The sequence below is a fragment of the Winogradskyella sp. 4-2091 genome, from assembly GCF_045765065.1.
Taxonomy (GTDB): Bacteria; Bacteroidota; Bacteroidia; order Flavobacteriales; family Flavobacteriaceae; genus Winogradskyella.
The window spans coordinates 1-57,671 of record NZ_JBJKOD010000001.1; the positions used below are offsets into that span (position 1 = coordinate 1).

The following is a 57,671-nucleotide window of genomic DNA, read 5'->3' on the forward strand; positions in this document are numbered from 1 at the left end:
CACAGTAGAGTATGACGAGCCAGGTACTGATATCCGTAAAGAATTTAAAGCCCATTTTACCTTGAAACGATAAAGAAAATATGAAATTAAAAAAGTATTGTTTAGTAGCCTTAATATCCTTAGTAGCAAATTTTGGATTTGCTCAAGAAGGAATCCCTATCTATTCAGATTATTTAACAGATAATTATTATTTAATTCACCCATCTATGGCTGGTGTGGCCAACTGTGCCAAAATTAGGTTAACGGCAAGGCAACAATGGTTTGGTGTAGATGATGCGCCTAGCCTTCAAACGTTAAGTATAAACAGCCGATTAGGAGATTCTCCTGTCGCTCTTGGTGGTGTTCTTTTTAATGATGAAAATGGATATCATTCTACGGTAGGTGGATATGCGACTTTTGCTTATCACTTAATGTTCTCAAGAAATGAAATTGATTTAAATATGTTATCATTTGGTCTTAGTGCTGGATTTTTACAGTATAATTTAGATCAAACTAGTTGGTTAGCACCTGGTGAATTTGATCCTATTGTAGATCCTTCACAACAAAGCGCTACTAATTTTAATATAGATTTTGGTTTCTCTTACCACTTTGTAGACTTCTATGCACACTTTACTGCTAAGAATATTTTAGAAAACGATGGTGTTAACGTAAATGAAAACGGTCAATTTGAATTTAAAAATCTAAGAACATACTTATTATCTTCTGGTTATACATTTAGTAAATTTGGTAGTGAATGGAGCTATGAGCCTTCAATTATGTATATGTACAGAGATGCTACTGAAGAATCTTCTATAGACATTAATGCTAAAGTTTATAAAGAAATGGATTTTGGTAAAGTTTGGGGAGGATTATCTTATAGACGTAGTTTAGATGGTGCAGAATTTTTTGATGGTACTGGCGTTAGTAGTCAAAAATTACAATATATAACACCATTCTTAGGTGTTGATTATAATAACTTTGTTTTTGCATACACATATTCTTATCAAGCAAATACTGTGAATTTTAATACAGGTGGATTTCATCAGTTTACTTTAGGATTCAACTTTAATTGTAGACGAGAGAAGTACGAATGTAATTGTCCTGCAATTAACTAATAATATTAAAAAAGGCTCAATGAAAATTGAGCCTTTTTCTTTTTCTATAATTATATTATTCCCATTTATAGTTTTTCTTTTCTGCTTGAGTTTTTAATGCTTCAAGCATTGCATTTTCTAAATTGTTTGTAGAAGTTGTTTTTTGTTTAGCGACATAATTTCTTCGTTTTACGTTTAGTGCTTCTATTTCATCTTGCAATTCCTCTCTAGCTTTAGCTTTCTTTTCAACATAAGATTTAATTTCAAGTTTAGTTTTTCCTTTTAACTCTTCTGGTAATTGTTTTTCATCTAAATCATCATAAGAAAAGTCTTCTTCTTTTTCAGCATCAACTAAATCCCAAGAACTATTTTTATACAAACGAGAGCTTTTGCTAACCGTTCTGCTAACGGCATTAGCTTTATTATAGCTCATAGCATTAGAATCTTGTTCTGCTTGCATTTCCATTTTTTTACGGCCATTACTACCATACGCTATATATGTTTTATTCAGTTTTTTATTCAGCTCTAAAATTTTATCGTCATAAGGAGATGCAATATGCACTGTTGCTTCGTTATGATTAATAGCCATATAATTTCCGTGCGTTAAATCTGCGCCATCTTTCCAAGATGCTGTAATACCTTGGTTATAATCGCCACAAAAAATTGTGTTAACGGTAACATCGTTGTTATGTGCTAGTTTTGATGCTTCTTTATAACTTACACTACCTTGGGAGTAAGGTTCATTTCCTGCTATAAAAATGAGTTTTAAATCCTCCTTATTATCTCCCCATTTTAGTTGGTTTAATGCCGTTTTAATTACTTTACCACAGAATTCATTGCCTCCATTTGTGGTTAGGGAAAATAATGATTTTGAAATTTCATCTAAGTCATCACTGAATGCAATAACTTGTCTTAAATAACCTTCATCAGCATTAAGATTGTCATTACCATATTCGTATAGTGCAATTTTTAAATTTGGACTTTCATCTTCACATTTGGCGTAAGATAATTCATTAACAATTTTCCATAATTGGGCTTTAGCTTGGTCTATTAATCCATCCATGCTGTTACTTGTATCTAACAAGAGTGCTACTTTAATTTCTGGATTATCTTTTTTTGTTTTGGTCTCAATTACTGTTTCCGCAATTAATTCATCAGTAAGATTTGTCTTTTTATTGTTGGCATTGCAAGCCATTAAAGTTGATAGGCTTAATGCGACTATTAAAGGTTTAAGATGTGTTTTCATAATTTTTTATTTTTTTTCATTAGTAATTAATGGGATTATAGTTTCGTCCTCCTTTAAGTACCCTTTTAATTCAAATATGTTTTTGTATTCATAGCCATAGAGGTTAATAAATGTTGGGATGTTTAAGGCTAAACGAACATTTTTATCTAATAAAGAAGTCTTTTTACTTTCAAAATTATTGTTACAGTATATAAGAATTCGGATTGTTTTATCAGGAATTATGGCTTCTAGTTTATCTTTTGTAAAATCTGAAAAATTGATATGAATTGCACCTTGTATATGGATTTCATCAAAAGCACTCTTAGATCTAGTATCTAGGATTATAGTCTTAGGTTCTTGTCTATAAATATTAAAAGTGGCTTCATTTATTAACCTTTTTTTACGATAAGATTTAAGGCTATCACTTAATTCTACAAAGCCGTTGTAGTTGATTTTTTCAACACCATTTTGAGCAAAGGCAGTATTGCCAAGCATTGAAAGAATAATTAGTGATGTTATAATTTTAATAGTTTTCATTATTGCTTAGTATTTAGTTCCTTAACATCAATAGTTCCATTAGGAGAAATAACATAATACTTGTGGTCTATTTTTGTTTTTACAATGGGTTGCGGTTTTTGCTCCACGGGTTTAGGTGTGAAAACCAATTTAATATTCATGCCTATTTGCACAACAGGTTCTAAAATCGAAGGATTAATAACCACATCATAGTTTTCGTAAGTGAGTGGTTGATAATAGTAGGACGCTTGTTTCTTTACAGTTGTAACGCCTTTATTTTTGTTTAAAGCTTCAACAGAAGTACTATTGTATGCTTGGTAACTTTGGTAAAAATCTTTTGGAAAATAACAGTATTTATCATCTGCTATAGCAACATCATATTTAGACATATCAAAACCTAAAGCCTTATAGTAGACTTTTTTATCATCTATCAGTTTTAATAATTCGTCTTGTAGGTTTTTATAGACTTCTTGTATGTTTTCAATATAATAATCAACCTTAACTAAATTATAAACTTCACTTTGTGCACAAGCGTCTAAAATGGATTCAAATTGATTGGTTTTTGTAAATTGAATGTGAATATTTTGCTGTAGTTCAAATCCCTTAGGAACTTCAGTATACGTTTTGCTGAATAATTTTTTTGTAACCTCAACCTCGTAAATTGGAATAAAAGAAATAACATCAATAGCAATATCCTTTTGAGAAATACCTTTAGAGTTTAGTCTGTATTTAATACTATCAATGCGCTCTTTCATTAATTGACTTGTCTTCTCTGCAGTTGGACCCATTTGATATAAATTAAATATTGCAGTGTATGTCGTTGCACTTGCGTTTTGTAGCGCTTTTACGTCAACCGTTAGTATATTACTTGGGTAAAGTGCTTTGTTAATTTGTTGTTGAACAGTTGGATTGTAGATTTGAGCATTACCAGATGTTAAAATATTCTGTCTGGAAATATCTTGTGTTATTTCATTATAATTTCCGCGATGTTGAGCAGAGAGTTGAATACTAAATGCTAACATAATAATTAAGGTAAATTTGATTGTTTTCATGCTATTTCTGTTTTTTGATTTATAGCGTAAAACTCTGTCTAAAAAACAACTAGTAAAAACCACAATGAGTAAAGTGTGCATTTAGATGAGTGAAACTGTCTACTCTTTTAGTAGAAGTGTCTTTTTTGAAGTTTAAATAGACCCATCTCTAAGTTTACCATTTTTTGGAACCAAATAAAGTGCGTAAGTTTAGTCCAAGAAATAAAATATTAAAGTGAAACTTTTTAAATCATATTGTTTAGTAGTGTTGTTTTCTATTGTAGGAAGTTTGTCTTTTGCGCAACAAAATGAGGTAGGCGATAGAGATACTAAAGCAGTTTTCTATACGATTAGAGGCTCTGTATATGAAAAAGATTCTCGTAAGCCTTATGAAAACGTTGAGATCATTGTAAATGGCGGACGCTATACAAGAACCTTGAGTGATGGCACGTTTACAGTAAGAGCACAAGTAGGTGATGAACTCATTATCAGTCATGATGATTTTGAAACCAAATATCATACCATTACATCTAATGAGCGCATTACAATTGTTGTTATTGACGCCAAGCAGAATGGCAGAAGTAATAATATAACGAGTGATAAAAACCGATTCAATGAAATGATAGATTCTGCAGATGCATACCTTAAAAAAGATGCAGGTAAGAGTTTAAAATTTATTGGAAACGCACTAGATGTAAATATTAACACAGCACAAAGTGCACAAGCTCAAGAACTATTAGGCGATGTTTATATGTATTGGAAACAGTATGATTTGGCAATTTCCGCTTATAAAATTAGCATTCAAAATGCTGAAACAACTTCAGCTCAACTCAAATTAGCAAGGGCGTATCTCAGTAATGAGGAATTCGATACAAGTCTTACAACTTTTCAGAACATAAAAAAGTCTAGTTTGTCTAATTATCAAAAAACGGTTTGGTATGAAGGTATAGGTGATACGTATCTTAAACTTAAAGACTACAAAAAAGCAATTGTGTCATATGAAGATGGATTAGAGGTTGCAAACAAACATTTAATAGCACCTAAGGTTACAGATTTAAATTCTAAAATAGCACAAGTTTACAGTGAACAAGGGCAGACAACTAAAGCTAAAATGTTCTTTAATAATTCGTTGAATTTAGCGAAAAATGAAAATAAAAAACGAGCAGTAGAGGAGCAAGTAAAAGTAGCTGAGTTCAACAGTGATAATGCTGATTATGATGATGAAATTATCCTGAGAAAACAAGCAATAGAAGGTATAAAGGATATTGAAAGAGATTCTGTAATTGCTAATGAAAGTGCCATTACAACTCAAAAGCAAAACTATAAAATAGGTAATGCTTACTATTTACAGAATGATATGGAAAGTGCTATTCCGTATTACGAAAAAAGTAGAGAAGAAGCAGAAGAAAGAGAGGATTTAGATGTAAAAATGGATGCTACAAGAAAATTGTCTGAAGCTCATTTAAGATCAGGAAACACAGAAGAAGCTATTGCATATACTGAAGAATATAATAATGTTGTTGATGAACAATATGCTAAAAAATTACAAGAAATTACACAAGCTGCACGTTTTAGTAGAAACATCGCAGAACAGCAAAGTAGAATAACATCTTTAGAAAGTGATAGAGCATTATCTAAAAGTAAATACGATTTAACTCAAGAAAAAAACAAAAGTCAGCAACTTATAATTTACAGTTTAATAGGTGGATTAATTTTACTATTAATAACAGGTTACTTGATGTTTAAATACATAAAGCAACAACGATTGGCGAATAATTTATTAGCTTTAAAATCGTTGCGTAGCCAAATGAATCCGCACTTTATATTTAATGCATTAAACTCGGTTAATACTTTTATCGCAACCAATGATGAGCGAACAGCCAATAAATATTTATCTGATTTTTCACTATTAATGCGAGCTGTTTTAGAGAACAGTGAAGAGGATTTTATCCCATTGAAAAAAGAAATTGAGTTATTAAATTTATATACAAAACTTGAACATTTCAGGTTTCAAGATAAGTTTGAATATGCTATAGTTGTAGATGAAAATGTTGATGTAGACGAATTTCAGATTCCACCAATGTTACTGCAACCCTATATTGAAAATGCGGTTTGGCATGGCTTACGTTATAAAACCGAAAAAGGACAACTGCATATACATATTGCGCCAAAATCTAAAGATGAGATAACAATAACAATATCTGATGATGGTATAGGACGTGACCGATCTAAAGCTTTAAAAACAGATCACCAGAAAAAGCAAAACTCTAAAGGAATGAACAACATTAAAAAACGTGTTGCCATTTTAAATGAAATGTATAAGGATAAAGTAGATGTAGCCATTAGCGATTTTCAAGAATTGGAAGATGCAGGTACAGAGGTTGTTGTAACCTTAAAAAAGGATTAAATATGAAATTAAACGCCATAATTGTAGAAGACGAAGAAAATAGTAGACTAATTTTAAGGAATTATCTAACTAAATATTGTCCAAATATTTCAATTCAAGGTGAGGCTTCAAATATTGAAGAAGCGCTTATTTTAATTAGAAATAACGATTTAGATGTCGTGTTTTTAGATGTAGAAATGCCTTATGGTAATGCGTTTGATTTGCTTGATAAAGTTGGTGATATAGATTTTGAAACCATATTTGTAACAGCCTACAATCATTATGCAATTGATGCATTAAATGCGCATGCCTCTTATTACTTAATGAAACCAATTTCTATAGATGAGTTAATAAAAGCTGTAGACTACGTTACCGAAATAAAAACCAAAGAAGACGCTTTACAAGATCAAGTCCTTGTGCCAAAAACCAATGCTGTAAACGGTAAAATTACGCTGCCTCAGCAAGATGGTTTTGAGGTTATAGAGACATCCGATATTATGTATTGTAAAGCTGATGATAATTACACAGAATTATATTTAAGCAACAACAAAAAGAAACTCGTAAGCAAAACTTTAAAATATATAGAAGAAAGTTTATCCGAAGGAAATTTTGCCAGAGTCCATAAGAGCTATTTGGTTAATGTCAATGAGATCGTAAAATACGTCAAAGGAAAAGGAGGTAGCGTGATTTTAAGTAATGGAAAAGAAATTATGGTATCTGCTTCTAAAAAATCTGATTTGTTGTCTTACTTTAAATAGTAACTTTTTGCTATTTACCTTAAAATTTAAATACCTAACTCTACTACTAAGCCTTCATTTGCTCTCACGTTAAAAACAGTATTATCTTCAAAAATTAAATATTGACCTTTAATTCCTACTAGTTTTCCTGAGTAATTGGGCGTTTTACTAAGATTAAGGCTTTTAGGTTTTTCAGGATATTGGTCTACTGGGAAATTGATGTGTGTTTCAGTATTATTTTCAATCACATATTCTTGCGCTTCTTCTGGTACATATTGTTTTAACTTATGTGACCAATCTAATAAATTTTCATCTTCAATATCATTCTTCAGCATTTTTCGCCAGTTGGTTTTGTCTGCAACATGTGCTTTGAGCGCAACTTCAGTAATACCTGCTAAATATCGGTTGGGTACTTCTACAATTTCCACAGCTTCGTGTGCACCTTGATCTATCCATCGTGTTGGGACTTGACTTTTTCTTGTAACGCCCACTTTTACGTTGCTAGAGTTTGCCAAATAAACAATATGTGGTTGTAGTTGTACCTTTTTTTCGTAGTCTAAATCTCTATCTTCTTTTCCTAAATGTGCAGTACTTAATTCTGGTCGCATTATCCAATCACCAGCAAAAGGTTTATCAAAAAAACAAGTTCTACAAAAGCCTTGTCTGTAAATAGGTCTATCTAATCCACAGCTTAAACATTGGTGTCCAACTAGTTTCATGTTAATAGATTTATTTAGCAATTGATTCATGTGTATAAAATCATTTTCAAAGACTAAATAATACTGAATAGGTTCTAAAAATTCAGTTTGCATTTTTGTGAGGACTCCTGTGTAAACCATAAAAGAAATTTAGTATTTTTATCAAATTACATCTTTAGAATATCTGTAAAGAATGTATAAAACAACAAGATTTATATTTACCTTAACTAATAATATACCAATCTCGCCTGGCGAGTAAAGATAGCTATTCTATGCCAATTCCAATTGTAAACTCTATAGCTTCATGGTTTTTAAAAAAGCGATTTCATCAGATTGAATTGTTTATTAAATACCCAAATGAAGTACAGAACGAATTGCTTTTCAGCTTATTAAAAGTTGCAAAGGATACAGAAATAGGTAGAAAATATAATTTTGAATCTATAAAGTCATACCGAGAATTTAATCAAAGAATTCCTATTGTTAATTACGAAGAATTTCAACCGTTAATTGAACGCTCAAGAAACGGCGAACAAAATATCTTTTGGCCAAGTGCCATAAAATGGTTTGCTAAATCTAGCGGAACAACTAACGCTAAAAGTAAATTTATTCCGGTTAGTGCCGAGTCTCTAGAAGATTGTCACTATGCAGCGAGTAAAGATTTACTTTGTATGTATCTCAATAATAATGAAGATGCACAACTCTTTACAGGTAAGAGTTTACGATTAGGTGGTAGTAAAGAATTGTATAAAGAAAACGGAACAGCTTTTGGCGATTTAAGTGCTATACTTATTGATAATATGCCATTTTGGGCAGAATTTAGTAGTACACCAAGCAATAGAGTGTCTTTAATGAGTGATTGGGAAACTAAAATGCAAGCCATCGTTGAAGAAACTATTGAAGAAAACGTTACTAGTCTCGCAGGTGTACCATCATGGATGTTAGTATTATTAAATAATGTATTAGAAAAAACAAATAAGGATAGCTTATTTGATATTTGGCCAAACCTAGAAGTTTACTTTCATGGAGGCGTTAGTTTTAATCCTTATGTTGAGCAATACAAAGCAATATTGCCATCTCATAAGTTTAGATATTATGAAATTTACAATGCTTCAGAAGGCTTTTTTGCCATACAAGATCAAAACAATTCTAGTGATTTATTGTTAATGTTAGATTATGGTATTTTCTATGAGTTTATACCAATGGATAATTACCGAACTCCAAACCAAACAGTAATACCTCTAAGTGAAGTGCAACTTAACGTTAATTATGCTGTTTTAATAACAACAAATGCAGGTTTGTGGCGATACAAAATAGGTGATACCATTCGTTTTGTTAGTTTAAGTCCTCATCGTATAAAAGTAACAGGTAGAACAAAACATCATATCAATGCTTTTGGCGAAGAATTAATTATTGAAAACGCAGAAAGTGCTTTTAAAAATGTGTGCCTACAAACGGCTGCAGAAATTGTAGATTATACAGCGGCTCCCATTTTTATGGAAGGCAAAGAAAAAGGTTCTCATGAGTGGATTATAGAGTTTAAAACACCTCCAAAAGATATGTCTAATTTTGAAGCGTTGTTTGACCAAGAACTAAAATCCCTAAACTCTGATTATGAAGCCAAGCGGCTAAATAATATGACGTTAAATAAACCAAAAATTCATAGTGCCAGACCCAATTTATTTTACGATTGGTTAAGGGATAATGATAAGCTTGGTGGCCAACATAAAGTACCACGTTTATCTAATTCTAGAGCTTATTTAGAAGAATTACTACAACTCAACAACCAATAATGTAGGTTTTTTTTGACCGAAAAATTGACAATCTGTACAGTTTTGTCGTCAAAATTGGGAGATTTACCCAAAAAAATGTGAAAATTAGATAGTTTTTGTATGCATAAACGTATATTGAAATTGAATTAATCCATTATCCCTACATTATGAAATTTACAATTCATGTGCTCTGCGCACTACTGTTTTGTACATACACCTCGTATGACAAAACCGACCCAGTAAAATCAACAAAAGTTGATGCTCTCAATAAAAGCGGTTATGCTTTTAACGTAAAAGTTTCTCAAATAAATTCTAATTACTCCGAAATTGCAAGTGCTATGTTTAGAAATAAACTAGTCATTGTCTCTTCTAAAAAAATAGGAGGTTTAGGGTCTGGTGTAGATCCTAAAACTAAGGAACCATACACAGATTTATTTTGTTTAGATGTTGAAGAAAATGGCAGCTTTTCTCAGCCCTTTTTATTTAGTAGAATTTTAAATACAAAAGGAAACGAAGGTAAGGTTGCATTTTCTCCAGACGAACACACTGTTTATTACACGCGTAGTGAACGAGATAATGTTCTAAATTATAAACTTTATAAAGCAGAATTAAAGAAAAATTCACAAGGAAAGTGGATAAACGAAACAGAACTTGCTATCAGTAGTGATGATTATTCTGTAGAAAACCCACATGTTTCTGCAGATGGTAAATTTTTATTCTTTTCGTCTAATATGAAAGACGGTTTTGGTGGTTTTGATATCTATATGGCCAGAATTAACAAAGATGGTAGTATAGGAAGCCACGTTAATTTAGGCGGTAAGATTAACACTGAAAGTGATGAGAAATACCCTTATACAACAGATGATAATAAGGAATTATATTTTTCTTCAGAAGGTCACAATAGTATTGGTGGTTATGATATTTTTATTTCTAATCGTAAGCAAATAGCATATAGTAAGCCTAGAAATTTAGGAAGAGCAATTAATTCTAACAAGGATGATATTGCGTTTATGATTATTAATGGTGATACAGGTGTGTTTTCTTCTAATAAAGGGAAGTCAACTAATGCTTATAACATGTATCATTTTAAATCAGAAATGATTTATAAAGATTTGCAAGGTGTAGTTACAACCCAAGATAATAAGATTTTACCTAATGCAACCATTGTATTGTTAAATGACGAAGGCGAAGAGGTAGAACGACAAACAACGAGTGTAGATGCGTCGTACAGTTTTAAGTTAAAGCCTTATGATGATTATGAAATTGTTATTAAAAAAGAAGGTTTTGAAGCTTACACCAAAAAATTAGCGCCTAATACGTTTCCGGAGAAATCTGTTGTAAAAATGGAACCAAAAGTAGAGGTAAGTTATAATACCGTAAAACATTAACGGTTTGTCTGAAAAATATACAGTTAAATACCATAGAGCGTAAATTATTTAGCATTTAACCATTAAATGACAACAAATGGTTAAACTCTATTGAAGGCTTATATATTTGATAAAAATTAATGTGCTATTAACATAACAACAAATATTGCTAGCAATATTATTAATTAATCCTAACCAAAAAAACCACAATTTCAATATTAGAAATTGTGGTTTTTTATATAGTATTTTAATTGAGTTAAGACACGGCCTTAAGTTTTTTTAAAGTCGATTTATTTAATCGGTCTTCTGCATAGGCTTTAGTTATCGTCAACTTAGTTTCTCCAGATCCTGGCAATTCAAACATAGCTTCGGTAAGGATTTCTTCGCAAAGCGATCTTAATCCTCTAGCACCTAACTTATATTCTATGGCCTTCTCTACAATATACTCTAATGCACCATTAGTGAGTGTTAATGCAACCTCATCCATAGCAAACAATTTTTTGTATTGTTTTACAATAGCATTTTTAGGTTCTGTTAAAATAGCTCTTAACGTTTTAGCATCTAAAGGATCCATGTGTGTTAACACAGGTAAACGACCAATAATTTCAGGTATTAAACCAAAATCTTTTAAATCCTTAGGAATTATATATTGTAAAATATTGTCCTTGTCTACACTTTCTTTATTTATAGAGCTATAACCAATGGCTTGCATGTTTAAACGTTTAGTTATAACGCGTTCTATACCATCAAATGCGCCACCAGCAATAAATAAGATGTTTTCAGTATCGACTTCTATAAATTTTTGATCAGGATGCTTACGTCCACCTTTAGGTGGAACATTAACTACAGTGCCTTCTAAAAGTTTTAATAACGCTTGTTGCACACCTTCACCAGATACATCTCTAGTAATTGAAGGGTTATCACTTTTACGAGCAATCTTATCTATTTCATCAATAAAAACAATACCGCGTTGTGCTTTTTCTAGATTGTAATCTGCAGCTTGTAATAAACGCGTCAAAATACTTTCTACGTCTTCACCAACATAACCAGCTTCTGTTAATACAGTTGCATCTACAATGGCCAAAGGTACATTTAGCATTTTTGCAATGGTTTTGGCCATTAAGGTTTTACCTGTACCTGTCTGCCCAACCATAATGATATTACTTTTTTGTATTTCAATATCATCTTCTGTAGGTGCTTGCAATAAACGCTTGTAGTGATTATAAACCGCTACAGACATGACACGTTTGGTGTACTCTTGTCCTATAATATACTCGTCTAAGAAACTTTTTATTTCTTTAGGCTTTCTAAGCATTAACTCAGCGCTCAAATCTGAATTACCAGATTGTTTAGATTCCTCTATAACAATACCATGAGCTTGCTCTATACAACGATCACAAATATGCGCATCTAAACCAGCTATTAATAAACTAGTTTCTGGCTTTTTCCTTCCACAAAATGAACATTCTAATTCTTCCTTTGCCATAATTTTAAATTGGTGTCATTCTCATTAATGTGTCGCTTATTAAAAAGCGTTGCATTAACATGACTGTAAATAGTTTTGTAACTAGACATATTTAGTCGAAAGTAAATGGAATTACTTTCTTGTTAATACTTCATCAATCATTCCGTATTCTAAAGCTTCTTGTGAGCGCATCCAGTAATCTCTATCAGAATCTTTTTCTACTTGTTCAATAGACTTACCAGAATGTTTTGCAATCACTGCATATAATTCTTCTTTAACTCTTATCGTTTCTTTTAAGGCAATTTGCATATCGCTTAACTGACCTTGAGTTCCGCTACTTACTTGGTGAATCATTACACGAGAGTGCGTTAATGCAGAACGTTTACCTTCTGCGCCAGCACATAATAAAACAGCTGCCATTGAAGCTGCAATACCTGTACAAATTGTAGCAACATCTGGTTTTACAAACTGCATAGTATCATAAATACCTAAACCAGCATATACTGATCCTCCTGGAGAGTTAATGTAAATTTGAATATCCTTTGTGGCATCTGTACTTTGTAAGAATAATAATTGTGCTTGTATAATATTAGCCACTTGGTCATTAACACCTGTACCTAAAAATATAATACGATCCATCATTAAACGAGAAAACACATCAAAAACGGCAATATTCATTTGTCGTTCTTCAATAATATTTGGCGTCATGTTAGAAGGATACATGCTTTCTATTATTTTACTGTAATAGTTGCTATTAATACCTTGATCCTTTATTGCAAATTTTTCAAATTCTTTTCCGAAATCCATATAAATTTTAATTCTTTTAATTAATGAGTTTTATCTAATAAAACTGAAAATTACGCTAATTAGTATGTAAGTTTTTGATGTAAAACTAATTCCATAAAAAAAGCGTAAAACCAATCAGTTCTACGCTTTAAAGATACTAATTATTTTAAAGACTGCTTAACTATAAAATTCTTTTACGAAATCATCATAAGTGATTTCTTTAGTTTTTATATTAGCTTCTGTCTTATATAAGTTTAATAATTTTTGACTAACCAATTGCTCAGACATACGCTTTACTTCATCTTGGTTACCTAAAATACGTGCTGCAATGTCTTCTAATTCTTTTTCTGAAGGATTCATTTGACCAAATTGTGCCATTTGACCTTTAATCATGTCCATAGAATACGACTTTAATTCTTCAAACTGTACTTGAAGATTGTGTTCTGCAATTAGCTTACCTTCAATAAGTTGGTAACGCATGCTTTTTTCAGACTTTTCGTATTCTTCTTTTGCTTGCTCTTCAGTCATTTCTTCTTCACCAGCAGTTTGCATCCATTTTTGTAAGAAACTAGATGGTAAATCGAATTTTGTATTTTCAATTAAGCTCTCTGTAACATCGTTTAATAATTTCTGATCACCTTGTTGTGCAAATTGCTTTTCAGAATCTTCTTTTATTTTGTCTTTTACTTCTGTAACAGACGTTACTTTACCTTCACCAAATAACTTATCAAATAACTCTTGATCTAAATCTGCTAATTCACGTTCGTTAATTTCAGTAACGGTAAAGTTAACTTCAATTTCTAATCCGTGAGCATCATCGTGAGGTACTTTTAACGCATTCATTAAGTCGTGATCGTCATTAAATAAACCTTTAGTTTTTAATGTTATTACGTCACCAACTTTTGCTCCGATAAACTTCTTAGGATTTGTTTTTCCTTTTAATTTATCTAAAGTAATCATTGTAGAATTCTCGATTTCTTTTTCCTCGTTAGTAAATGTACCCGTAATTTCAGAGTCTTTTGTTACTTCGGTTTGAGAAACGATTTTTCCGTATTGTTTTTGGATGTTTTCAATTTGATCGTCGATCATTTTGTCATCTGCAACAATATTATAATGTGTTATTGCTTTTTTACTTTTTAGGTTGACATCAAATTCTGGAGCTAAACCTAATTCAAATTCAAATGAAAATGCTTCAGCATCCCAATCTAAATCGTCTTGAGCTTTTGGTAAAGGATTACCTAAAACGTCTAGTTTTTCTTCAACTAAATACTTACCAAGTGCATCTTGTAGTAATTTGTTTACTTCATCTACTAATACAGCTTTACCATATTGCTTTTTTACCATTCCCATTGGTACGTGACCTTTTCTAAAACCAGGAATGTTTGCAGACTTACGGTAATCTACTAATATTTTTTCTACTTTATCGCTATAATCTTCCTTTGCGATATCAACTTTTACAACTGCATTTAATGCATCGATGTTTTCTCTTGTAATGTTCATTTTTATTGAAACTAAAATTGGGCTGCAAAAATACAATATTTTTTGCAACCCAACAACAGTTTTAAGCGTTTGTATATCAGCTACTTTTTATCGTCTTTTAAAAAGGATTGTAGCAGCCATTGCAAGATAGACAGTAGGATGCTAAATAAAATTGCGGTTCCGAAATTGGCAATGCTAAATCCGTCGATTAATTTGTCTGCGACTAATATTATTATTGCGTTAATTACGATTAGAAAAAGTCCTAATGTAATTATAGTAATGGGTAAGGTTAAAATGACTAAAATAGGCTTTACCAATAAATTTAAAATAGATAATACAATGGCTACAATTAGTGCGCCAACATAACCATCTACCGCTACACCAGTTAAAACATGTGCTAAAACAAACACAGCCAGGGCGTTTAATAAAAGTCTTAAAATTAGATTCATAATTTTTTTAATTTATGACAAAAACAATTGGTATTGAAAACGGCATTTTTACGGCCTTACCAAATTGCATTGCTGGTTTAAATTTTGGCAACTCTCGCATTACTCTTTCTGTTTCAATTCTAAGAACATGATGAGGTGCTTTTATGCTTACAATACTTACATAACCGTAAATATCTACTTCAAATTTAACTAAAATTATTTGTTCACCAGATAAACCAATATTGTTTGCTAAGTTAATATCAAAGTTATCTAGAATTATTTTGTTAACCTTTTCATTGGTGCATTTTTTAAGTGCCTTATTACTTTTGAAAGACTCGCAACCTGGATAAATTGCAACATTCTCTACGATACCTTCTGGTATTTTGGTGCTTTTTAAATTAGAGGCATTATCTAAATTGGTAGAACCATAATAGTATTTAATTTTCTCAGTTTTTTTGCCATTAGAATCATATCTTATCCAGGTATTATGCAATCGATTTTTATTGTAATTACCTTTCCATTCTAAAATTTCATTGGGTAAATAGCGGTATTCTTCGCCTTCAAGCTTATCATTTTTATTTTCGCCTTTTAATTTGAGGTCTCCATTTTCGTAAAAATGCTTGTACAGGCCATTGCGCTCGTTATCTTTATAATTTACCAGCCATTCTATTGTTCCATTCTCATAATAGCGTTTCCATTCACCTCAAAGCCCATTATTGTCATAATTAGCTTCAATTTCTAATGTTCCATTTTCGCGATAGGTTTTAAAATAGCCTCCTTTTAATTGTTGCTTATATTGTAAATTTCCGCTCTTGTAGTAGCCGAACCAAATATGTTCTCCGTTAATTTCTTCCGTTTTACTTCGTAATATTCCATCGTCGTAAAAAGAACGATATTCCACATTGAGTTTTCCTTTCTGATAACTGTACAATCTTGAAACTTGACCGTTTTCATAATAACTTTTCCAATCGCCATCGCGTTTTCCATTTTTATACTGTCCTTTAACCTTAATCGTATCTGAATCATAAAATATTTCAAATGGACCATCAGGAGGGTTTTGAGCAATTGAAAATTGAACGCTTAATAAGAAAACAATTAGTGTAAAAAGGTATTTCATATTGAAGATGGTTAACGACATTATATTATCTACTAACTTGAAATACAATAGGAATAGAGAAAGGCATTATAACAGGTTTGTCTCTTTGAAATCCAGGAGACATTTTTGGCAACAATTTAATAACTCTTATCGCTTCTTCTGCCAAACCAGGATGAGGAGCTTTCGCTTTTGCCTCTATAACATTTCCGGTTTTGTCTATTTTAAAATTTAGGACAATTCTCTGTCTTCCTATTAAATTTAATTTTGTTGCTAATTCAGTGTTGAAGTTTTTACCAATTAGTTGGTTTACGTTTTTATTCATACACCCTTTTCTAGTTTTATTGGTTAACATGTCTTCACAACCAGGATAAACAGGAACACGTTCAATAACGCCATCCTCAACTTTAGATGGGCTTAAAATCCCATTAAATTCAGCTTTGCTTGCAATTCCATCTTTAAATTTAATTTTTTCAACTTTCTTGCCTTTCGCATTATATTTAATCCAAGTATTAGCTAGTCTGCCATCTGCATAACTGCCTTCCCATTCAAGTATATTACCTTCTAAATATCTTTTTTCTTTGCCATGGAGTTTTTCTTTGGCCATAGAACCTTCTAATTTAAGATCTCCATTTTCATAGTAATTTTTATAAGAACCATGTCTATAACCATCTTTGTATGTTACGACCCATTCTAACTGGCCGCTTTCATAATATTTTTTCCATTCGCCAACTAAATCAAATTTTAAATAAGTGGCAACGATTTCTTTAGCACCACTTTCGTAAAAACTTTTAAAATAGCCGGTTTCAAATTGCCTTTTATAATCTAAATTTCCACTTTTAAAATATCTAAAATTGACATAGACACCATCTTCTAATTCGATTTTGTGGCTTAGAACACCATTTTCGTAATATGACATTTCTTCTTTATCAAATTTGCCATTCGTGTAGCTATAAATTCTTGAAACCTGTCCGTTTTTATGATACTGTTTCCATTTACCTACGCGTTTTTTGTTTTTGTATTGGCCTTCTTTTTTAAGTTCACCAGAATCGTAGAATTCTTTGTATGGACCATCTGGTTGTATTTGTGCTATTGTGAACTGAAACGTAAATAAGAAAACAGTTAATGTAATAAGGTATTTCATATTGAATATTATTGATGAAATTAGGTTATCTCGTAACTTGAAAAACTATAGGTATTGAAAATGGAAAATTTTTAAGTTTTCCATCTTGCATAGCAGGAACAACCTTAGGAAGCATTTTTATAACTCGATAAGCTTCTAATTTCAAAGAAGGAGTTGGTCCAGCTACATCTATGACTTCAATTTCTCCTTTTTTATTTGCTTTAAACTTGATGAAAATCCGTTTTTTTCCTGGAAGTAAACCCTTTGCTAGATTCGTATTAAAGTTTTTTAATATAAATGCACTAACGTTGTTGTTCATGCAGGTTTTTCTTTTTCTGTTTGTTAAAGCCTTTTCGCATCCTGGATAAATAGGAATACGTTGAGTAACTCCATCAGGTACTTTAGTAGGAGTTATTATTTTCCTAAATTCTTTATTTGAAGATAATCCATTTTTAAATTTTATTTTTTCAGGTTTAGAACCTTCAGCGTTAAACTTCGTCCACGTGCCATGCAATTGGCCTTTTTGATAAGTCCCAGTCCATTCTAATTCTCTGTTTTTTAAAAACCTTTTTTCCTGTCCATTTACTTTGTCTTTAGAAATGTTACCTTCAAGCTTTATATCTCCATTTTCGTAGTATTGCTTGTACATCCCATGTCTATAACCATCTTTATAAGTTACAATCCATGCTATTTGTCCATTTTCATAAAATTGTTTCCATTCACCAGAAAGTTCAGAATTACTGTAGGTAGATTCTACAAGTAGTTTTCCGTTTTTTAAAAATTTTTTGAAATAACCATTGCCAAGTTCATTAATTGTTTTCAATTCACCGCTTTTGTAAAAACTTCTATTAATATAAGTGTCATCTTCTTTTTCTGTTTTACTTTTAAGAGATCCATCTTCATAATAGGATATAAAGTCTTTGTTTTGTTTTCCATCTTTATAACTGTATATACTTTTAACTTGACCGTTTTTATAATAGCTCTTCCATGTTGAAGCACGTTTGTTAGATAAATATTGACCTTCAAGTAGTAATTCGCCAGAATCATAATATTTTTTATACGGACCATCTGGTTGTATTTGTGCTATTGTGAACTGAAACGTAAATAAGCACAAAACAACTAAAACTATATACTTCATATGGATTAATTAAGTTTTATAAAGTTAAACGAAATTTATGACAGCGTCATAAAATTCTTGAGGGTTTTCAGCATGCAACCAATGGCCAGCTTTGCTGATGGTTATAATTTTAGAATTGGGAAAATGACGATGAATAATAGTTTCGTCTGCTTTTGGTATATATTCTGAACGATCACCTCGTAAAAATAAAGTGTCCTTATTAAAACTGGCATGTATTGGTAAGGCTTCACCAACTTCAGAAACATTTTCTTTTAAAACTTCTAAATTAATTCGAAGACCTAGCTGTCCTTTCTCAACCCAATATAAGTTTTTTAGCAAAAACATACGTGTGCCAACGTCTTGTATATAATCACTTAGAGCTTTATCTGCTTCTCCTCTAGATTTAATTTGCGTAAAATCTAAACTACTTAATCCTTCTAAAATTGCATCGTGATGTACAGGGTAATAGCGTGGCGAAATATCAGCCACCAATAGTTTACTTACTAATTCTGGGTATTTTGAAGCAAACAGCATAGCTGTTTTTCCACCCATAGAGTGCCCTAATAATATGATGTCGTTTAAATTATGAGATTCACAGTAATTTTTTAAATCTTCAGCTAATAGATCATAATCAAAATCGTTTGAATGAAAACTGCGACCGTGATTACGTTGATCTACGAGGTGTATTTCAAAATTAGATTCAGAAAATTGTCTTGCCAAGGTTTTCCAATTATCTCCCATGCCTAAAAATCCATGTAGAATAATAAATGGTTTGCCTTCTCCTATAATGTTTGAGTGTAGTTTCATGTTTTTTAATTTTTACACAAAAGTGCAATGACAATGCGTGTTAAACGAGAATGTGTTTTTGTAAAGTTGTATTTAAATAATTGAAATTTCTCATTTTTAACCTGAGATACTTCAACTTTACAATATACTTTTATTTGAGCTTTTCTAAATACATGCCAATTACATTCTCAATGCCTAAATATAAGCTTTCAGCAATAAGAGCGTGCCCAATTGAAACCTCTAACAATCCATTAATATGTTCTTTAAAAAACTGAATATTTTCTAAGGATAAATCATGTCCTGCATTAATACCAAGTTGTAACGAATTTGCTAATCCTGCACACTCAGAATAAGGCTTAATCGCTTCTTTATTACCTAGGCTATATTGATGAGCAAACGCTTCAGTATAAAATTCAATTCTATCGGTTCCTGTTGCTTTTGCACCTTCAATCTGGTGTAAATCTGGATCTACAAATATGGATGTTCTAATACCATTATCTTTAAATTCTTTAATTACTTCAACTAAAAAATCTTTGTGCTTTATGGTGTCCCAACCAGCATTAGATGTTATAGCATCAATAGAATCTGGTACTAAAGTAACTTGCGTGGGTTTTATTTTTAGAACCATGTCTACAAACTTAGGAATAGGATTGCCTTCAATATTGTATTCTGTGTAAACTTCTGGTTTTAAATCATAAGCATCTTGATAGCGAATATGTCTTTCGTCTGGTCTTGGGTGAATAGTGACACCTTCCGCACCAAAACGCTGAACGTCTTTTGCAAACTGAACCACATTTGGTACGTCACCACCACGACTATTTCTGAGAGTTGCAATCTTATTTATGTTTACACTTAATTTGGTCATAATTAAATTTTTTGATTAACAAAAATACAAACAAGTGCATGCTTTTTGTGGGTTTTTTTGATTAATTTGCACCTAAATTTATTTTGCATAATGGAGCTTCAAAATTTTGTAATCAATGATATTAAACCGTTAAGTGTAACTGATAAAATTGGCGATCTACAAACGTTATTTAATCAATTGACATATTCACATATTCCTGTAATGAAGGATAATGTCTATATGGGTTGTATTTCTGAAACTGATACGCATTGTTTTGAGAACAATATTACCATTAGTGACTGTGCCTATGCTATTGAAGGTTTTTTTGTGAGACCTACCACAAATTGGTTAGATGTATTAGAAGCATTTGCACAAAATGACTCTAATATTTTGCCAATTCTAGACCAGAATAATAAATATCTTGGCTATTATGAGCTAAATGATATTATACATTTGTTTAATGAAACGCCATTTTTTTCTGAACCTGGTGGAATTTTAATTGTTGAGAAAGGAATTAACGATTATTCGTTTAGTGAAATTAGCCAAATTGTAGAGTCTAATGATGCTAAGCTTTTGGGTGCTTTTATTTCTAAAATGGATGGCGATTTAGTGAAGGTAACTTTAAAAATAAGTAATGCAAGTGTTAATGAAGTGATTCAAACCTTTAGACGTTACAGTTATAACATTGTTTCTGGTCATGAAGATGATTCTTATATTGAAAGTTTAAAAGAACGTTCACAATATCTCGATAAATACCTTAATATGTAATGATGAATTAAACTGTTTTAGATTTTTTTTGAATAAAAATAAAAGCACCGTTTAAGACTATTATAGAATAACAATTATACATGAAAGTAGCAATATACGGTCAAAATTACGTTAAGGAAACTACACAAAAGGCTGTAGAGCAATTACTTGATGTCTTATTAGATAAAAAGGCTGATGTTTTTTTTGAACGCGAATTTTTAACGACTCAGAGTTCTGAAATCCAAAATAGTTCAAAAGTGCAAATATTTGATGCGCTTGATACATCGTATGATCTATTAATTAGTGTTGGAGGTGATGGTACCATTTTAAGAGCTGTAACCTATGTTAGAGATTTAGGAATACCAATTGTAGGTATTAACACAGGGCGTTTAGGGTTTTTAGCAACTATACAAACCGAAGATATTGAGTCTGCATTAACTGAGATTTTTAAAGGCGAATACAAAATATCGGAGCGTTCATTGTTAAGTGTATCCACCGAGCCAGAACATGAGGATATACTTAAAACAAATTTTGCTCTTAATGAAATAGCTATTAGTAGAAAAAATACAACCTCTATGATTACTGTAGATACACATCTTAATGATTTGTATTTAACGTCTTATTGGGCAGACGGTCTTATTTTGTCTACACCAACTGGGTCAACAGGTTATTCTTTAAGTTGTGGTGGGCCAGTGATAACGCCAGATGCTAAGAGTTTTGCTTTAACACCTATAGCGCCTCATAATTTGAGTGCTCGTCCGCTTATAATACCAGATAATACAACAGTAAAGTTAAAAGTCAATGGACGAGAAGATCAGTTTCTCATGTCTCTTGATTCTAGAATTGTAACCTTATCTAATACAACCACTGTAACGATAGAGAAAGCAAATTTTGTTGTAAAAATGGTGGAATTATTAGATGAAACCTTTCTAGAGACGCTTCGAAAAAAATTACTTTGGGGAGAAGACCGACGCAACTAAATAATTAGGAATAACAATAAATACCTTAAAAATCAGTTAATCTGTAATACATTTTGTGTCAAATTGTTTCACAAAATTCTTAATTGTTATATTTGCAAACTTTGAAAAATTTATGAGGTATTTTTTTCTATTTTTATTTAGTGCTTTTATGGTTAACACAATTGATGCTCAAATCTATGAGGTTGGTGTGTTTGTTGGTGGTAGTAATTTTATTGGAGATGTAGGCTCGAGTAAATACATTTCTCCAAATCAGCCAGCTTTTGGAGCTTTATTTAAGTGGAATAGAAGTCCTAGGCATTCATTTAGAGCTTCCGTTACGTTTACAGATTTAAACGGTATTGATGGAAAATCTGACGATCCTAGAAGAATAGAAAGAGGTTATGAATTTAATTCTAATATTTTAGAAGTATCAGCAGGTATGGAATTTACGTTTTTTGATTTTGATCTTCATACAAGCGGAATGAAAGGAACACCATATTTATATACAGGTATATCAGTTGCCAATCATGATAATTTTTATTTTTCGCCAGCAGGCGAGATTGTTTCAGAAGATACAGATAGTTGGGCATTTGGGATTCCTATGGCCATTGGTTATAAAACCAATATTACCAATCAATTAATTTTGGCAGCAGAAATTGGTGCTCGTTATACGTTCTCAGATGAGTTAGATGGTAGTATGCCAGACTCAGAATATAGAGAGCAGTTTAGTTTTGGAAACATCAATAATAATGATTGGTATATGTTTACAGGATTTACACTAACTTACACCTTTGGTAGACGACCTTGTTATTGCAATTTTTAAAATGAGTATTAAAGAACAAATAAATAAAGATAAGCTTCCTAAACACATTGCTGTTATTATGGATGGTAATGGACGTTGGGCAAAGCAGCAAGGGCTAATAAGAGCAATTGGTCATGAGAATGGTACAAAATCTGTAAGAGAAACTGTAGAAGCCAGTGCAGAATTAGGGATAAAAAACCTCACACTTTATGCGTTTTCTACAGAGAACTGGAATAGGCCAAAATTAGAAGTTCAGACATTAATGAAACTTTTGGTTAAATCTTTAAAGAAAGAGATTAAAACCTTACAAGATAATGGTATAAAACTATCAGCCATTGGATCGCTAAAAGATTTACCTAGAAAAGCGCATAACGAACTATTAGATGTAATAGAAAAGACAAAAAATAATGATAATATGACATTAACCTTAGCGTTAAGCTATGGTTCTCGTGAAGAAATTGTTAATGTTATCAAAGAATTGTCAGTTAAAGTTAAAAATAATATAATTTCTTCTGAAAGTATTGATGAATCAATTATAAATAAGCATCTTTACACGCAAAATTTACCAGACGTAGACTTACTTATTCGCACAAGTGGAGAACAACGTATTAGTAATTTTTTGCTTTGGCAGATAGCCTATGCAGAATTATATTTTACAGATATTTTATGGCCAGATTTTAAAAAAGAAAATCTTTATGAGGCAATCGTAAATTATCAAAACAGAGAACGAAGATTTGGAAAAACAAGCGAACAACTTACCTAATAATTCAGTTTTGAATTCATTCATAAAACTTTTTTGTACTGTATTACTGTTTACAATTTCATTTGCAAGTAATGCTCAAGTAAAAGCAGGAGAAACCTATTTAATTAAAGAAATTACGGTTACAGGAAACACTAACTTTAGTGCACAAACCATAATAGCCTATTCTAAATTAAGAAAGGACGAAGAAATACAAGTTGGTGGAGAAAAAATCGCCAATGCTGTAAAAACATTATGGAAATCTAATTTATTTAGTAGTATTGATATCTATGTGACTAACATTGATGGAAGCACTGCAGATTTAGAAATTCAATTAATTGACTTGCCAGAACTTAAAGAACTTACTATAGAAGGTGTTAAGAAAAGTAAGAAAGATGAAATAATTTCGGAAAATAAATTAAAGCCTGGTGTAAAAGTTACAGAAAACTTAATCGCTACTACTAAAAACTATCTTACCAATAAATATAGAAAAAAAGGGTTCTTAAATACTAAAGTTAGTATTAAGACCACCCAAGTTATTGATTCTGTTGAGAAAGAGCGTGTTAATATGACTTTGGATATTAACCAAGGCGAGAAAGTAAAAATTAAGGCTATTACTTTTGATGGTAATGAAAAAATAGCGGATAAAAAGCTTCGTAAAGCAATGAAAAACACGAAGCAAAAAAGTCTAAGTCCGTTGAGAATCTTAAAACGCTCTAAATATATTGAAGACGATTTTAAAACAGACCTAGTTAGCTTAGTTGATTATTATAAAGAGAATGGATACAGAGATGCGAGAGTGATTTCAGATTCTATTACTTATATAGACGATAAAACGATAAACCTTAATATAAAAGTAGAAGAAGGTGAGAAATATACGTTTGGTAAAATAACTTTTGTAGGTAATACAGTATATTCTGACAGACAACTAGCACTATTATTAGGTATTAAAGAAGGCGATACATATAATGGAGTAGAATTGAGAGAACGTATTGCAGATGATACCAATCCAGATGCTCAAGATATTACCAACTTATATCAAAATAACGGTTACATGTTCTCTACAATTAATCCAGTAGAAGTAAGTGCAGAAGGTAATGTTATTGATATGGAAATTAGAATTTCTGAAGGTAAGCCAGCTTATTTTAACAACGTGACAATTGTTGGAAATGATGTTACTAATGATCATGTTATTTATAGAGAAATAAGAACACGTCCAGGAGAGTTATATAGAAAGTCTGATATAATTAGAACAATTAGAGAATTAGGACAATTAGGATTTTTTGACGCTCAGCAAATTACGCCAAATATCAAAAACCCTAATCCTGTAGATGGTACATTAGATGTAGAATATTCTGTTGTAGAACAAGGATCTAGTCAAATTCAACTGCAAGGTGGATATGGTGGAGGAGGTTTCATCGGTACTTTAGGTTTGTCATTCAATAATTTCTCAATTAAAAACCTTTTTAATAAAGAAGCGTACGTACCAGTTCCTAGAGGTGATGGCCAAAGTTTAGCATTAAGACTTCAAGCTAGTCAGTATTTTCAAACATATAGTTTTTCATTTAGTGAGCCTTGGCTTGGTGGTAAAAAGCCATACCAGATGTCAACGTCGCTTTCGCATTCTAAACAGTTTTTGTATGATTCATCTACAGGAACAGCAAATAAGAGTAGAAGTTTTAATATTACAGGTATAACCTTTGGATTGTCTACTAGACTTTCTAAACCAGATGATTACTTTTTATTATCACAGGCATTAAGTTATCAACATTATAATCTAAATAACTACACAACCAGCTTATTTACATTTGGTGACGGGACGTCTAATAACCTTTCTTATACTATTGGCTTAAGTAGAAGTGACCTTAGAATTGATCCAATTTTCCCAACAGGAGGTTCAAGTTTCAATATTTCTGCTAAATTTTCATTCCCATACTCTTTAGTAAACGGTGTAGATTACGGAGCCTTAAGCGAAGATAGAGCAGATGAGGTAGAAAATTTAAATAACTCAACCGTTGGAAGTACAGCTTATAACGATGCTAATACTAGAATTGGAGAGATAGATCAAGAACGTTTTAAGTGGTTAGAATTTTATAAAATTAAATTTAAGGCAGATTGGTACCAATCTTTAACAAAAAAGTTTGTATTAAAGCCTAGTGTAGAATTCGGGTTTCTTGGAGCATATAACAATGATAGAGGTGTAATTCCTTTTGAACGTTTCTTCGTTGGTGGTGATGGATTAGCAAACTATTCCTTAGATGGAAGAGAAGTGATTCAGTTACGTGGTTATCCTAATCAATCATTATCAGATACTGATGGTGGTTCTATATATAGCAAATTCTCTTTAGAATTGCGTTATCCTATTACTTTAGCCTCTCAAGCTAAAATATATGCGTTAACATTTTTAGAAGCAGGTAGTTCTGTGAATACATTCAAGGATTTTGATCCGTTTAACCTACAGAGATCAGCCGGTTTTGGGCTTAGAATCTTTATGCCAGCCTTTGGTTTATTAGGGATAGACTTTGGTCATGCATTTGATGCAGCTCCATATGGTGCTTCAGTGAAAAGATGGGAAACTCACTTTATAATTGGTCAACAATTTTAAGTTTGGCACGATATTTTCTAATAGCTTATTAAGAAATCATCATGGTGTTAAAATTTTTAAGAATTTATTTCGTTAAATTTGAACATTAGTAACATTAAACTATAAAAATTTAATGTTACGACAAAAATGTCTCAAAACATGAAAACAAAAATGATGAATTTTAAAGTTCTTTTTTTATTAGTAATTATAAGTTTCTTTGGCTTTAATGCAAATGCACAACGAGGTGTTAGAATAGGATATATTGATACAGAGTATATCTTGCAAAATGTACCAGAGTATCAAGAAGCTTCTGCGCAATTAGATAAAAAGGTATTAGGATGGAAATCTGAAATAGAATCAAAACTAAATGTCATTGCTCAAAAGAAAAAGGAGTTAGATAACGAAAGTGTTCTTTTAACGAAAGAGTTATATGACGAACGTTATGAAGATATCACTTATGAAGAAGCAGAGGTTTTAGATTATCAACAAAAGCGATTTGGACCAAATGGCGATTTAATGATACAGAAGCGTCAATTGATTGAGCCCATTCAAGATCAGATTTTTGCAGCTGTACAAGATATAGCAGAAACAGGTAAATATGATTTTGTGTTTGATAAATCAGCAGATGTTGTAATGCTATATTCAGCAGATCGCTATGATATTAGTGAGCGTGTTTTAAAAACGATTACAAGATCATCTAAACGCTCGCAAGCCAAAAGTAAAAAAGAACGTAAGGCTTTAGAGGAGGAGGAAGTTGTACCAGAAGTAAGTGAAGGTAAAGATGAACGTCAAAAAGCATTAGAAGAGCGTAAAGCTAAGCGTGAAGAACAATTGGCAGCAGCAAGAGCAGAGCGTGAAAAAGCAGCAGAGGAAAGAAAAATAGCTCAGCAAGAATTAAGAGATAAAAAGAAAAAGGAAGCAGAAGAACGTCGCCAGAGTGCAATTGATAAGAGAAACGCGAGAACTGAAGCTGTAAATAAAAATACTGACACGAAAAAGGATTCGATATCAGATAAAAGTAAATCAGCAGTAAAAGTAGATAGTACCATGGCAAAAGGAATCGTTAAGAAAGATTCTTTGAGCGGCAAGACACCTAAAACACCAGCTGAAATAGCAGAAGCAAAACGTCTGCAAAAAATAAAAGAAAGAGAAGCACGCCAAAAAGCGTTAGAAGATAGAAAAAAGAAAATTTTAGAAGACCGTAAAAAAGCGAGAGAAGAACGTGAGAGGCAAGTTAGAAAGAATGACTCTATCGCTAAGGCTAAGAAAAATGACTAAATAGTAAACAAACAACAAACAATAAATAATTTATAACACACAAATACACTTTAGAAAAATGAAACATTTAAAAACATTATTATTTGCAGCAGTACTTTTTATTGGAGCTACTAGTTTTACATCAGCACAAAGTAAAATTGCACATATAAATAAGCAAGAGCTAATTAAGGCGATGCCAGAATATGCTTCAGCTCAAGCTGAGATTGAAAAATTAGGTAAAACCTATGAGGCAGAAATTCAAGGTTCTTACAAAGAATTAGACGCTAAATATAAGCAGTACAACTTAGAGGCAGAATCTAAGACGGAAGAAGAAAACTTAGCACGTATGCAAGAAGTTGAAACAATGAAGCAAAGTTTAGGTCAATACCAACAACAAGCGCAAAAGCAATTGCAAGAGAAAGAATTTAATCTTTTAAAGCCAATAGTAGAAAAGGCAGATAACGCTATCAAAGCAGTAGCTAAAGCTCAAGGTTTTCAATACGTTGTAGATGAAGCAATGCTTATCGTTGCAGATGGTAAAGATATCATGGCAGATGTAAAAAAGCAATTAGGAATGTAATCCTAAATTAAAATAAATAATTAGAAAGTCGCTTATTGTTAAGCGACTTTTTATTTTTGTAATAATGAGCAAAAAACCTATTGGTATATTCGATTCTGGAATTGGTGGTACATCTATCTTCAAAGAAATCCATGCCTTGTTACCAAACGAGAATTGTTTTTATTTGGCAGATAGTAAAAATGCACCTTATGGAGATAAGTCTAAGGACCAAATACTTCAACTCAGTATTAAAAACACAGAATATTTAATAGCTAAAGAGTGCAAAATTATTGTAGTTGCCTGTAATACAGCTACAACAAATGCTATAAATTATTTAAGGGAAAATTACAATATTCCATTTATAGGTATAGAACCAGCTATTAAGCCAGCTGCCTTAAATACACAGACTAAAGCAGTTGGTATTTTAGCGACTAAAGGAACACTAAGCAGTCAGCTTTTTCATAAAACTACGGACTTGTATGCTTCAGGAATAAAAGTGATAGAACAAGTTGGTGAAGGTATTGTACCATTAATAGAAGAAGATAAAGTAGGTACAAAAGAAATGCTACTGCTTTTAGAAAAGTATTTAGAACCAATGTTAAAGCAGAATATAGATTATTTGGTTCTAGGATGCACACATTATCCTTACCTGATTCCTATGCTAACCAAAATGCTTCCTAGTACAGTTAAAATTATAGATTCTGGTCTTGCTGTAGCAAAACAAACACAATCTGTATTGTCTGCTCATAATTTATTGAATGATTCTGAAGTGAAACCAAATATCAATCTATTCTCCAACAGTAATGTGGCAGTTTTAAATTCTATTCTAGATCATAAATTCAATGCTTCTTTTTTGGAATTCTAGTAAGGAATTATCATATGGTTGCACTAAGGTAGCATGAAATTACTTTTTATTTACAATGCTAATTCTGGGAAATTAAACGCTTTGTTTGATGTAGGTCATAAATTAATTAGCCCTTCAACATATAATTGTCGCTTATGTACATTAACGCATGATGTGTTTTCAGAAAACTCAACCTGGAAAAATTTTAGATCTCAAAGCCCTTTTGACATGGAGTTTTATCACAAAGATGAATTTGAATCTAAATTTCCAAACGTTAAGATGCTTTATCCTACAATTTTAAAATTAAATGGTAATGAAATTTCAACAGTTTTAAGTGCGGATGTGTTAAATGAAATTTCAGATATTGAAGTTCTAATAGAACGTTTAAAACAAAGTTTTTAAGTACTACTACTTAAACCAACCAGAGTATTTTACATAGTTGTTAGCAATTCTATCTATTTCCCCTGAGATCAATTCCTTACTAATGTCTTTAACTTTTTTTGCTGGTACACCAGCATAAATGCTTCCAGATTCTACAATTGTATTTTTCGTGACTACAGCACCTGCAGCAATGATACTGTTGCTTTCTATAATGCAATCGTCCATAATAATACTGCCCATACCAACAAGTACATTATCTTTAATGGTACAACCATGTACAATAGCATTATGTCCTATAGAAACATTATTACCAATGGTCGTAGGAGATTTTTCATAGGTAGCATGGATAACTGCACCATCTTGAATATTAACTTTATTACCCATCTTTATAAAATGAACATCGCCTCGTATTACAGCATTAAACCAAACACTACATTGTTCTCCTAGGGAGACTTCTCCAACTATAGTTGCATTTTCAGCAACGTAACAATCTTCAGGGATTTGAGGTTGTTTTCCTCTAACAGCTTTAATAATTGGCATATAAAATTATGATTTTAAATTTTTAGCACTTCAAGATAAAATGAAATGTTTAGAAAAACTGAAATTAAAGCATAAAAAAAGAGTAGCACAAAGGCTACTCTTTTATAAAAACTTTATAAATGAGAAAAACTATACGTTTTCAGCGTCTCTTAAACCCTGAATATATTCAGCTTTCTGAATTTCTCTTCTTCTCTTTACAGAAGGCTTAGTGAAATAACGAGACTCTCTAAGGTTTTGCATAATTTGCACATTTCTGTGTTTACGCTTATAACGCTTAAGTGCACGTTCTATATTTTCTCCTTCTTTGATTTCGATTTTAATCATTATCGATATATTTTTGTTAACTAATTCTTGCAAATGGTCGGCAAATATATGCTAACTATTTGAGAATAAAAAATTAAATTAATGTTTTAGATATTTATTTTTAACCTAAATACGTTTTTAAGATTTTACTCTTACTTGCATGTCTTAATCTACGGATACCTTTTTCTCTAATTTGTCTAACTCTTTCTCTGGTTAAATCATAGATACTTCCAATTTCTTCTAAAGTCATTGGTGGTTGATCGCCTATTCCAAAGTTTAAACGAATAACATCACTTTCCTTTTGAGTTAACGTCTCTAATGCACGTTCTACTTCTGTATTTAAAGATTCTTTCATTAAATCTTTATCAGGTCTTGGTGATTCGCCAGAACTAACTACATCATATAAACTAAACGTTTCGCCATCTTTTAATGGTGCATCCATTGATAGGTGACGTCCTGAATTTTTCATAGACTGCTTTACCTCACGTTCGCTAATGTCTAACTCACGTGCAATCTCATCTGCATTAGGTGGTCTTTGGTTTATTTGCTCTAAGTGAGAAAATGCCTTATTAATCTTATTAATTGTACCAATTTTATTTAATGGTAAACGTACAATACGCGATTGTTCTGCTAAAGCTTGTAAAATAGCTTGTCTAATCCACCATACAGCATAAGAAATAAACTTAAAACCTCTAGTTTCATCAAAACGTTTAGCTGCTTTTACTAAACCAGCATTACCTTCATTAATTAAATCTGGTAATTTTAATCCTTGATTTTGGTATTGTTTTGCAACAGATACAACAAACCTTAAGTTGGCTGTTGTTAATTTGTCTAATGCTGCTTGATCACCGTTTCTGATAAGTTGTGCTAACTCCACTTCTTCATCTGCGGTAATCAATGGAATTTTACTAATGTCTTGTAGATATTTATCTAAAGACTTATCTTCTCTATTGGTTACCTGCTTGGTGATTTTTAACTGCCTCATATATACTTTTTAATATTTAGTGAACCTACATTATAACGTAATAATTAAGAATTCCAAATTATTTAATGATTATTAACTTATTTTTATAAAATAAATGCAATTTTAACGATTAACGGTTAGTTTTTGGTGGAATCTTGTGCTTTTGAGTCTTCAGTTTTCTTTTTGCCTCCTAGAAGACCACCCAAAATATTACTTACGCCCTCTTTAACTTTATCAGTTGCTTCTTGCTTTGTAGTTTCTTCTTTTGTGGGTGTATCAGTAGTTGTAGAGTCGGTTTCTTTGGTATTTGTATTTCCGCCTAAAAGTCCGCCTATTAAATCGGTAACCTTATCTTTTCCTGTGTTAATTAATTTTTGTTTTTCAATCTCAATTAATTGCTTTGTTAAGTTGGTAACACCAGAAGTTAAATCCGTCTGTATATTAGGACTAGTAAATGTACCACCAATATTAGCCGTAACCGGAATGGTTAAATTAGTCACTTCGCTATCATCAATCTTACCTATTAACTGATTAACATCACTACCTAAATACTTTGCTGGTACTTGAAGTACTGCATTATAATTCATGGTGTTTGAAAAACTATGAGAACCAGAAACTTCAATAGGAATGTCCTTATAATTTATGGTAAATGGTTTTACAGACACTTGTCCGTTTTCAAAACTTAATTTTGTTTTAAGGTCTTTAAGGTCTTTAAGGTCTAATTTATTGAAATCTATAAAATCTAATTTACTATCTAAATTAGAAAGTAGTGGACTACTATCAGCATCAATATTATTAGTTAATATATCTGCGATAGCACTACCAGAAATAGAACTTAAATCTGGCGAAAAACTACTGTCTAATAAACCGCTAACATCTATTGTAGAATTTAATTTTCCTTGTAATACTTTGGCAATTGGTGCTAAAGCTTTTAACATATCTAAATCTTTAAAGGATTGAGAAATATCAAAATTTTGCATGGCTAAACTCATATCAAAAGCAGGTTGAGCCTCTTTTGTAGATACATTACCAGATAATCCTAATTGACCATTAAAAATATCAGTAGTCATGTTTTTAAGGGTTGCAGTTTGGTCTTTTATTAATAACTGTCCTTTTACATTTTTTAGATTTAAATTATCATAAATAACTGTTTTTGCATTAGCTGTTATGGTACAATCTAAAAAATCTGGAATCTTCAACGATTCGGTTGTTGATGTGGTTTCAGAAGGTGTTTTATTTGTATCTGTTGTTTCAGCTGATGGTTCTTCCTCGGACATAAAATCTGAAAGCGCAAACGTGTTAGAAGTCAAGTTAAAATTTCCTTCTAATTTTTTGTCGCTTAACAAAAAACCTAATAAATTATTAATGGTTCCTGTGGCTGAAAAATCACTTTTTCCGGTTAATGCATCAAAACTATTTAGACTTACCGTTCCTGGTTTAAAAGATAAATCCGCTGTATTTATTTGCACAGGATTTATAATGTCTTCCGAAGAAAATATAAAATTACTCATCGACACATTACCTGTGTTTTTAATACGTTGGTAAGCATTAGTTTCAAGAGCATTCATATCAAAAGAGGTATTGATGTTTGCTTTTAAAATACCACTCAATTCATCTTCTAATTCAACAGGATACGCTTTAGTAATGTTTGCTAAATTTAAAACACCATCGAGTTTAGCATCGATTTGTTGATTTGTAGTTAGGTTTTTTACATGAATTTCGGACTTAAAAGAATCGTCATCAATCTGAAAATTAAGCTTATCAATATTTACAAATGTATCATCAATATTTCCAGTTGTGTTTTTTACAGAGGCATCAATGGCAATATTTCTGACACTTTTTGGAAGGTCTGGATATTTAAAAGATGCATTAGTTGAGTTTAAATTAATATCCAAAGTGGGAATTGTTTCTTCTGAAACCAATCCTTTTATAATTCCATTTACGGTAAAGTTTCCTGTGGTGCTTACATTCTCAACATCCTTAGCATAAGCTTTTGGTATTACTGCTAAAAAATCTTTAAATGAAGCTTCCGGATTTTTAAACGTAATATCCATTTGTTGTCCGGCTTCAACCATTTGTATATAACCATCAAACTCTAAAGGCAATGCGTTTATATAACCTTTATTTTCTTTAAAGGTGTATTTTTCTTGTTCTAAATCTAAATCTATAAGCGCATCTAATTTTATGCTGTTATTGCTTAAATATTCAATGCTATCCATTGCAAAAGTTATGTTTGCTTCTGTGTTGGTGTCTAATTGCGAAGTACCACCAGAGAAAATACCTGTTCCGTCGTGATTAATTTCTGTGAGGTAAAATTTTAAATCGGAAGTGTCATCTATATATGTAAAAGCGCTATTATTTAATTCGTAATGGTCTATGTCAAAACTAAAACCTGCAGCACTCTCTGTTTCTGTTGTCGTGGTTGTTTCTGCTGTATCACTTTCTTTTACAATATCATAGTTTACAGCACCTGTTTTATTGGTTTTTATAACTAGCAGAAGCTCGTCTGCTATGATTTCGTTAATTTCTAAAGGGTCTTCTGTGCCGTTTAATAATTGAGTCATTCCCATTTCAAACGATAATGATTTTGCAATCACTAAGTTTTCGCCCTCAAAAGGTGCTCTGTTTGTAATTTTTAAATTTTCTACGCTCACTTCGGCTTTAGGAAAACTACTAATTAAGCTCAAGCTAATATCATCAAAGGATAAGTCTGCGTCTAAATTTTCATCGGCATAATTCTGAACAATAGTGTCGATTTTAGATTCTAAAACAAATGGTATAGCGATAAGAATTGCAATGAAAATAAGTAAAACAATTCCGATAATTTTTAAAAATTTCTTCATAAGGTTTTATTGTGCTTTTAAACAGCGTCTTTATATGATATACGCAAATTTCTGTATAAAAGTTGCTGCGGTTGTCAAGTTTAAGAAGATTTTAATGTTTTGTTTAACCGTTACAGTAAATTTATTTCCTCATTTACTTTTAGTTTAAAACGTTTTTTAAATAGAAACACACCAAGGTATAAAAATGGTGTATCTAAAAATGCAATTAAAACTTTGAACAGAAAGCCGCTAATAAGTAAGCCTTTAAAGTTTTCCCATGGTATAATTCCGAAACTACACAGTAAAATAAGTATAGTAAAAGTGTCTACAAATTGCGAAAACCATGTAGAAAAATTATTACGAAGCCACAGATGTTTGCCTTTGGTTAAGCGTTTCCAGAAATGATAAATCTGAATATCTACAAATTGCGCAAACAAATAAGTAACCATACTCGCAAAAACAGCGAGCGATGTGTTACCAAACACCAATTTAAATGTGCTGTCGTCTACATAAGACCACGTTGTGGCTGGAACGTTTGAAGCTGTGTAAATAATTAATAACGAGAATAATGACGCAAATATACCCAGAACCACAATGTCATTGGCGCGTTTTTTACCATAAATCTCACTGATTAAATCTGTAATAAGAAATGTGATAGGATACGGTAAAATACCCACTGAAATTTCGAATAATTTAGAGCCAAATATTTCAATATCAAAAGGATGCCAATAAAAGAATTTTTGAAAAATTAAATTTGAAACAACCAATGATGTGATAAAAAGTCCACCAAGTAAGAAGTAAATACGTTGTGCTAAAAGCTTGTCTTTTAATGACATTGAAAATGGTTAATAAATAGTTTCCGTAAAGGTAAAGTTATAAAAATTGTTTTAGTTATTTTGTTGATTCAAATGAAACCGACCAAAATCACTCACATAGCATTAGGAAGTAATAAAGGCAACAAATTGCAATATTTGCAAGCTGCTGTAGATGCTATATTTGAAAAAATTGGTGCGGTAAAAAAGATTTCTAAAGTTTATAAAACACCAGCCTTAGGCTTTGAAGGCGATGATTTTTATAATGCCTGTATCATTGTAGAAACCGAATATAGACCAAAGAAAGTTCTAAAATTACTTCAAACAATTGAAGTAGAATTAGGACGAGAAACTAAATCATCAGACGGTTATGCATCGCGAGAAATAGATTTAGATATCTTATTTTTTGAAGATGAGATTATAGACGAAAAAACCTTAGTGATTCCGCATCCACATTTACAACATCGTAAATTTGTACTGCAACCACTTTTAGATATTGCGAAAGATTTTAAACATCCTATTTTAGATAGGACGATAGAACTATTATTGACTGAATGTATTGATGAATCTGAAATAGAGCCGATAAATATCTGGCTTAAAAATCCAAGAAAATCTTACAGCTTTACCAATTACAATTATATTGCCATTGAAGGAAATATTGGTGCCGGAAAAACAAGTTTAACGAATAAGATTTCTCAAGATTTTAATGCAAAACTTATTTTAGAACGTTTTGCAGATAATCCTTTTCTGCCAAAATTCTATAAAAATCCAGAACGTTACGCTTTTACCTTAGAAATGTCTTTTTTGGCAGACCGTTTTCAGCAAATCAGTGATGATTTATCGCAATTAGATTTGTTCAAAGATTTTATGGTTAGTGATTATGATGTAAACAAGTCCCTTATATTCTCTAAGATAACCTTGCCAGAAGACGAATTTAGGTTGTATAGAAAACTATTTTACCAAGTATATAAGGATATTGCAAAACCAGATTTGTATGTGTATCTCTATCAAAACACGGAGCGTTTACAACGGAATATTAAAAAACGCGGACGCAACTACGAGAAAGACATAAAGGACGATTATCTTAAAAAAATAAATTCAGGATACTTAGACTTTTTAAAAAGTCAGCCAGAAATGAATGTGAAAATCATTGATATATCAGATAAGGACTTCGTGAAGCATCGTGAAGATTATTTGTGGTTGTTGGGCGAGATTAATGCGGCTTCCATTAGCAGTGAGACGTAATTAGTTGGAAGTGTAAAGTTGGAAGTGTAAAGTTCAAAGTAGGAAGTAAATAGTGTGAAGTCCTTGTTGTCATTGACTGCGTCGAACCACTTCGTTAGGTTTCCGAAATGAGGCACGATTGAGGAATCTCATCATCATCATCATCAATATAATGATTCATACAAATCAAGAACAATGTGATTTCTCGCTTTCGCTCGAAATGACAGAAACTTTAATCAATTATATAAAGTGTAGTCACAATAATCCCATTATTACCCGCTGGAATTATTTCAATTAAAATTTTCGATTCTTTTGCTTTCAAATTAAATGGCGCAGCCAACACATCAACACCACTTTGTTTTTTAATTCTTATCCCTTGACCTGAAATAATATCTTTATTCGATTCAAAATTTCCAATAGGTACATGTTCTGTAAGGATTACGTATTTATAATTTTGCAATTTCTCAACCACGTTTTGAATCTCATCATTGGATAAATGTTGCAAGACTTGTCTAAGTATGATGCAATCGGCTTTTGGTAATTCGTCTTCCACAATATCTAGGCAATGAAACTCTAAATGGTCAGCCTTAAATAGTTTTTTGTTGCGTTCAATGAGATTGTCTACAATATCAATTCCGATGTATTTTTTAGTGTATTGAGTTAGTTGATTCCCAATATTAAAATCGCCACAACCCAAATCGCAAACCGTTAGCGCATTATTGTGCGCTTTTAAAAACGAAGAAACACACTCTATATAAGGTGTAACAATTTCAGCATCATGAGAACCTGAACCCGAATAAAAATCAAAGTCTTTTCCGCCCCAAAGATGCAAATCATAGACTTGTTGCATAGCGTCTTTTGTAGGCCAAGGTGTCTTTGTTTTCTTTTTCATGATTTGTCATTCCTGCGAAGGCAGGAATCTACTTGTTTTTGTTCTTAAGGTTATGGATTCCTGCCTGCGCAGGAATGACAGTTGAGTATTAGTTTGTGTTTTTAAGCTTACTAAACACATCCCAAATCACTACACCACAACTCACCGAAATATTTAAAGAATGTTTGGTGCCATATTGTGGAATTTCAATAACCACATCACTAGCGTCAACCACATCCTGAGCTACACCTTTCACTTCATTACCAAAAACAAAGGCATATTTTTGGTTGGGTTGAGGTTTAAAATCATTAAGCATCGTGGCATTTTCTGCTTGCTCTATAGAACAGATATTTACGTCTTCTGCTTTCAGTTTTTCAATCACATCTAAAGTGTGTTCTGCATATTCCCAATCCACTGTTTCCGTGCTTCCAAGAGCGGTTTTTCTAATGTCGTTATGCGGTGGTTGTGCTGTAATACCACAGAGGTAGATTTTTTCAATTAAAAAAGCATCACTCGTTCTAAACACAGAGCCAATATTATTTAAACTTCTAATATTATCTAGAATAATAATGATTGGCGATTTTTTAGCATCCTTAAATTCGGAAATTTCTAATCGGTCTAATTCTTCGTTTTTTAGTTTTCTGCTTATAGTATGCTTCTGTGACATCGAATATGTTTGTCATTCCTGCGAAGGCAGGAATCTATTTCTAATTAATTTCTTTTATGGATTCCTGCCTTCGCAGGAATGACAGCTTATTTCACTTATCAACAGCTGTAAATAACTTCTAGTCTTTCGGTTTTAATAAGCCTCAAAATATAAGTAATTTAGCAAACTTGCAATTTTGAAATAATTCAGCACAAAAGTATAATTTAAAACGCGATTACCATTGGCTAAAAAGGCAAAAAAAGTAACACCACTAATGAAACAGTATAATGCGATTAAGGTGAAATATCCTGATGCACTTTTACTGTTTAGAGTTGGCGATTTTTATGAAACTTTTGGAAGTGATGCCGTTAAGGCCTCAAAAATTTTAGATATTATTTTAACCAAGCGTGGTGCAGGTAGCGAAAGTGAAACCGAATTGGCTGGTTTTCCGCATCATTCTCTTAATACCTATTTGCCAAAATTGGTAAAAGCAGGAGAGCGCGTTGCTATTTGCGACCAATTAGAAGACCCAAAGCAGACCAAAACCATTGTAAAACGAGGCGTTACGGAATTAGTAACACCTGGTGTGGCTTTTAATGATGATATTCTACACTCTAAATCGAATAACTTTTTAGCGGCTGTTTATTTTGAAAAGCAACGTATTGGAATATCCTTTTTAGATATTTCAACAGGTGAGTTTTTAACGTCTCAAGGCAATGCGGAGTATATCGACAAGTTACTTCAGAATTTTAATCCGAGTGAAGTTTTAATTTCAAAACAAAGCCGAAAAGTGTTTTCTGAAACTTTCGGAACTGATTTTCATACCTTTTATTTGGAAGATTGGGTGTTTCAAGCTGATTATGCAAATGAAACTTTAACCAAGCATTTTAATACGAAAACGCTTAAAGGTTTTGGTATTGAGGATTTGTATGAAGGTATTATAGCTTCTGGTGTTGTACTTCATTATTTAGGAGAAACACGTCATAATAAATTAGAGCATATTGCAACCATTTCAAGAATTGCAACGGATGATTATGTGTGGATGGATAAATTCACGATTAGGAATCTAGAACTTTATAATTCTACCAATGCTAATGCCGTAACGTTAATCAATGTGATTGATAAAACGATTTCTGCCATGGGTGGACGAACCTTAAAACGTTGGTTGGCTTTACCTCTAAAACATGCCGAAAAAATAAAACAACGTCATGAAGTTGTTAAGTATTTATTGGAAAATGAAAGTGTACTTCAAGATATTCAAGGACAAATTAAGCATATAGGCGATATTGAACGCTTAATTTCAAAAATTGCAACGACTAAAGTGAGTCCTCGTGAAGTGATTCAACTTAAAAATTCTTTAGATGCTATTGTGCCTATAAAATCGGTTGCAGAAACTTGCGAGAATGAAGCCTTAAAAATATTAGGCGATAATTTGCATCGCTGTGATTTGCTTCGAGATAAAATAAAGGAAACTATAAACGAAGAAGCGCCAGTAAATATTTTAAAAGGGAATACGATTGCTGTTGGTTTTTCAGAAGAATTAGATGAATTACGAGGTTTATCTCAATCCGGAAAAACCTATTTAGATAATATGCTAACGCGCGAAAGTGAGCGCACAGGTATTACCTCTTTGAAAATAGCATCTAATAATGTTTTTGGCTATTATATTGAAGTTAGAAATGCTCATAAAGATAAAGTGCCAGAAGAATGGATACGTAAGCAAACACTAGTCAGTGCAGAGCGCTATATCACAGAAGAGCTTAAAGAATACGAAGCTAAAATATTGGGAGCTGAAGAACGTATTTTAGCCATTGAGCAGCAATTATTCGCCGATTTGGTGACTTGGATGCATCAGTTTATCATTTCGGTACAACAGAATGCACAGCTTATTGGGCAATTAGATTGTTTATGTGGTTTTGCAAGTTTGGCAAAAGCTAATAAATATGTCTATCCGCAAATAGATGATAGTTTCGATTTAGAAATAAAAGAAGGGCGTCATCCTGTTATAGAAAAGCAATTACCAATTGGTGAGCCTTATATTGCCAATGATGTGTTTTTAGATAGAGACGCGCAACAAATTATAATGATTACTGGGCCAAATATGTCTGGTAAATCGGCTATTTTAAGACAGACGGCTTTAATTGTACTCTTAGCGCAAATTGGAAGTTTTGTGCCAGCAGGAGAAGCGCGAATCGGTTTAGTGGATAAGATTTTCACTAGAGTAGGAGCGAGTGATAACATTTCAATGGGTGAATCTACGTTTATGGTAGAAATGAATGAGACGGCTTCAATTCTTAATAATATATCGGATAGAAGTTTGGTGCTTTTAGATGAAATAGGAAGAGGAACCAGTACCTACGATGGTATTTCAATTGCTTGGGCTATTAGTGAGTATTTACATGAGCATCAATCGAAACCAAAAACGTTATTTGCTACACATTACCATGAGTTAAATGAAATGACTGAAACTTTTGGTCGCATTAAAAACTTTAATGTTGCTGTAAAGGAATTAAAGGATAATGTGCTTTTTGTTCGAAAACTGGTAGAAGGTGGGAGCGAGCATAGTTTTGGAATTCATGTGGCAAAAATGGCGGGAATGCCGCAACAAGTGATTAGACGTGCTAATAAAATTTTATCTAAATTAGAGAAGTCACATTCGAGTGAAGAACTTACAGATAAGGTAAAAAGTATAAAAGACGATTTACAGTTAAGTTTCTTTAATTTAGATGATCCATTATTGGTTGAAATAAAAGATGAAATATTACATACTGATATTGATACACTTACGCCAGTGGAAGCCTTGATGAAACTCAATGAAATTAAGAGAATGTTGCTTAAGAAAAAGCAAGCTTAAAATTTTTTTAATTTATTTTTAAAAAAGGCTTTGCAATTCTAAGAAATATTATAAATTTGCATCCGCTTTGAAAGCGAAATTGTTCTTTAAAAACTGCGAAAGTAGCTCAGGGGTAGAGCATCACCTTGCCAAGGTGGAGGTCGTGGGTTCAAATCCCATCTTTCGCTCTATTCTTTAAAAAATATACCAATTTGATTACAGTCTGTAATCAAGATGCTGAAGTGGTGGAATTGGTAGACACGTTGGACTTAAAATCCAATGTCCATTAGGACGTACGGGTTCAAGTCCCGTCTTCAGTACAGATGAAAAGCCGAAAACGAAAGTTTTCGGCTTTTTTGGTTTTGCACTTTTCTATTTTTTTTGCAGTATTGCAAGTTCAAGAATAATGATCGTTTATTTAACATTGTAACTATAAGTTTTTGTTGTAGTTTTAATGTAATAGTCTTAGTTGTTCATGGTTATTATAACTATACTCTTTAATATACAAGCACTACAATTGCTACTACATCCTTTTATTTATCTATATTAGTACCTTAACAAAGGCAAAATATTAGTCTGACTACTTTGTTAAACACAAACTAATAATATAGAACTAATGGATATTATTAAATTTTATCTCTACACTTTTTTTGTTTTTATTTCATTTGCGACACAAGCTCAGGAATTTTCTCCCATACAAGTGTTTACTCCTCAAGATTATGGTGCTGAAGACCAAAATTGGGCTATATCTCAAGCTCAAAACAACTTTGTTTATGTCGCTAACAATAAAGGATTATTAGAGTTTAATGGAGCTTCATGGAATACATATAAGTCTCCAAATAATTCTATTTTACGATCAGTAAATGTTATTGAAGATCGCATATATACTGGTGGATATATGGATTTTGGTTATTGGTTAAGGGATAACAAAGGTTCTTTAAAGTACATATCGCTAAAGGGGAATTTAGAAACTAGTATTATACAAGACGAGGACTTTTGGGGTATTATTGATCTTGGTGAATTTGTTTTGTTCCAATCATTTGATCGGATTTATATTTATCAAGTTGAAAAGGGTAGTTTTTCAATTATAGAGTCGGACAAAAGAATTAATAAGATTTTTAAAGTTGATGAGGCTATTTATTATCAAATAATTGGAGAGGGAGTGTTTGAAATTATAAATGGAGAGCCTCGTTTAATTGTAGATGCCAATCAGATAGGTGATAATAAGCTAGTTAGCCTATTCAATTCTCACATTGGTCTTCTATTACAGACTGAAGAAAATGGTTTTTTTAAGCTTTCAGCTGATAAAGTTGAGAAATGGAATATTTCAGCAGATAGTTTATTATCAAACACGAGCGTTTATAGTAGTCTAAAACTGAAGAATGGCACATATATGCTAGGTACGATTTCTAAAGGTATAGTTCATCTAAATGCCTATGGAGATGTGTTGATGCAAATTGATCAAAATAGAGGTTTAAGTAATAACACAGTTTTGTCTATCGCAGAGGACGATTCAGGTAATATTTGGTTAGGTCTTGATAATGGCATAAATGTCATAAATATGAATTCGCCATTCAAAGTATATAAAGACAAACAAGGTAAAATAGGTACAGTGTATTGTGCTGCAGAAGTAAACGGCTATTTGTATTTAGGAACAAATCATGGATTATTTTATAAAACTATAGGGTCTAAAAATGAATTTAGTTTTATAAATGGTACTAAAGGGCAAGTGTGGAGTTTAACTATGATTAATAATGATTTGTTCTGCGGACATGATAAAGGAACATTTATTATTGACGGTGTTTCTGTTGAGAAAATCGCTAGCGAATTAGGGACTTGGGGAATTAAACAGATAGAGGGACGTCCTAACCTGTTAATTCAGGGTAATTATAAAGGTTTAAATATTCTTCAAAAAGTTAATGGGCAATGGCAATTTAGAAATAAAATTAAAGGTTTTGATATTTCATCAAGGTATTTTGAATTTCTGAATTCTTATGAGGTACTAATTAGCCATGAACATAAAGGTGTTTATGAAATTAAAATCGATAATGATTATTTAAGAGTTATTAATAATGATAAAATACCAGTAAAGGAAGGAGTAAAGTCAAGCATAGTTAAATACAATAATAGGATTTTATACAACACGCAAGATGGTGTGTATACGTATGAAGTAAATAATCAGGAGTTTAAAAGAGATTCAATTCTTAGTCAATTATTTAGTGGAGAAAAATACGTGTCAGGAAAGTTAATTTATGATATTGCTGATGGCAAACTCTGGGGTTTTTCTGCAAGTGGAATTATATATATTGAACCTGGGAAATTATCGAGTTTACCAAAAATTAATACAATTGTTATTTCAAGTGATGCGAGAAATACAAAATCGGCTTTCGAGAATATTTTGCATTTAGAAAATAACAATTATTTAATCGGAACAAAGGGAGGATATATAACTATGAATTTGGATAAGATTGGAAAGGATGTTTTGGATATTCATCTCAATAATGTCGATTGTGGTAAAACTTTAAATGATTTATCTGCTGTAGATTTGGGTTCCGTTGAAACTTTTATTAATAAAACTAATAATGTAAGGTTTAAGTATAGTGTTGCAAATTATAATCGTTTTACACCAACGATGTATCAATATAAATTAAGTGGTATATATGATAAATGGAGTGATTGGTCTTCTGAATCTGAGGTATTCTTTAAGAATTTACCACATGGAGAGTATACTTTTCAAGCTAGAGCGATGACTAATGGTATTATGTCAAATAATAGGATTACCTACGAGTTTGGTATTGAAAAACCCTGGTATCTAAAGCCCATGGCAATTATTTCTTATTTTTTGTTATCCTTACTTTTTATATATGTGCTTTATTACTTTAATAAAAAACATTACAAAAAAATTCAGATTAAACTTATTGAAAAAAAACAAAGGCAAATTGAGTTAGAACAACTTGAAAATCAGAGACAATTGATTCAATTTAAAAATAAAAATCTACAATTAGATATAGATAATAAAAATAGGGAACTTGGTATGGCTACTATGAATTTGGTAAAGCGTAACGAATTACTAAGTAATATAAAAAGTGACTTAACTAAGAGTACTTCACTGATGGAGGTTAAAAAAGTTATAAAAACCATCAACTCTAGCATTAATGATACGAGTAATTGGCATTTGTTTGAGGAAGCGTTCAATAATGTTGATAAGGATTTCATGAAACGCATAAAATTAATTCATCCAACAATTACCCCAAATGATTTAAGAATGTGTGCTTATTTAAGATTAAATCTTTCATCTAAAGAAATTGCGCCTTTACTTAATATTTCTCATAAGAGTGTAGAAGTTAAGCGTTACCGCCTAAGAAAAAAATTAGGATTGGATCATAATCAAAACTTATCAAATTATATCATTGAGCTTTAGAGCCTATACAACATTGTATTTTACCTATACATTACCTATACAATTGTGTTATCCTTGTCTTCTGACTAAGTAATTGTTAATTGTTGTTAAATCTTTTTTTGTTTTGAGAATACCATAAATTATAGGTGTTTGCATTGTGATATTAGTATTTTATCATTATTATTTTTAAAGTGTATGTTTTTTGTATAGTGTTATATTGAGAAGTTGTCAATACAATTGTGGTAAATTGCAATAACTAAATAATAAACTATGAAAATAAAACTTTTAACGCTCATGGCTCTCGTTTTTACAATGATGGTATTTGGGCAAAATGTAAATGTTTCTGGGACAGTTATAGAAGCTTCCTCAGGACAACCTTTACCAGGTGTTAACGTAGTTGTTAAGAACACCTCAAAGGGAGCCTCAACAAATTTTGATGGTGAATTTACTTTAAATGATGTGCCAGTAAACTCTGTAGTTGTCATATCATATATTGGTTTTGTAACTCAAGAAATTACTATATTAAATAGTGATTCATTAAGTATTTCACTTGTGGAGGATGCAGAATCTTTAAATGAAGTTGTTGTTATTGGGTATGGCTCTCAAAAGAAAAAAGAAGTTACAGGTGCGGTGTCAATTGTTAGTTCTGAAACTTTAGAAGAATTACAACCCGTTAAAGTAGAACAAGCTTTACAAGGTACAGTTTCTGGTGTAAATGTAACCTCTCAATCTGGAGCTCCGGGAGCAGGATTGGATATAAGAATTAGAGGAATATCCACTAATGGTACAAATGGACCATTGGTAATAATAGATGGTTATCAAGGCGATTTAAGTATTCTTAATCCAAATGATATTGATACTATAACAGTTTTAAAAGATGCGCAAGCTGCCATTTATGGTACTGTAGGTGCTAATGGAGTTGTTCTTATTACCACTAAAGGCGGTAAGAAGGGAGGAAAAGTAAAAGTTTCATATAATACATATGTGGGCCTGCAAGAAACTTCAAGAAAATTACCATTGTTGAATGCTACAGAATATGCATTATTACTAAATGAAAGTTATGCTAATGGAGGTCAAGCTCTGCCTTATACTAATGTATCGAATTTAGGAGCAGGTACGGATTGGCAAGATGAAGTTTTCAATGAGTCAGTTCCAATCAATAGTCATGACTTTAGTATTTCAGGTGGTTCTGATAAAATAGCATATTCCTTAAGTGGTTCTCATCTATACCAACAAGGTATCATTGCTCCAAAGAAATCAGATTTTAGAAGAAATACAGCAAGAGCTTCTATTCGCGCTGATTTATCAGATAAATTTAAAGTAAGTACAAATATTATTTATACTTATTTAGATCGAGATTCTGTTAATGATTTTGGTTTGGGGTCGGTTTTGTTTAATGCATTAAATACACCATCTACTTTATCTGCATATGACGAAAATGGAGATTTTACGTTGGTGCCAAGTGTAGCAGGTCTGGGTATAGAAATTATTAATCCGCTAGCTCAAATAGCTAATACATTTAATGATTATGATTTAAGAAAATTAAATGGTACAGTTTCTCTAGATTATCAAATACTAGAAAAACTTAATTTAACTGGTCGTATTGGATTCAATACTACGAATAGCGAAAGCAAATCATTTTCTAAGATTGTGGATTATGGCGGGAAAGTATTTGATGTTAACAGAAGCAGTGTTGCTCAAAATTCTATAAATGATAATGATTATTCATTTGATTTATACGCGACATATAAAAATAACTTTAATGAAGATCATAATGTAACTCTTACAGGAGGAACGACAGTTTTTAAGACTTTCGGAAATGGACTATTTGCTACAGGTTATGATGTGCCTAATAATTCGTGGGAATTTGCTGATATTTCATTGGCATTAGGAACAGGAGGAGATGGCGTTAGGGATGTAGGCTCTTATTCTTACGACGAAAGAAGATTATCTTTCTTCACTAGAATGCAGTACGATTATAAAGGGAAATATTTATTTTCTGCAATGTTACGTAGAGATTCTTCTACAAAATTTGGTCCTGAAAATAGGGTCGCTTATTTCCCTTCTGTAACGGCAGGTTGGATTATATCAGATGAAGAATTTTTTAATGATTCTGGTGTATTTGATTTGTTAAAATTGAGAGCAAGTTATGGTATATTAGGAAATGATCAAATTCCAAATAACGGATACGTTGGTCAATTAAGCGGTGAAGCAACATATATATTTGATAACTCATTAGTCAATGGAACTGCAATAGGTCAATTGCCAAATTCTGAATTGCAATGGGAGGAAGCAAAAAAACTAGATATAGGTCTTGATATTCGTTTGTTAGATAATAAGCTAGATATTACTACTGATTATTTTATTAATAAAAGAGATAATCTATTAATAGCAAATATTCCTGTTTCCGGAATTACAGGTGTATTTGCACCAGGTAGTTCTGCTCCAACAGTAAATGCTGGTGGTGTAGAAAATAGAGGTTTTGAATTTGCTGTAAATTATAAAGATAATATATCAGATAATTTTAAAATATCAGCAAGTTATAATATAACTACTTTGAAAAATGAAGTGACTAAAGTAAACAATAGCACTGGTTTTGTAGAAGGTGGAACATTCGGTGTTGGTCAGCCTGCCATTTCCAGAATGGAAACTGGTCAACCTCTAGGTTATTTTTATGGGTATAAGACAGATGGAATTTTTCAAAATCAAGCTGAGGTAAGCGCACACCCTTCGCAGATTGATTTAGGTGCAGAAGCATCGCCAGGAGATTTAAGATTTGTTGATGTTAATAATGATGGTGAAATAAATGCAGATGATAGAACAAATCTTGGTAATCCTATTCCAGATGTTACAATGGGACTTAATCTTACTTTAAATTTCAAAAATATTGATTTTACAGCGTATGCATTTGCTTCAATTGGTAACGATATGGTTAGAAATTATGAAAGAACGTTAACTGATGTAAATAGATTAAACTACGTTTTAGATAGATGGACTGGTGAAGGAACTAGTAATTCTGTGCCAAGGCTAACTACAGCGTCCACATCTAACAATGTGTTTTCAGATTACTTTGTTGAAGATGCCTCTTATTTAAGAATTCAAAATGTACAAATAGGCTATTCCATACCAAAAGATGTTATTGAAAAAATAGGAGTAGATAAAGTTAGAATTTATGTAGGAGTTAACAACTTATACACATTTACAAAATACAAAGGTTATGATCCTGGTGCTACAAGTGGAGCACCTATTGGTGGCGGTATTGATTTTGGTTTTTACCCAATTCCTAGAACTTATTTATGTGGTCTTAATCTAAACTTTTAAAAAAGATGAAAATGAAAAATAATAGTATAAAAAAGGTACTTGCCTTATTGATAGCTTTAGTTTGCTACCCATCTTGTACCGATGATTTTGTGGAAAGAGATCCAGTATATTCTATAGACTCAGAAAATTATTTTAATTCTGAAGATGATTATTATAACGCATTAATTGCAACCTATGATTTATTACAGTCAACATATGTAAATGTTATGTTGGGTGAGATAGCTTCAGATAACACTTTATGTGGAGGAGAAAGTGCGACAGATGTAATAGGTTTTCAGCAAATTGATGACATGATACATACTTCTGTAAATAGTAATTTAAGAGATATTTGGAACTGGATGTTTGCAGGTGTTAATAGAGCAAATTATTTATTGGAATTTCAAAATAAAATAGATTTTGAAGGAAAAGAAATAATATTAGCAGAAGCTAAATTTTTAAGAGCATATTATAATTTCGAACTCGTAAAATGGTTTGGAGGTATTCCATTAAAAGTAGATCAACGATTCAATTTAGGTGATGAAACAACTATTCCTAGATCATCCGTGTCCGAGGTTTATGCTCTAATTGAATTAGACTTGCAATATGCAATAGCCAATTTGTCCTATACAGCACCACAAACAGGCAGAGTTACTAAAGGTGCGGCAGAAGCGTTATTAGGTAAAGCTTATTTATATCAAGACAAATTTGCAGAAGCGGCTACAGTTTTAGACAATTTAATTATAAATGGACCATATAATTTGGTTTCTGATTATGATACGATTTTTGAAAATGCAGGAGAAAATGGAATTGAATCTGTATTTGAAGTTCAATATACAGATGTAGAAGGAGCAGGTTTTGGGTGTCTGCAATGTAGTGAAGGAAATGTAGCTGTAGGTTTTAACGGAATTAGAAATTACAATGGTCCAATGTTTGATTCTGGATTTAGTTTTAATGTTCCGACACAAGAGGTTGTAGATGAGTTTGAAGATGGTGATTTACGTAAAGATGTTGCAATTTTAGATATAAATAATTGGGCAGCAGATACAGGAGCTACATTTGGAACCGGTTTTGAGCATACAGGGTATTATAATAGAAAATATATTGCTAGACAAGGCGATTTGAATACAGGTGATCAAAACTTAACAAATCCTAACAATTATAGAGCTATTAGATATGCTGATGTATTATTAATGGCTGCTGAAGCTTTTAATAGAGGAGGAATAGATGATGCCAAAGCACAGCTCTATTTAAATAGAGTAAGAAATAGAGCATTTGGTAATACCGATAACGAAGTTAGTGCTTTAGGAGCAACACTTACTGAGGCTATATATCATGAAAGAAGAGTAGAGCTAGTTGGCGAAGGGCATCGCTTTTTCGATTTAGTGAGAACAGATAGAGGATCTGAAATTGATGGTTTTTCTTCAAATAAAAATGAATTATTTCCAATACCGATAGAAGAAATTCAATTCTCTAATGGTAATTGGAACCAAAATCCTGGATATTAAAAAAAAACAAGCATGAAAATATTAAAACACACATTAAGATTTTGTCTTTTAGTTATAGTCTTTTACGGCTGTACTAAAGAAGATGATAACACAGATTTTATAGATGCTATAGAAGCACCAATTAATGTTTCTGCAAACGTTACTATAACTCAAGATAATTCAGGTTTAGTTACATTAACTCCTCTTGGCGAGGGCGTAACTAATTTTGTGATTAACTTAGGTGATGGTTCAGAATTGTCTGATCCAATCACACCAGGTTCTAGTTTAGAGCATACATATGAAGAAGGAAGTTATGAAGTTCTAATTACAGCATATGGTTTAAATGATTTGTCAACTACGATTTCACAGACAATAGTTGTTTCGTTTCAAGCACCTCAAAATTTGGTGGTTACTATTGAAAATGATGGAACTTTATCTAAAACGGTTAACGTAACGGCTTCTGCAGATTTTGCAATGTTCTATGAGGTTTCTTTTGGAGAAGACCCAACTGTAGATCCAACAACTGTAAATATTGGCGAAACAATATCATTTACCTATCAAGAAGCAGGTATTTATACCATATTTGTTGAGGCAATGGGAGGAGCAATTGCTACTACAAGTTATTCAGAAGAATTTGAGGTTACAGCAATTTTGCAGCCTTTAGCATCAGCAGATATTCCGCCAGCTAGGGCAAGTGCGGATGTTATTTCTATTTTTAGTTCTTCATATACAGATGTAGAAGGCTCAGATTTTTTTCCAGATTGGGGTCAAGGAGGATGTTGTGGTAGCGGATGGTCGTTATTCGATTTAGAAGGTGATGAAATGTTACAATACAGTAACCTAAGTTATCAAGGTAATCAGATAGGTGAAACTATTGATGTTTCTCAAATGGAATATTTACATTTAGATGTTTGGACAGCAGATGTATTGCAAACAATTGAAGTTTCTTTAATAAGCGTATCTAACGGTGAGCGTCCTATTGTAGTAGATTTAACTCCAAACGAATGGACAACCATTGATATTCCTATTTCAGATTTTACAAGTCAAACAGGTTTTACAGTTGAAGACATACATCAATTAAAGTACGTTGGAACTCCTTTTGGTGAAGGAGGAACTGCATTTATTGATAATATCTATTTTTATCGTGCCGCAACCGAAGAAGTGTCAATTGCAGGAACTTGGAGAATGTCTTCAGAAGGCGGTTCATTAGGTGTTGGTCCTAGTGTTGGAGACACAAGTTGGTTTGCATGTGATGATAGTTGTGTAGCTGAAAGATCATGTTATTTCGATGATGCTTACGTGTTTGGTGCAGATGGTTCATTTGCAAACGTATTAGGAACTGAAACTTGGATTGAGCCATGGCAAGGAGGAAGTGACGCTTGTGGAACTCCTGTTGCACCTCATGACGGATCAGTTGCAGCAACCTATACTTTTGACGCTGTTTCTGGGTCACTTACTGTTAGTGGTGTTGGGGCATATATTGGTCTTCCAAAAGCGAATAACGAAGGTGAGTTACCAAATGTGTCTGTGCCTAATTCTATTACATATACAGCAACGCTTTCTGATAATAACAATACAATGGATGTTTATATTGAGTCTGGAGCAGGTGTATTCTGGCAATATAGATTGGTTAAAGATACATCAGTTGTTAGTTCACCAATTGAAGGTTCATGGCAAATGTCTTCGGAAAGTGGATCCTTAGGTGTGGGTCCTAGTGTTGGAGACACAAGTTGGTTTGCATGTGATGACGGTTGTGTTGCTGAAAGATCATGTTATTTTGATGATACTTATGTGTTTGGCGCAAATAATTCTTTCGCAAATGTTCTTGGCACAGAAACATGGATTGAACCGTGGCAAGGAGGAACTGACGCTTGTGGAACTCCAGTTCCACCACATGATGGTAGTGCAGCTGCAACATACGTTTTTGACGAATCAGCTGGAACACTTACTATTAATGGAACAGGAGCTTATATTGGTTTACCAAAAGCAAACAACCAAGGTGAATTACCTAATGTAGCGGTTCCTGAGTCTATCGTTTATAGCGTTACACTTTCTGATAATAATAATACAATGGATGTATATATTGAGTCAGGAGCAGGTGTATTTTGGCAGTATAAGCTTACTAAAATTTAAAAAAATTGAAAATGAAAAATTTAATATTTAATTCGTTTACACTTTTAGGTATTTTTCTATGCCTATTCAGTTGTCAAGAAGATGATGCATCAATAGGAGATATTGTAGCACCAAGTAACCTAGTTATATCTTCAGAAATTTTTGGACAAGATAATTCAAATCTATATGGAGATGGTAGTGGTGTAGTTAATTTTGTTGCTTATGCAGATAATGCTATAAGTTATAAATATTTTTATAATGAAACAGAGAGAAATGCACCGTCAGGAGAGCTTGAGGCATTGTTCACTAATTTGGGTATTAATACTTATGATGTTACTGTAATTGCTTATGGAACAGGTGGTTTGTCTACCTCTATTTCAACTACAATCGAAGTCTTAGCAACATACTCTCCTCCCCAAGATTTATTAGATACCTTAATTGGAGATGGCACTAAAGTTTGGAGAATGAAATCAGAAGGTCCAGGACATTTTGGTTTAGGTCCTGTTGGCGGAACAGTCCCAGCAGAATGGTATGGTGCGGGACCTGACGAAAAAGTTGGGGTTGGTATGTACGATGATCGATTTATATTTGGTACAGATGGTACATTTACACACATAACAAATAATACTAATGATGATGCAGGCACTGATACTTCGGGTACTGTATTTGGTAGAGATGGTTTAATCAGTGATTTAGGTTCTGGAGGAAATGTAAATGGCGCAGATGTAGAAAATCTTCCATATGCTGATTATACAGAAGACTATGTTTTAATTGCGCCAGGAGGCGTAGAAACGATTAGTTTAAGTGGAATAGGATTTATCTCATATTATATTGGTGGTAGTCATTCTTATGAGATTTTTGATAGATCCGTGCCTAATGAATTGGTGTTAAGATCAACAGATGGTAATGGAGAATTTGATTGGTGGTTTACAATAACCTCAGTTGAGGAAGATCCAGGTACAGTGGTTGATTATGAATTAGTTTGGTCAGACGAATTTGATACAGATGGAGCTCCAAACGCAGCAAATTGGACATACGACCTGGGTGCAGGTGGCTGGGGAAACCAAGAAGTTCAAACGTATACTAACAACGCGGAAAACGTTATTGTAGAAGGTGGCTCATTAAAAATTACAGCCAAGGCAAATGGTTCTGGAGGTTATACCTCAGCAAGAATTAAATCTCAAGGACTTCAGTCATTTACTTATGGTAAAATAGAGATTAGTGCAAAGTTACCATCGGCTCAAGGTACTTGGCCAGCACTATGGATGTTGGGTTCTAATTTTCCAACTGTAGGTTGGCCTCATTGTGGCGAAATGGATATTATGGAGCAAACAGGTTGGGATAAAAATACAAGCTTAGGAACATGCCATTGGTTTGATAATGGCACCTCTGCGAATGCAAGCTATGGAGAAACAACTGGTGTGGCAAACGCTTCAACGGAGTTTCATTTGTATTCGATCGTATGGAGTGAAGAAAGTATACAGATTTCATTAGATGACGTTCCGTTTATGACATTATCTAACAGTGCAGATCTTCCATTTAACGCAGATTTCTTTTTTATAATGAATATTGCAATGGGTGGAACTTTAGGAGGAACCATTGATCCTGCGTTTACAGAAGACACTATGGAAGTAGATTATATTAGAGTTTATCAATAAAAACACATAATGATTAATTGAGTTAAGTTTAGGTTACATAAGGTCGAGTTTTTTGTGCTCGACCTTATTTTCTAAAAGCTTTAAAGTCAATTCAGTTAAATATATATTAAGATTATAAATTACCAATGACAAAAAACCCAATCTATATAGGAAATAAAATCGCTTCTAACGATGAGTTTAAAGTAAAAGGAGAACTTGTAACACTTCACAATGAAACGTATTACAAAATCTCTAACAGTGATAAAATGAGACCATTCTTTATGAGTTTGGTAAGTAATTCTAATCACTGGTTATTTATTTCTAGTAACGGAGCATTATCTGCAGGTCGTAAGGATTCAAACAATGCATTATTTCCTTATTATACAGATGATAAAATCACAGAATCATTAGAAACGACAGGAAGTAAAACTATAGTTCAGGTGCATAAAGATGATAAAACATTTTTATGGGAACCGTTTTCTAATCGTTATCAAGGGGTTTATGCTACCAAACGCAATTTGTACAAAAACAGTTATGGTAATAAAGTGCTTTTTGAAGAAATCAATGAAGATTTAAACCTCACTTTCAGATACGAGTGGAACACAAGTGATCAATTCGGTTTTGTGAGAAAAGCTAATCTTATAAATAATGCAAACGGAAACGTTGATGTTACAATTTTAGATGGTATTCAAAATATTCTTCCATATGGATTAACGTCTGTATTTCAAAATGCAACGAGTAATCTAATTGATGCTTATAAAAAGTGCGAATTAGAATCAGATTCTGGCATTGGTATTTTTGCTTTGAGTGCAATTATTGTAGATAAAGCAGAACCAAGCGAAGCATTAAAAGCGAATACAGTTTGGTTTTCAGGATTAGAAAACCCTACACATCTTATTTCATCATTACAGTTAGATAATTTCAGAAACGGTAAAACCATTTCTCAAGAAGAAGATATCAGAGCAGAAAAAGGCGCTTATTTTATCTCGAAGGATTTAAGTTTAGAACCAAATAGTGAAAACAGTTGGATGTTTGTAGCAAACGTCAATCAAACCATCTCTGCAATAAATAGTATTTCTGAAAAAATAAAAGGCAATACTAACCTTGAAGCACTTATTCAAGAGGATATTGATGCAGGTACACAAAACCTCTTAGAATTGGTTGGAGCTTCCGACGGAATTCAACTTGGAGATGATAAATTAAGAAATACGAGACATTTCGCAAATACGCTCTTCAACATTATGAGAGGTGGAATTTTCGATGACGATTATAAAATTGAAAAAGATGACTTTTTGAAATATATGTCGAATGCCAACGTAAAAGTTTCAAAAAGTAAAGAAGATATTTTAAATAATCTACCAGAAATCTTCAATGTAAATGTGATCAAAGACATTGCTGACAACGATGAAGATACCAACTTCAAAAGATTGTGTTATGAGTATCTACCACTAAAATTTAGTAGGAGACATGGAGATCCTAGTCGTCCTTGGAACAAGTTCTCAATTAATACACGTAGCGAAATCGATGGATCTAAAATCTTAGATTACGAAGGTAACTGGAGAGATATTTTTCAAAACTGGGAAACGCTAGCACATTCTTATCCTGCTTTCATGGAAGGCATGATTCATAAGTTTTTTAATGCTACTACTTTTGAAGGTTATAATCCTTACAGAGTTACTAAAGGCGGATTCGATTGGGAAGCTATTGAGCCAGACGATCCTTGGTCTTATATAGGATATTGGGGAGATCATCAAATTATTTACTTGCTCAAATTTTTAGAGTTTATTGAAAAGCATTATCCTAAAAAATTAGCAGACAGTTTTACAAAAGATGTGTTTGTATATGCAAACGTACCTTACAAAATTAAAAGCTATCAGGACACGCTTAAGAATCCAAAAGATACTATTGATTTTGATTACGAATTACACGACAAAATCAATCTCGTAAAAGAGCGTTTAGGAGCAGATGGTGCTTTGTTGAGAGATGAGAATTACTTTATCCACAAAGTCAACTTAATCGAAAAATTATTAGCAACAGTATTAGCTAAAGTGTCAAACTTTATTCCCGAAGGTGGAATTTGGTTAAACACACAACGACCAGAATGGAACGACGCTAACAACGCATTAGTCGGTAACGGAGTTTCTATGGTAACTTTATATTATCTGAGACGTTTTATCAATTTCTTTGAAGATATTGTAGAGAATGGTTCAGATGAAAATTACAACCTTTCTGTTGAGTTAAAAACCTTTTTTGAAGCTGTAGTGTCTACTTTAAATGCTAACTCAAAAGTATTATCGGGAAAAGTGTCTGATACTGAAAGGAAAACAATTTTAGACGGACTTGGAACTGCAGGAAGTGATTACAGATTAAAAATCTACGAAGCAGGTTTTACTAGTGATAAAGAAGCGATTTCAAAATCCGATTTATTAGATTTTTTCAAAGTATTAAAAGATTATTTAGACCATACTATTAAAGCGAATAAGCGTACAGATAATTTATATCATGCGTACAATTTAATGACGGTTGAGAGTGATACAGAAGTATCAATTTCATATTTGCCAGAAATGTTAGAAGGGCAAGTAGCTGTTTTAAGTTCTGGCTATTTAAAACCAAAAGAAGCATTGAGTTTATTAGATGGTTTAAAGGCAAGCGCACTTTTTAGAGACGATCAATACAGTTATATTTTATATCCAAACAAGCAGTTATCTCGCTTTGTGGATAAGAATAATATTCCGGCTCAGTCTGTAGAAAAATCAAAATTATTAAAGCAATTAATAGCAGATAGTAATACGCAGATTATTGAAAAGGATGTTACAGGTCAGTATCATTTTAATGGTAATTTTAATAACGCAGACAGTTTAAAAGCGGCATTAAATAAATTACCAGAAGGAAAATACGAAACCTTAATTAATGAGGATAAGCAATTACTGTTAGATGTTTTTGAAGAAATGTTTGATCATAAATCGTTTACAGGTCGTTCAGGAACATTTTACGGTTATGAAGGTTTAGGTTCTATTTATTGGCACATGGTTTCTAAATTATTGTTGGCAACACAAGAAAACTGTTTGTTAGCGGTAAACTCAAACGAGAGCGAAGAAACCATCGGAAGATTATTAGAGCATTATTACGAAATCAACGAAGGTATTGGAGCGCACAAGTCGCCAGAATTATATGGTGCTTTTCCAACTGATCCATATTCGCACACACCAGGTGGAAAAGGTGCACAGCAACCAGGAATGACAGGTCAGGTTAAGGAAGATGTGTTGTGTCGTTTTGGAGAGTTAGGTGTTTTTGTTGAAGATGGTAAATTATATTTTAACCCAAGACTTTTAAGAACTGAGGAATTTTTGAGTGCTTCAAATGATTTCAATTATACAGCTATCAATAAAGCACAAAAAACAATTCATCTAAAGAAAGATTCGCTTTGCTTTACCTATTGTCAAGTACCAATTATTTATAAACTTGACGATACTGAGAAACTAGAAGTTATATACAAGGATGGTACGTCTTCAAAATTTGAAACTTTAAAACTCGATGTGAATACTAGTGATAAAATTTTCAATAGAACAGGAGAGGTTGATCAAATTATCGTGTCAATTAAGAAATAATTAAAAGGATTTAATATGTATAAAAGTATAAAATTGATAGTATTGGTTCTTATGGCGCTTTTTATGTTTTCATGTAATGACTCAAAAAAAGAAAACAAGAAAGAAACTGAAAAAGAACAGCCAATTGTTAATGCAAAAGACATATTAGGAAATTCAGAATATTTAGCGATTTCTTATGGTGGTTATCGACAAAAAGACAGAAATATTCAACCAACAATTCCAGAACTTAAGGAAGACATGAAAATCTTAAGTGCCATGGGAATAAAAATGTTGAGAACCTATAATGTGCATTTTGATCAAGCGGCAAATCTTTTAAAAGCAATAGATGAATTAAAGAAAGAAGATTCAAAATTCGAAATGTATGTAATGCTCGGTATTTGGATTGATTGCAAAAGCGCTTTCAATTGGGAAAACGGAGAACCAAATCATAAAGAAGAAAGCAAAAGAAATACTGTTGAAGTTAAAACTGCCGTAGAATTGGCAAAACAATATCCAGATATTGTTAAAGTTTTAGCGGTTGGTAATGAAGCTATGGTTAAATGGGCAACCAGTTATTTCGTAGAACCGTGGATCATTTTAAAATGGGTAAATCATCTTCAAGACTTAAAACAAAATGGAGAATTATCTAAAGATTTATGGATAACAAGTTCCGATGATTATTCATCTTGGGGAGGAGGCGATGCTATTTACCACACCGAAGATTTAGAAAAATTGGCGCATGCTGTAGATTACATCTCTATGCATACCTATGCGTATCATAATTCGCATTACAATCCTGGATTTTGGAAAGTTCCTGAAAACGAGGAAAGTTTATCTGATAAAGAGAAAATTGATGCAGCCATGTTAAGAGCATTAGATTTTGCCAAAGTTCAGTATGATAGTGTTTCAAATTACATGAAAAGTATTGGTGTAAACAAACCGATTCATATTGGAGAAACCGGTTGGGCATCAGTTTCTGGTGGTCACTATGGCAACAACGGTTCTAGAGCTACAGACGAGTATAAGCAAGGTTTATATCATAAGCACATGAGAGCATGGACTGAAAAAGAAAATATTTCATGTTTTTATTTTGAAGCGTTTGACGAGCAATGGAAAGATGGACAAAACCCTTTAGGTTCAGAAAACCACTTTGGCTTAATCAATTTACAAAGCGAAGCAAAATATCCTTTATGGAGTTTGGTTGATGATGGAACTTTTGATGGATTAACAAGAGACGGCAAACCAATAACAAAAACGTATAACGGAAATTTAGAGGAATTAATGAAAGACGTTTTAGTGCCAAATACAGATTATCCAAGAGATTAATAATGAAGAAATTTTTAGTCATAGCAGCTATTCTATTCACTTTTGTTTCATGTAAAGAGGAAACAAAAAAAGAAGCCGTTCCAGAGATTGAAAACGATTCTAATAAAGACGTGGTTTCTGTTTCAGGCAGACATTTAATGCTGAATGATCAATTTTATTTAATTAAAGGCATTTGTTATCATCCAGTTCCAAAAGGAGATTCTACCGAACGAGATTTTGGAACTCTGACCCAAGATTTAAAATTAATGGTTGATGCTGGGATTAATACCATCAGAGTGTATTCGCCAATTAATGAAGAAAGCGTACTCGATGAAATCGGTAAAGCAGGTATAAAAGTAATTATCGGTTTTGGATACAATCAAGGTGGAAAAAATGATATCCTCTCTGGTACATTTATAGATTACGTTAATAAATACAAAGACCACAGCGCTATTTTAATGTGGGAATTGGGTAATGAATATAACTATCATCCAGAATGGTTTGATGGCGATATTAAAAATTGGTACACAGCAATGAATGCTGCTGCCGCTGCAATTCATAAAAACGACCCATCGCATCCTGTAACTACGGCACATGGAGATTTACCAAAAGAATTAGCACGTTCTATGAGTCCTAATATTGATGTTTGGGGAATGAATGTATATCGTTCAGTAAGACCAGAAACGATATTTAAAGAATGGAAGGAAGTTAGCTATAAACCAATGTATTTATCTGAGACAGGAGCAGACAGCTATATGCAAATGGCAACGGATAAATATGAACAAGGTGTAAATGAATTAATGCAAGCTGATGCTTCAGATATTATTTTGAAAGCCACATTTAATGGTCAAGATATTTGCTCAGGAGTAACACTATTTCAGTTTACAGATGGTTGGTGGAAAGCAGGAAACAACAACGTACAAAACACAGGAGGTACAGCACCAAATAGCACAGGAGTTCCTTTTGATGGGAGTCCAAATGAAGAATTTTGGGGTATTGTAGATATTGATAGAAATAAGAAAAAAGTATTTGATGT

45 protein-coding genes, 2 tRNA genes and 1 pseudogene (1 of these 48 running past the window's edge) are annotated in these 57,671 nt (G+C 32.3%); 26 read left to right on the forward strand and 22 right to left on the reverse strand.

Features of this window, described 5'->3' with window-relative positions; genetic code table 11:
- The first annotated feature begins 80 nt into the window (after positions 1–80).
- Entirely contained in the window at positions 81–1,094 is a 1,014-nt protein-coding gene (locus ACJBCC_RS00005) for a type IX secretion system membrane protein PorP/SprF (RefSeq protein WP_407556062.1), read from the forward strand.
- Between the two features lie 55 nt (positions 1,095–1,149).
- Here the strand turns inward: ACJBCC_RS00005 and ACJBCC_RS00010 are convergent, their stop codons facing one another.
- The 3 genes from ACJBCC_RS00010 to ACJBCC_RS00020 are packed head-to-tail and all read right to left on the reverse strand — an operon-like array spanning position 1,150 to position 3,866.
- On the reverse strand, positions 1,150–2,319 hold the full coding sequence (locus ACJBCC_RS00010) for a vWA domain-containing protein (protein WP_407556063.1): 1,170 nt from the start codon (positions 2,317–2,319) through the stop codon (positions 1,150–1,152).
- A gap of 6 nt (positions 2,320–2,325) precedes the next feature.
- On the reverse strand, positions 2,326–2,835 hold the full coding sequence (locus tag ACJBCC_RS00015; RefSeq protein ID WP_407556064.1) for a rhodanese-like domain-containing protein: 510 nt from the start codon (positions 2,833–2,835) through the stop codon (positions 2,326–2,328).
- Positions 2,835–3,866, reverse strand: a complete 1,032-nt coding sequence (locus ACJBCC_RS00020; protein WP_407556065.1) for an SIMPL domain-containing protein — start codon at positions 3,864–3,866, stop codon at positions 2,835–2,837. The genes ACJBCC_RS00015 and ACJBCC_RS00020 overlap by 1 nt, the downstream gene beginning before the upstream one ends.
- A gap of 214 nt (positions 3,867–4,080) precedes the next feature.
- Between ACJBCC_RS00020 and ACJBCC_RS00025 the strand changes: the two genes are divergently transcribed.
- Positions 4,081–6,252, forward strand: a complete 2,172-nt coding sequence (locus ACJBCC_RS00025) for a histidine kinase (protein ID WP_299098791.1) — start codon at positions 4,081–4,083, stop codon at positions 6,250–6,252.
- Between the two features lie 2 nt (positions 6,253–6,254).
- Positions 6,255–6,989, forward strand: a complete 735-nt coding sequence (locus ACJBCC_RS00030) for a LytTR family DNA-binding domain-containing protein (protein ID WP_299098793.1) — start codon at positions 6,255–6,257, stop codon at positions 6,987–6,989.
- A gap of 26 nt (positions 6,990–7,015) precedes the next feature.
- Here ACJBCC_RS00030 and ACJBCC_RS00035 read toward each other — a convergent pair whose 3' ends face one another.
- Positions 7,016–7,807 carry a DUF2797 domain-containing protein gene (locus tag ACJBCC_RS00035; RefSeq protein WP_299098795.1) on the reverse strand — a complete coding sequence of 264 codons (792 nt, stop codon included), beginning with the start codon at positions 7,805–7,807 and terminating at the stop codon, positions 7,016–7,018.
- A 131-nt stretch (positions 7,808–7,938) separates the two neighbouring features.
- On the opposite strand from ACJBCC_RS00035, the gene ACJBCC_RS00040 reads away from it, so the two are divergent.
- Positions 7,939–9,456: a GH3 auxin-responsive promoter family protein gene (locus ACJBCC_RS00040; protein WP_299098797.1), complete on the forward strand. Its 1,518-nt coding sequence runs from the start codon at positions 7,939–7,941 to the stop codon at positions 9,454–9,456.
- Between the two features lie 146 nt (positions 9,457–9,602).
- Positions 9,603–10,823 carry a carboxypeptidase-like regulatory domain-containing protein gene (locus ACJBCC_RS00045; RefSeq protein WP_299098799.1) on the forward strand — a complete coding sequence of 407 codons (1,221 nt, stop codon included), beginning with the start codon at positions 9,603–9,605 and terminating at the stop codon, positions 10,821–10,823.
- A gap of 235 nt (positions 10,824–11,058) precedes the next feature.
- On the opposite strand, the gene clpX is transcribed toward ACJBCC_RS00045, so the two are convergent.
- The 11 genes and pseudogenes from clpX to ACJBCC_RS00100 form a co-directional block, all read right to left on the reverse strand.
- Positions 11,059–12,288: an ATP-dependent Clp protease ATP-binding subunit ClpX gene (gene clpX / locus ACJBCC_RS00050; protein ID WP_299098801.1), complete on the reverse strand. Its 1,230-nt coding sequence runs from the start codon at positions 12,286–12,288 to the stop codon at positions 11,059–11,061.
- Positions 12,289–12,399: 111 nt separating this feature from the next.
- Positions 12,400–13,074 (reverse strand): ClpP family protease, encoded by a 675-nt coding sequence (locus ACJBCC_RS00055; protein ID WP_173282063.1) that lies wholly within the window; start codon positions 13,072–13,074, stop codon positions 12,400–12,402.
- A gap of 156 nt (positions 13,075–13,230) precedes the next feature.
- A complete protein-coding gene (tig, locus tag ACJBCC_RS00060) occupies positions 13,231–14,553 on the reverse strand; it encodes a trigger factor (RefSeq protein ID WP_299098803.1) in 1,323 nt (440 codons plus the stop codon).
- Positions 14,554–14,633: 80 nt separating this feature from the next.
- On the reverse strand, positions 14,634–14,981 hold the full coding sequence (locus ACJBCC_RS00065) for a phage holin family protein (RefSeq protein ID WP_407556066.1): 348 nt from the start codon (positions 14,979–14,981) through the stop codon (positions 14,634–14,636).
- Between the two features lie 7 nt (positions 14,982–14,988).
- Entirely contained in the window at positions 14,989–15,453 is a 465-nt protein-coding gene (locus ACJBCC_RS00070; RefSeq protein WP_407556067.1) for a hypothetical protein, read from the reverse strand.
- 90 nt (positions 15,454–15,543) lie between these two features.
- Positions 15,544–15,660: pseudogene (locus tag ACJBCC_RS00075) on the reverse strand (hypothetical protein); the annotation flags it as partial.
- 3 nt (positions 15,661–15,663) lie between these two features.
- Positions 15,664–16,077, reverse strand: coding sequence for a toxin-antitoxin system YwqK family antitoxin (locus tag ACJBCC_RS00080; RefSeq protein WP_407556068.1), 414 nt, complete (start codon positions 16,075–16,077; stop codon positions 15,664–15,666).
- A gap of 25 nt (positions 16,078–16,102) precedes the next feature.
- On the reverse strand, positions 16,103–17,197 hold the full coding sequence (locus tag ACJBCC_RS00085; protein WP_407556069.1) for an energy transducer TonB: 1,095 nt from the start codon (positions 17,195–17,197) through the stop codon (positions 16,103–16,105).
- Positions 17,198–17,222: 25 nt separating this feature from the next.
- Positions 17,223–18,314 carry a toxin-antitoxin system YwqK family antitoxin gene (locus ACJBCC_RS00090; RefSeq protein ID WP_407556070.1) on the reverse strand — a complete coding sequence of 364 codons (1,092 nt, stop codon included), beginning with the start codon at positions 18,312–18,314 and terminating at the stop codon, positions 17,223–17,225.
- Between the two features lie 24 nt (positions 18,315–18,338).
- Complete coding sequence (locus ACJBCC_RS00095; protein ID WP_407556071.1) at positions 18,339–19,100, reverse strand: alpha/beta fold hydrolase; 762 nt, start codon at positions 19,098–19,100, stop codon at positions 18,339–18,341.
- A gap of 130 nt (positions 19,101–19,230) precedes the next feature.
- Positions 19,231–19,944 carry a pyridoxine 5'-phosphate synthase gene (locus ACJBCC_RS00100; RefSeq protein ID WP_407556072.1) on the reverse strand — a complete coding sequence of 238 codons (714 nt, stop codon included), beginning with the start codon at positions 19,942–19,944 and terminating at the stop codon, positions 19,231–19,233.
- Between the two features lie 90 nt (positions 19,945–20,034).
- On the opposite strand from ACJBCC_RS00100, the gene ACJBCC_RS00105 reads away from it, so the two are divergent.
- From ACJBCC_RS00105 to ACJBCC_RS00145, 9 genes are all read left to right on the forward strand, one after another.
- Entirely contained in the window at positions 20,035–20,691 is a 657-nt protein-coding gene (locus ACJBCC_RS00105; RefSeq protein WP_299098817.1) for a CBS domain-containing protein, read from the forward strand.
- A gap of 80 nt (positions 20,692–20,771) precedes the next feature.
- The gene (locus tag ACJBCC_RS00110) at positions 20,772–21,650 is read left to right on the forward strand and encodes an NAD kinase (RefSeq protein ID WP_299098819.1); all 879 of its coding nucleotides are present in this window, start codon (positions 20,772–20,774) and stop codon (positions 21,648–21,650) included.
- A 112-nt stretch (positions 21,651–21,762) separates the two neighbouring features.
- A complete protein-coding gene (locus ACJBCC_RS00115) occupies positions 21,763–22,452 on the forward strand; it encodes a DUF6089 family protein (RefSeq protein ID WP_299098821.1) in 690 nt (229 codons plus the stop codon).
- 1 nt (position 22,453) lies between these two features.
- Positions 22,454–23,194 (forward strand): isoprenyl transferase, encoded by a 741-nt coding sequence (locus ACJBCC_RS00120; protein ID WP_299098824.1) that lies wholly within the window; start codon positions 22,454–22,456, stop codon positions 23,192–23,194.
- A complete protein-coding gene (gene bamA, locus ACJBCC_RS00125; protein ID WP_407556073.1) occupies positions 23,166–25,775 on the forward strand; it encodes an outer membrane protein assembly factor BamA in 2,610 nt (869 codons plus the stop codon). The genes ACJBCC_RS00120 and bamA overlap by 29 nt, the downstream gene beginning before the upstream one ends.
- 138 nt (positions 25,776–25,913) lie before the next feature.
- The gene (locus tag ACJBCC_RS00130) at positions 25,914–27,032 is read left to right on the forward strand and encodes an OmpH family outer membrane protein (RefSeq protein WP_299098827.1); all 1,119 of its coding nucleotides are present in this window, start codon (positions 25,914–25,916) and stop codon (positions 27,030–27,032) included.
- Positions 27,033–27,090: 58 nt separating this feature from the next.
- Entirely contained in the window at positions 27,091–27,591 is a 501-nt protein-coding gene (locus ACJBCC_RS00135; protein WP_299098829.1) for an OmpH family outer membrane protein, read from the forward strand.
- Between the two features lie 64 nt (positions 27,592–27,655).
- Positions 27,656–28,435 carry a glutamate racemase gene (gene murI / locus ACJBCC_RS00140; RefSeq protein WP_407556074.1) on the forward strand — a complete coding sequence of 260 codons (780 nt, stop codon included), beginning with the start codon at positions 27,656–27,658 and terminating at the stop codon, positions 28,433–28,435.
- A gap of 33 nt (positions 28,436–28,468) precedes the next feature.
- The gene (locus ACJBCC_RS00145) at positions 28,469–28,816 is read left to right on the forward strand and encodes a GTPase (RefSeq protein ID WP_407556075.1); all 348 of its coding nucleotides are present in this window, start codon (positions 28,469–28,471) and stop codon (positions 28,814–28,816) included.
- Positions 28,817–28,822: 6 nt separating this feature from the next.
- On the opposite strand, the gene ACJBCC_RS00150 is transcribed toward ACJBCC_RS00145, so the two are convergent.
- The 5 genes from ACJBCC_RS00150 to ACJBCC_RS00170 form a co-directional block, all read right to left on the reverse strand.
- On the reverse strand, positions 28,823–29,335 hold the full coding sequence (locus ACJBCC_RS00150; RefSeq protein WP_299098836.1) for a gamma carbonic anhydrase family protein: 513 nt from the start codon (positions 29,333–29,335) through the stop codon (positions 28,823–28,825).
- A gap of 129 nt (positions 29,336–29,464) precedes the next feature.
- Positions 29,465–29,659, reverse strand: coding sequence for a 30S ribosomal protein S21 (gene rpsU / locus ACJBCC_RS00155; protein ID WP_008269492.1), 195 nt, complete (start codon positions 29,657–29,659; stop codon positions 29,465–29,467).
- 100 nt (positions 29,660–29,759) lie between these two features.
- Positions 29,760–30,623 (reverse strand): RNA polymerase sigma factor RpoD/SigA, encoded by an 864-nt coding sequence (locus tag ACJBCC_RS00160; RefSeq protein WP_157362674.1) that lies wholly within the window; start codon positions 30,621–30,623, stop codon positions 29,760–29,762.
- 116 nt (positions 30,624–30,739) lie between these two features.
- On the reverse strand, positions 30,740–33,445 hold the full coding sequence (locus tag ACJBCC_RS00165; RefSeq protein WP_407556076.1) for an AsmA-like C-terminal region-containing protein: 2,706 nt from the start codon (positions 33,443–33,445) through the stop codon (positions 30,740–30,742).
- A 110-nt stretch (positions 33,446–33,555) separates the two neighbouring features.
- The gene (locus ACJBCC_RS00170; RefSeq protein WP_407556077.1) at positions 33,556–34,260 is read right to left on the reverse strand and encodes a queuosine precursor transporter; all 705 of its coding nucleotides are present in this window, start codon (positions 34,258–34,260) and stop codon (positions 33,556–33,558) included.
- 72 nt (positions 34,261–34,332) lie between these two features.
- On the opposite strand from ACJBCC_RS00170, the gene folK reads away from it, so the two are divergent.
- Positions 34,333–35,481, forward strand: coding sequence for a 2-amino-4-hydroxy-6-hydroxymethyldihydropteridine diphosphokinase (folK, locus tag ACJBCC_RS00175; RefSeq protein ID WP_407556078.1), 1,149 nt, complete (start codon positions 34,333–34,335; stop codon positions 35,479–35,481).
- Between the two features lie 211 nt (positions 35,482–35,692).
- Here folK and ACJBCC_RS00180 read toward each other — a convergent pair whose 3' ends face one another.
- Together ACJBCC_RS00180 and ACJBCC_RS00185 are read right to left on the reverse strand one after the other, a co-directional pair.
- Complete coding sequence (locus tag ACJBCC_RS00180) at positions 35,693–36,352, reverse strand: class I SAM-dependent methyltransferase (protein WP_407556079.1); 660 nt, start codon at positions 36,350–36,352, stop codon at positions 35,693–35,695.
- 88 nt (positions 36,353–36,440) lie between these two features.
- Positions 36,441–36,998 carry an RNA methyltransferase gene (locus ACJBCC_RS00185; RefSeq protein WP_407556080.1) on the reverse strand — a complete coding sequence of 186 codons (558 nt, stop codon included), beginning with the start codon at positions 36,996–36,998 and terminating at the stop codon, positions 36,441–36,443.
- Positions 36,999–37,218: 220 nt separating this feature from the next.
- On the opposite strand from ACJBCC_RS00185, the gene mutS reads away from it, so the two are divergent.
- From mutS to ACJBCC_RS00240, 11 genes are all read left to right on the forward strand, one after another.
- Positions 37,219–39,831, forward strand: coding sequence for a DNA mismatch repair protein MutS (mutS, locus tag ACJBCC_RS00190; protein WP_407556081.1), 2,613 nt, complete (start codon positions 37,219–37,221; stop codon positions 39,829–39,831).
- A gap of 95 nt (positions 39,832–39,926) precedes the next feature.
- Positions 39,927–39,998: transfer RNA gene (locus ACJBCC_RS00195), tRNA-Gly, on the forward strand.
- 48 nt (positions 39,999–40,046) lie between these two features.
- Positions 40,047–40,130: transfer RNA gene (locus tag ACJBCC_RS00200), tRNA-Leu, on the forward strand.
- A gap of 296 nt (positions 40,131–40,426) precedes the next feature.
- Positions 40,427–43,231, forward strand: a complete 2,805-nt coding sequence (locus tag ACJBCC_RS00205; RefSeq protein WP_299098851.1) for a triple tyrosine motif-containing protein — start codon at positions 40,427–40,429, stop codon at positions 43,229–43,231.
- Positions 43,232–43,480: 249 nt separating this feature from the next.
- Positions 43,481–46,531, forward strand: coding sequence for a TonB-dependent receptor (locus ACJBCC_RS00210; RefSeq protein WP_299098853.1), 3,051 nt, complete (start codon positions 43,481–43,483; stop codon positions 46,529–46,531).
- A 5-nt stretch (positions 46,532–46,536) separates the two neighbouring features.
- Positions 46,537–48,015 carry a RagB/SusD family nutrient uptake outer membrane protein gene (locus ACJBCC_RS00215; protein WP_407556082.1) on the forward strand — a complete coding sequence of 493 codons (1,479 nt, stop codon included), beginning with the start codon at positions 46,537–46,539 and terminating at the stop codon, positions 48,013–48,015.
- A gap of 12 nt (positions 48,016–48,027) precedes the next feature.
- The gene (locus ACJBCC_RS00220; protein ID WP_407556083.1) at positions 48,028–50,127 is read left to right on the forward strand and encodes a hypothetical protein; all 2,100 of its coding nucleotides are present in this window, start codon (positions 48,028–48,030) and stop codon (positions 50,125–50,127) included.
- Positions 50,128–50,138: 11 nt separating this feature from the next.
- The gene (locus ACJBCC_RS00225; protein WP_407556084.1) at positions 50,139–51,764 is read left to right on the forward strand and encodes a family 16 glycosylhydrolase; all 1,626 of its coding nucleotides are present in this window, start codon (positions 50,139–50,141) and stop codon (positions 51,762–51,764) included.
- Positions 51,765–51,889: 125 nt separating this feature from the next.
- A complete protein-coding gene (locus tag ACJBCC_RS00230) occupies positions 51,890–55,351 on the forward strand; it encodes a hypothetical protein (RefSeq protein ID WP_407556085.1) in 3,462 nt (1,153 codons plus the stop codon).
- A 15-nt stretch (positions 55,352–55,366) separates the two neighbouring features.
- Positions 55,367–56,656, forward strand: a complete 1,290-nt coding sequence (locus ACJBCC_RS00235) for a glycosyl hydrolase family 17 protein (protein ID WP_299098858.1) — start codon at positions 55,367–55,369, stop codon at positions 56,654–56,656.
- Between the two features lie 2 nt (positions 56,657–56,658).
- Positions 56,659–57,671 carry the 5' portion of a glycoside hydrolase family 2 TIM barrel-domain containing protein gene (locus ACJBCC_RS00240; protein WP_299098859.1) on the forward strand. Its footprint extends 43 nt past the window's final position, so only the first 1,013 of its 1,056 coding nucleotides appear in the window; it begins with the start codon at positions 56,659–56,661; the stop codon falls past the right edge of the window.

Excerpts from the sequence above, each read along its gene's own strand:
- ACJBCC_RS00090 (WP_407556070.1), bottom strand. The coding sequence starts at position 18,314 with ATGAAGTATATAGTTTTAGTTGTTTTGTGCTTATTTACGTTTCAGTTC.
- ACJBCC_RS00145 (WP_407556075.1), top strand. The coding sequence starts at position 28,469 with ATGAAATTACTTTTTATTTACAATGCTAATTCTGGGAAATTAAACGCT.
- ACJBCC_RS00085 (WP_407556069.1), bottom strand. The coding sequence starts at position 17,197 with ATGAAATACCTTATTACATTAACTGTTTTCTTATTTACGTTTCAGTTC.
- ACJBCC_RS00235 (WP_299098858.1), top strand. The coding sequence starts at position 55,367 with ATGTATAAAAGTATAAAATTGATAGTATTGGTTCTTATGGCGCTTTTT.
- ACJBCC_RS00120 (WP_299098824.1), top strand. The coding sequence starts at position 22,454 with ATGAGTATTAAAGAACAAATAAATAAAGATAAGCTTCCTAAACACATT.
- ACJBCC_RS00055 (WP_173282063.1), bottom strand. The coding sequence starts at position 13,074 with ATGGATTTCGGAAAAGAATTTGAAAAATTTGCAATAAAGGATCAAGGT.
- ACJBCC_RS00130 (WP_299098827.1), top strand. The coding sequence starts at position 25,914 with ATGAAAACAAAAATGATGAATTTTAAAGTTCTTTTTTTATTAGTAATT.
- rpsU (WP_008269492.1), bottom strand. The coding sequence starts at position 29,659 with ATGATTAAAATCGAAATCAAAGAAGGAGAAAATATAGAACGTGCACTT.
- ACJBCC_RS00150 (WP_299098836.1), bottom strand. The coding sequence starts at position 29,335 with ATGCCAATTATTAAAGCTGTTAGAGGAAAACAACCTCAAATCCCTGAA.
- ACJBCC_RS00210 (WP_299098853.1), top strand. The coding sequence starts at position 43,481 with ATGAAAATAAAACTTTTAACGCTCATGGCTCTCGTTTTTACAATGATG.
- ACJBCC_RS00220 (WP_407556083.1), top strand. The coding sequence starts at position 48,028 with ATGAAAATATTAAAACACACATTAAGATTTTGTCTTTTAGTTATAGTC.
- ACJBCC_RS00170 (WP_407556077.1), bottom strand. The coding sequence starts at position 34,260 with ATGTCATTAAAAGACAAGCTTTTAGCACAACGTATTTACTTCTTACTT.
- ACJBCC_RS00005 (WP_407556062.1), top strand. The coding sequence starts at position 81 with ATGAAATTAAAAAAGTATTGTTTAGTAGCCTTAATATCCTTAGTAGCA.
- ACJBCC_RS00015 (WP_407556064.1), bottom strand. The coding sequence starts at position 2,835 with ATGAAAACTATTAAAATTATAACATCACTAATTATTCTTTCAATGCTT.
- ACJBCC_RS00045 (WP_299098799.1), top strand. The coding sequence starts at position 9,603 with ATGAAATTTACAATTCATGTGCTCTGCGCACTACTGTTTTGTACATAC.
- ACJBCC_RS00160 (WP_157362674.1), bottom strand. The coding sequence starts at position 30,623 with ATGAGGCAGTTAAAAATCACCAAGCAGGTAACCAATAGAGAAGATAAG.
- ACJBCC_RS00040 (WP_299098797.1), top strand. The coding sequence starts at position 7,939 with ATGCCAATTCCAATTGTAAACTCTATAGCTTCATGGTTTTTAAAAAAG.
- ACJBCC_RS00035 (WP_299098795.1), bottom strand. The coding sequence starts at position 7,807 with ATGGTTTACACAGGAGTCCTCACAAAAATGCAAACTGAATTTTTAGAA.
- ACJBCC_RS00115 (WP_299098821.1), top strand. The coding sequence starts at position 21,763 with ATGAGGTATTTTTTTCTATTTTTATTTAGTGCTTTTATGGTTAACACA.
- ACJBCC_RS00030 (WP_299098793.1), top strand. The coding sequence starts at position 6,255 with ATGAAATTAAACGCCATAATTGTAGAAGACGAAGAAAATAGTAGACTA.
- ACJBCC_RS00105 (WP_299098817.1), top strand. The coding sequence starts at position 20,035 with ATGGAGCTTCAAAATTTTGTAATCAATGATATTAAACCGTTAAGTGTA.
- ACJBCC_RS00065 (WP_407556066.1), bottom strand. The coding sequence starts at position 14,981 with ATGAATCTAATTTTAAGACTTTTATTAAACGCCCTGGCTGTGTTTGTT.
- tig (WP_299098803.1), bottom strand. The coding sequence starts at position 14,553 with ATGAACATTACAAGAGAAAACATCGATGCATTAAATGCAGTTGTAAAA.
- ACJBCC_RS00010 (WP_407556063.1), bottom strand. The coding sequence starts at position 2,319 with ATGAAAACACATCTTAAACCTTTAATAGTCGCATTAAGCCTATCAACT.
- ACJBCC_RS00230 (WP_407556085.1), top strand. The coding sequence starts at position 51,890 with ATGACAAAAAACCCAATCTATATAGGAAATAAAATCGCTTCTAACGAT.
- ACJBCC_RS00185 (WP_407556080.1), bottom strand. The coding sequence starts at position 36,998 with ATGTCACAGAAGCATACTATAAGCAGAAAACTAAAAAACGAAGAATTA.
- ACJBCC_RS00100 (WP_407556072.1), bottom strand. The coding sequence starts at position 19,944 with ATGACCAAATTAAGTGTAAACATAAATAAGATTGCAACTCTCAGAAAT.
- folK (WP_407556078.1), top strand. The coding sequence starts at position 34,333 with ATGAAACCGACCAAAATCACTCACATAGCATTAGGAAGTAATAAAGGC.
- ACJBCC_RS00205 (WP_299098851.1), top strand. The coding sequence starts at position 40,427 with ATGGATATTATTAAATTTTATCTCTACACTTTTTTTGTTTTTATTTCA.
- ACJBCC_RS00080 (WP_407556068.1), bottom strand. The coding sequence starts at position 16,077 with ATGAAATACCTTTTTACACTAATTGTTTTCTTATTAAGCGTTCAATTT.
- ACJBCC_RS00135 (WP_299098829.1), top strand. The coding sequence starts at position 27,091 with ATGAAACATTTAAAAACATTATTATTTGCAGCAGTACTTTTTATTGGA.
- ACJBCC_RS00215 (WP_407556082.1), top strand. The coding sequence starts at position 46,537 with ATGAAAATGAAAAATAATAGTATAAAAAAGGTACTTGCCTTATTGATA.
- ACJBCC_RS00180 (WP_407556079.1), bottom strand. The coding sequence starts at position 36,352 with ATGAAAAAGAAAACAAAGACACCTTGGCCTACAAAAGACGCTATGCAA.
- clpX (WP_299098801.1), bottom strand. The coding sequence starts at position 12,288 with ATGGCAAAGGAAGAATTAGAATGTTCATTTTGTGGAAGGAAAAAGCCA.
- ACJBCC_RS00110 (WP_299098819.1), top strand. The coding sequence starts at position 20,772 with ATGAAAGTAGCAATATACGGTCAAAATTACGTTAAGGAAACTACACAA.
- murI (WP_407556074.1), top strand. The coding sequence starts at position 27,656 with ATGAGCAAAAAACCTATTGGTATATTCGATTCTGGAATTGGTGGTACA.
- ACJBCC_RS00020 (WP_407556065.1), bottom strand. The coding sequence starts at position 3,866 with ATGAAAACAATCAAATTTACCTTAATTATTATGTTAGCATTTAGTATT.
- ACJBCC_RS00095 (WP_407556071.1), bottom strand. The coding sequence starts at position 19,100 with ATGAAACTACACTCAAACATTATAGGAGAAGGCAAACCATTTATTATT.
- ACJBCC_RS00165 (WP_407556076.1), bottom strand. The coding sequence starts at position 33,445 with ATGAAGAAATTTTTAAAAATTATCGGAATTGTTTTACTTATTTTCATT.
- ACJBCC_RS00225 (WP_407556084.1), top strand. The coding sequence starts at position 50,139 with ATGAAAAATTTAATATTTAATTCGTTTACACTTTTAGGTATTTTTCTA.